Below are 48,816 nucleotides of genomic sequence, written 5' to 3'. Positions count from 1 at the left end.
ACGCCATCCCGGCGGGCATGGACATGGGCATCGTCAATGCCGGCCAGCTCGACGTCTACGACCAGATCGATCCCGAGCTGAGGACCGCGTGCGAGGACGTGATCCTCAACCGCGATCCCGACGCGGGCGACCGGCTGGTGACGCTGGCCGAGAAGTTTCGCGGCACCGACGCGGTCGCGGAAAAGGCGGCGGAGGAATGGCGCGGGTGGGAGGTGCGCAAGCGGCTGGAACATGCGCTGGTCAAGGGCATCGATGCCCATGTGGTCGCGGATACGGAGGAGCTGCGCCTGGCGCTGCCCCGCCCGATCGAAGTGATCGAAGGCCCGCTGATGGACGGCATGAACGTCGTCGGCGACCTGTTCGGATCGGGCAAGATGTTCCTGCCTCAGGTGGTGAAATCCGCCCGCGTGATGAAAAAGGCGGTGGCGCACCTGCTGCCCTTCATCGAGGCGGAGAAGGCGGAGGGCGCCAAGGCCAAGGGCCGGATCGTCATGGCGACGGTGAAGGGCGACGTCCACGACATCGGCAAGAACATCGTCGGGGTGGTGCTGGCCTGCAACGGCTATGAGATCATCGACCTGGGCGTGATGGTGCCGTGGACCAGGATCCTGGAGGCGGCCAACGAGAATGACGCCGACATGATCGGCCTGTCGGGCCTGATCACCCCGTCGCTGGACGAGATGGTGACGGTGGCGAGCGAGATGCAGCGCGCCGAGATGACCATGCCGTTGCTGATCGGTGGAGCCACCACGTCAAAGGTCCACACCGCGCTGCGCATCGACCCGGCGTACAAGGGGCCGGTGGTGCATGTGCTGGACGCCAGCCGCGCGGTGGGCGTCGCCTCGACCCTGATGTCGGACACGCAGCGGGACGGCTTCGTCGACAGGACCGCCGCCGATTATGAAGCGGTGCGGGTGGCGCGCGAGGGCAAGGGGCAGAATGACCTGGCGCCGATCGCGGACGCGCGCGCCAACGCCTTTGCCTATGATCCGGCGCAGAAGCCGGCCGCGCCGGCCCAGCCCGGCCTGCATGTGTTCGACGACTGGTCGCTGGAGGATCTGCGCGCCACGATCGACTGGACGCCCTTCTTCCGTGCGTGGGAACTGGCCGGCACCTATCCCGCCATCCTCGACGACAAGGTGGTGGGCGAGAGCGCGCGCAGCCTGTTCACCGACGCGCAGGCGATGCTGGACACGATCATCGCGGAAAAGTGGCTGACGGCGCGCGGCGTGGTCGGGCTGTGGCCGGCGCGGCGTGAAGGGGACGACATCATCGTCCACGCGACCGGCGTGCCGGAACGCGACGCGGCGGCAGGCCCCTCGGCGGCGTTGCGCGCGGTGCATGTCCTGCCCGAGCATGAGGTGCGGCTGCCCATGCTCCGCCAGCAGATCAAGAAGCGGGAAGGGCGCGCCAATATGTGCCTGGCCGACTTCATCGATCCGGCCGGCGACTGGCTGGGCGGGTTCGCGGTCGGCATCCACGGCATCGATCCGCACATCGCCCGCTTCAAGGCGGACCATGACGATTATCGCGACATCCTGCTCAAGGCGCTGGCGGATCGTTTCGCCGAGGCCTTTGCCGAGCGGCTGCACCAGCATGTCCGCACCACCTTGTGGGGCTATGCGGCCGGCGAGCAGCTGACCAACGAGGCGCTGATCAAGGAGCAATATCGCGGCATCCGTCCCGCGCCCGGCTATCCCGCCTGCCCCGATCACAGCCTGAAGCCGATGCTGTTCGACCTGCTCGGCGCGGAGACGGCGACCGGCCTGACCCTGACCGAAAGCTTCGCCATGCTGCCGACGGCGGCGGTGTCGGGTTTCTATTTCGGCCATCCCGACAGCCAGTATTTCGGTGTCGCCCGCATCGGCCGCGACCAGCTGGAGGATTATGCCGGCCGACGCGGAGTCGACCTCGACACGGCCGAACGCTGGCTGCGGCCGAACCTGGACTGACCGGAGCGGCCTGCCGGCGCGAGCGGTGATGAGAGGGCGGGTCAGCGAACCTGTCTACCTGTCCGGCTCAATCCAAGGCAGTGCTCCCGCGAAGGCAGGAGCCCAGGGTGGGGCGCAAGTCGCGTGTGGCCTTGGGCTCTTGCCTGCGCGGGCGTAGGGAAGGCTCACCAATGTCAGCCGCGCCCGTCCCTCCGGGCATCGGCGGGTGAGGTCATCGCGGCATAACGGTCATAGCTGGCGAGCAGCGTGGGGGAGGTGGTTTCCCCGCCATGATACCAGGGCTTGGCCGCGATCCCGCTTTCCTCCACCGGCACGCGATCGATCAGGGGCAGGACGCCGCGATAGCCGTCCTTGTGCCGGACGCCCCCGATCAGCGCCTCGAAATGGTAGCGATCGTCGGATTCCTCCACCGGCAGATCGGCCATGTGCCCGGCCTTGATCCAGAAGATATTGTACCAGCACCATCCGTAACGTGACGGGAACAGGCCCGCCCGGGTCCTGCCCGGATCGCTGTTCAGGCGGTGAAGGTCGGCGGTCAGTCCCACGGCGGTGTGAAGCCGGAACAGGCCCATCTTGTTGTCCGAAAGCTCCACGATCCCCTTGCTGTGACAATAGAATAGCAGATCGTCCGGGGGCGACTGTTGCGCCAGCCGCTTGAGGGTGAGGAAGCCCGGATATTCGAAGCGGTTGCGTCGTTCGGCCGCGATCGAGGCGGGATCGACCCGGAAATCATGCGCGCCCACCGCGTCCTGCACCGCGCCGTCCCAGGCGCGCGGGGCGACATAGGGCACCACCACCGCAATCCGCTGTTGCGACAGGGCGATCAGGTCGGACAGCCATTGCAATTGCCGCGCCATGAAGGACAGGCGCCGCCGGACCACGTCATCGTCCGTGCCCTCATCCCCCAGATAGGCGAAGTAGACGACCGTTCTGGCAATGCTCATGTCCGAAATGTCTGTCGTCGCCCCCGCGCGGTCGCAAGCGGTAATTGGTCGCGGCGGTCGCCGTCCGCCGAAATCCCGATTGACGCGAATCTGCCGCCCGTGCAGGGTCGCCGAAGTCGCCGGCGGGCAATCGCCGGAGGACGCACGCGGGAGAAGGGTGGGCAACCATCCGCCGAAGGAGCAACCGCCCCGGAATCTCTCAGGTCACAGGGACCGCGTGCGTTAACGACGCTCTGGAAAGCGGGTGGTGGCTGAACAGGCCGACACCCCACCGAAGGGGTAAGCGCGCGATTCGTCGCACGCGAAAGCTCTCAGGTCCCGTGACAGAGGGGGCGATGGAGACAAAGGGCGTCCGCCCGGCGTTGTCCGTCGTGCTCTGATGCAAAGGGATTGGGATGGGCGACGTTCACGAACTCGACGTACAGAAGCTGCCGCTGGATGCGTGGCACCGCGCGCATGGCGGCCGCATGGTGTCGTTCGCGGGCTATTCCATGCCGATCCAGTATGAAGGCATCCTGGCGGAGCATGTCTGGACGCGCGACCATGCCGGCCTGTTCGATGTCAGCCACATGGGGCAATTGGTCCTGTCCGGCGACGATGTGGCGGGCGCGCTGGAAGCCCTGCTGCCGGGCGACATACAGGGCCTCGGGCTCGACCGGATGCGCTATTCGCTGCTGCTGAACGGCGAGGGCGGGATTATCGACGACCTGATGGTCACGCGCCGCGCCGACGATATCTACATGGTCGTGAACGGCGCCACCAAGCATGGCGACATCGCCTATATGCGCGAACGGCTGCCGGCCGGCATCGCGCTGGTGACGCTGGACAGCCACGGCCTGCTCGCCTTGCAGGGGCCGGGGGCGGTGACGGCCCTGTCGCGGCTGGTGCCGGGCGTCGAAAAGCTGACCTTCATGACCGCCGGCCTGTTCGGCCATGGCGAGCATCCGTTGTGGATCAGCCGTTCCGGTTACACCGGCGAGGACGGGTTCGAAATCTCGCTGCCGGCCCATTCGATCGAGATGTTCGCCACGTTGCTGGCCGAACAGCCGGAGGTGAAGCCGATCGGCCTCGGCGCGCGCGACAGCCTGCGGCTGGAGGCCGGGCTGCCGCTCTACGGCCATGACCTGGACACCCACATCAATCCGGCCGCCGCCGATCTGGGCTTTGCCGTGTCGAAGCGTCGCCGGGCGGAAGGCGGCTTCCCCGCCGCCGACACGATCCTGCGCGAACTGGCCGAGGGCGCGGCGACGAAGCGGGTCGGCTTCGCCATCGAGGGCCGCCTGCCCGCGCGCGAGGGGGCGGAGATCTTTGCCGGCGACGCCAAGGTCGGCACCGTCACCTCCGGCGGCTTCGCGCCGACCGTGGGCGCGCCGATCGCCATGGGGTTCGTCGAGGCTGCGCATGCCGCGCCCGGCACGACCCTCCACATCGAAGTGCGGGGCAAGCGCCTCGCCGCAACGGTCACGCCGATGCCGTTCGTGCCGCATCGCTATGTTCGCAAGGGAGCCCCGCAATGACGATCTATTTCACCAAGGATCATGAATGGATCTCGGTCGAGGGTGACGCCGCCACCGTCGGGATCACCGACTATGCGCAGGCGCAGCTGGGCGACGTCGTGTTCGTGGAGGTGCCGCCGGCCGGCACCGAAGTGAGCAAGGGCAAGGAAGCGGCGGTGGTGGAATCGGTCAAGGCCGCGTCCGATGTCTATGCGCCCGTGTCCGGCACGGTGACGGAGGCCAACGATGCGCTGGAGGCCGACCCCGCTTTGGTCAACACCGCGCCGGAGGGCGAGGGCTGGTTCTTCAAGCTGACCCTGGCCGATGCCGGCGAGTTGGAAGGCCTGATGGACGAAACCGGCTACAAGGCGTTCGTCGCCGTCCTGTGATGCGTTTGACCCTGCCCGGACACGGGCGGGGGTGGAGACCGAAATGCGCTACCTTCCTCTCACCGATGCCGATCGGCGGGCGATGCTCGACACGGTCGGCGCGGGATCGATCGAAGACCTGTTCGCCGACGTGCCGGCTCAGGCGCTGCTGACCGCGCCGGTCGAAGGGCTGCCCGACCATGCCAGCGAAATGGCGGTGGAGCGGCAGCTCGGCGCGCTGGCGAAGCAGAATCTGGCGGCGGGCGATGCGCCGTTCTTCCTGGGCGCGGGCGCCTATCGTCACCATGTGCCGGCCAGCGTCGACCACCTGATCCAGCGTGGCGAGTTCCTGACCGCATACACGCCCTATCAGCCGGAAATCGCGCAGGGTACGTTGCAGGTGCTGTTCGAGTTCCAGACGCAGGTCGCGCGCCTGTTCGGTTGCGATGTCGCCAATGCCTCCATGTATGACGGCTCGACCGCCTGCTGGGAGGCGATCGGCATGGCGCGGCGGATCACGCGGCGGACCCGGGCGATCCTGTCGGCCGGCCTCCACCCGCATTATGTCTCGGTCGCCAAGACCATGGCGCGCTTCACCGGCGACACGCTGGACATCGCGCTGCCGCAGCTGGCGCAGGGCAAGCCCGGTGACGACATGGCGCGTCTGCTCGGCGCGATCGACGACCAGACCAGCTGCGTCGTCGTCCAGAACCCGAACATCTTGGGCCATGTGGCGGACCTGTCCGAACTGGCCGAGGCATGCCATGCCAAGGGCGCGCTGCTGATCGTGGTGGTGACGGAGCCGGTGGCGCTGGGCGCGATCAGGTCGCCGGGCGAGATGGGCGCTGATATCGTGGTGGGCGAAGGCCAGTCGATCGGCGTCGGCCTCCAGTTCGGCGGGCCGTATCTCGGCCTGTTCGCGACGCGTGACAAATATGTGCGGCAGATGCCGGGCCGGCTGTGCGGCCAGACGGTGGACGCCGACGGCAAGCGCGGCTTCGTGCTGACGTTGTCGACGCGAGAGCAGCATATCCGGCGCGAGAAGGCGACGTCCAATATCTGCACGAATTCAGGGCTTTGCGCGCTCGCTTTCTCGATCCACATGACCCTGCTGGGCGAGAAGGGGCTGCGTGCGCTGGCGGCGATCAACCATGCGAAGGCCTCGGCCGCGGCGGACGTGCTGGCCAAGGTGCCGGGTGTCGAGCTGCTGAACGACGCCTTCTTCAATGAATTCACGCTGAAACTGTCCAAGCCGGCGCGGCCGGTGGTACGGGCGCTGGCGGACAAGGGCATCCTTGCCGGCGTGGCGCTCAGCCGCCTGTTCGAGGAAGGCGAGGGGCGTGAGAACGGCCTGATCGTCGCGGTGACGGAAACCGCCACGGAGGAGCAGGTGCAGACCCTGGCCTCCGCGTTGAAGGAGGCGCTGGCATGACCATCAACCAGTCCGGCTGGAAGCCCGAGATGAGCCGGTCGCAGGGCGACGGCACCCCGGTCACCCACACCGGCAATCGCGCGCTGATGCTGGAAGAGCCCCTGCTGTTCGAGATCGGCGCGACCGACCGCACCGGCGTGGACTTTGACGAGGCGCCCGCCGCGCCGTCGCGTCTCGGCAGGATGGAGCGTACCGCCAGGATCGACCTGCCCGGTCTGTCCGAGCCGGAGACGGTGCGGCATTATACCCGCCTCAGCCGCCAGAATTATGCGATCGACCTGGGCGTGTTTCCACTCGGTTCGTGCACGATGAAGCATAATCCGCGCCTGAACGAGCGGATCGCGCGGCTGCCGGGCTTTGCCGACATCCACCCGCTGCAACCGATCTCGACCGTGCAGGGCGCGCTGGCTTTGATCCATCTGGTCGGCGAATGGCTGTGCAAGCTGACCGGGATGCCGGCGGTCGCGATGAGCCCCAAGGCGGGCGCGCATGGCGAATTGTGCGGCCTGCTCGCCATTCGCGCGGCGCTGGAAGCACGGGGCGACGCGCGCAGCGTGATCCTGGTCCCCGAAAGCGCGCACGGCACCAACCCGGCGACGGCGGCCTTCTGCGGCTACAAGGTCGAGAATATCCCCGCGACGCCGGACGGGCGCGTCGATCTGGAAGCGTTGAAGGCGCGGCTGGCGCCCGACGTGGCGGCGGTGATGATCACCAACCCCAATACGTGCGGCCTGTTCGAACGCGACATGATCGCGATTTCGGACGCGGTGCACGCGGCGGGCGGGCTGGTCTATTGCGACGGCGCCAACTTCAACGCCATCGTCGGCCGGGTCCGCCCCGGCGACCTGGGCGTCGATGCGATGCACATCAACCTGCACAAGACCTTCTCCACCCCGCATGGCGGCGGTGGGCCGGGTTCGGGGCCGGTGGTGTTTTCAGACGCGCTGGCGCCGTTCGCGCCCTTGCCGTTCGTGGAGCAGACCGCCGACGGCTTCCGCCTGGTGGAGGAGGAGACCGCCGAGGAGCATCACGGCCAGAGCTTCGGCCGGATGGTCGCGTTCCACGGTCAGATGGGCATGTTCACCCGCGCGGCGTCCTACATGCTGAGCCATGGCGCGGACGGGCTGCGGCAGGTGTCGGGTGACGCGGTGCTCAACGCCAATTACATCCTGCGCCAGCTGGAGGACGTGCTGGACGCGCCGTTCGCCAAGGCCGGGCCATGTATGCACGAAGCGTTGTTCTCCGACGAGGGGATGCCGCAGGGCTTCACCACGCTGGATATCGCCAAGGGGCTGATCGACGAGGGCTTCCACCCGATGACGGTCTATTTCCCGCTGGTGGTCCACGGCGCGATGCTGGTCGAGCCGACCGAGACGGAGAGCAAGGCGGCGCTGGATCAGTTCATCGGCGCGCTGCGGTCGGTGGCGGAACGGGCGAGGGCCGGGGACCAGAGCCTGAAAAGCGCGCCGCATTTCGCGCCTCGGCGGCGGCTCGACGAAACGGCCGCGGCCCGCTCGCCGATCCTGGCGCAACGCCGCCTGGCCGACGAGGACAACTAAGCGCATCGGGTCGGGCCGAAAGCGGGTTCCTGTCTCCATCGCCCTGGCGGCCACGCCCGGGGACGGAGACAGGCGCGCGCGTCCCCCGGGGCTTGACAATCTGGAACAGAACGAGTACAAACCGAACGATCTCGTGCTGTTTCTCATAGCCGATTGAAACCACACGTCCGCCAAGCCGGGGCGGACGTGCTGCCTGCCTTTTTCCTGCGTGGCTGGAGCCCGTCGGGCTGCGCCGGATCCACTCCTTTCGCCCGCGTCGACCCACGCGGGGTTGGAAGCGTCAACCGCGTTCCCGCTGCCCGACCACCAGCCCCATCGTCACGGCCGCGATCCGCGCCGCGACAAGGCCGGACAATTGGTGGCGGTCGTCGCGCGAGGGCACATATTCCACCAGCGCCAGGCCCGCGATGCGCGCCTTGTCGGCGACGCCGCCGAGGATGCGGATCATGTCTTCGTAGGTCAGCCCGCCCGGCGTGGGCATGTTGACCGCCGGCAGCACCGCCGGATCGATGCCGTCGCAATCGATCGAGATGAACACGTCGGCCCCCGGCTCGATCCGGTCGAGCACCGTTGCCAGCCCCTGTTCGTGGAAGGCATAGCTGCTCACCAGGGTCGATCCCCAGGCGCGGGCATCGTCATGCTGCCAGCTCTCGCCAGAGCCGAGCCCGCGTATGCCGACCTGCACCATGCGCACCACCCACGGATACTCCGCCGCGCGCCGCATGGTGGAGCCGTAGCCATAGGGGTTGTCCTGGATCACGTCGGCCCAGTCGACATGCGCATCGACCTGCAAAATGGTGAGCGGGCCATGCCCCTCATAAGCGGCAAGCACCGGGATCGGCACGCTGTCGTCCCCGCCCAGCACGATCGGCACCGCGCCCGCATCCAGCACCGCGCGCGTGGCGGCGGCGATGCGATCGCGATTGCCGGCGGCATCCCAGGGATGGGTCGGCACGTCGCCCGCATCCACGCAGCCGCGCTTGTCGCCCTTGTCCGGGAACAGGGTGGCGCCGAGATCGAAGTCGAACTGGCCGAGGCTGCCGCCGAATTGCGCCGACGCCTTGCGCAGCGCGCGTGGCGCATCCGCCGAGTGGCTCGCCTCGCCCGCGACATAGGGCGAGGCTTCGGAGGCGCCGAACACCACGACGGCGGCGTCGGACAGGCCGTCGAAATCGGACGGGGGCAGGCTCGCAAAGGTCTGGCGCTTGGGCATGAGGCGGAGACGTTCCGCCCCGCCGGACGGTTCCGACGCGCGGTGTAGCGAACGCCTCAATCGTCCTCGTCGTCATAATGGGCGAGCGCCAGCGCGCGGGCCTTGATCTGGCGCGTCATGCACCAGTGGACCAGGGCTTCCTCGCGGCCATGGGTGACCCACACCTCCGATGGCGCGAGTTCCTGCAGGGTGGTGGTCAGCTCGTCCCAATCGGCATGGTCGGAGATGATCAGCGGCAGCTCCACGTTGCGCTGGCGGGCGCGCTGGCGGACGCCCATCCAGCCGGACGCCATCGCGGTGATCGGATCGGGCAGGCGGCGCGACCAGCGATCGTTGAGCGCGCCGGGCGGGCTCAGCACGATCGCGCCCTTGAGGTCGGCGGCCTTCAGCCCGGTGGCGGGCCGCAACTCGCCCAGCGCCACGCCGAAGTCGCGATAAAGGTCGCACAAACGCTGGAGTGCGCCGTGAAGGTAGATCGGCTCGTGATGGTTGCGGCCGCGCAATTCCATGATGACGCGCTGCGCCTTGCCGAGCGCATAGGCCCCGACCAGCACGCAGCGGTCGCGATTGGCGTGGAGCGCCGCCAGCAGCCGGTCGATCTCCGAACCCGTATCGGGATGGCGGAAGACGGGCAGGCCGAACGTCGCCTCCGTCACGAATACGTCGCAGGGCACCGGCTCGAACGGGGCGCAGGTGGGATCGGAGCGGCGCTTGTAGTCGCCCGACACCACGATCCGCTGCCCGCCATGTTCCAGCACGATCTGCGCCGAGCCGAGGACGTGGCCGGCCGGCACGAAGCGGACGTCGGTGTCGCCCATGCGGATGCTTTCGCCATAGGCGATCGGCTGGCCGTTCTGCGGGCCGTAGCGGCAGTCCATGATCGCCAGCGTTTCCGGCGTGGCGAGCACCGCGCCATGGCCGCCGCGCGCATGATCGGCATGGCCGTGCGTCACGAGTGCGCGCGCCTGGGGCGTGGAGGGATCGATCCAGGCGTCCGCGCCGGGGAGGTAGATGCCTTCGGGATGGGGTTCCAGCCAGGTGCCGAGCCGTTGCATGACAGGCATATCGTCAGGCGCGGGCCGATGTTCCATGCGGATATTGCGCGAGCGTGGATCGTTCAGCCTCCGTACCGAAGGAGCGGCCCATGCTTGACACCGGAACCGTCGCGGCGATCGGAGGCTTCCTGCTGGCCGCCGCCATCCTCTATGCGGTGATAACGAACCGCCGCCGCAGCCGCGCCGACGTGCGGCATACCGAGCAGGCGACCAAGGATTTGTATGACCGCATCGACCGGCACGACAAGGCCAGCGACCCCAACCGCACAGGCCGCTGACCCGCGCGCGACCGGGGCGGAGCAGGGGGCGGCAGGGCTGCCGTCGCAACTGAGCCACTGGTTTGCGACGCGCGGCTGGTCCCCGCGGCGTTATCAGATGGAAATGCTGGCGGTGGCGCGGGCCGGGCGCCATGCCCTGCTGGTGGCGCCGACCGGGGCGGGCAAGACGCTGGCCGGGTTCCTGCCCAGCCTGGTCGATCTGATCGAGCGGCCGGTTGCCGGCCTGCACACGCTGTACGTCTCGCCGCTCAAGGCGCTGGCGATCGACGTGCAGCGCAACCTGATGGACCCGATCGCGGAAATGGGCCTGTCCATCACGGTCGAGAGCCGCACCGGCGATACGCCATCGGATCGCAAGGCGCGGCAACGGACCAAGCCGCCGCATATCCTGCTGACCACGCCGGAATCGCTCAACCTGCTGCTGAGCCATCCCGACAGCGCGACTTTGTTCGCGGACCTGTCCACGATCATCGTCGATGAGGTGCACGCCTTCGCCACCGGCAAGCGTGGCGACCTGCTGAGCCTGTGCATGGCGCGGTTGCAGCTGCTGGCGCCGCAACTGCGCCGGGTGGCGCTGTCCGCCACGGTGGCCGATCCGGATGCCTATCGCGCCTGGCTCGCCCCCGCCGGTGACATCGATGCGGTCGCCAAGGTGGATGGCGATCCCGGCGCCGAGCCCAACCTCCACATCCTGCTGCCGGAGGATCGCATCCCCTGGTCCGGCCATTCGGGGCGCTATGCCGCGCAGCAGGTGATGGCGGAGGTCGAGCGGCATCGCACCACCATCATCTTCTGCAACACGCGCAGCCTGGCGGAGCTGATCTTCCAGGACCTGTGGACGGTGAACGACCAGTCGCTGCCGATCGGCATCCATCACGGATCGCTGTCGATCGAGGCGCGGCGCAAGGTGGAGGCGGCGATGGCGGCCGGGCGGCTGCGCGCGCTGGTGGCGACCGCCAGCCTCGATTTGGGCGTGGATTGGGGCAATGTGGACCTGGTCATCCAGATGGGCGCGCCCAAGGGGTCGAGCCGCCTGACCCAGCGGATCGGCCGCGCCAACCACCGGCTGGACGAGCCGTCTGAGGCGGTGATCGTGCCCGGCAACCGCTTCGAATATCTGGAAGCGCGCGCCGCGCTGGACGCGATCGAGGCGGGGGAACTCGACGGCGACCTGTTTCGCCCCGGCAGCCTCGACGTGCTGGCGCAGCATGTCATGGCCTGCGCCTGCGCCGCGCCGTTCGAGGAGGCGGCGTTGCTGGCGGAGGTGCAGGGGGCGCTGCCCTATAGCGCGTTGACGGCCGAGCGATTCGCGCAGGTGCTGGATTACATCGCCACCGGCGGATACGCGCTCAAGGCCTATGACCGGTTCCGGCGGCTGACCCGGGACAGGGACGGGTTGTGGCGGGTCAGCCATCCCCGCTTCGTCGCGCAGCACCGGCTGAATGCGGGCATCATCGTCGAGGCGACGATGCTGACCGTCCGTTTCAAGAACGGCCGCAGCCTGGGCAAGGTGGAGGAGGGGTTCGCCGCCACCCTGCGGCCGGGCGATACCTTCTTCTTCGCCGGGCTGTCGGTGGAGGTGATGCGGCAGGACGGCGAGGACCTGTTCGTCCAGGCGACCCGCAAGCCGGCGCGCATCCCCACCTATGGCGGCGCGCGAATGCCGATTTCCACCAACCTGGCCGACCGGGTGCGCGGCTATTTCGCCGATCCCGGCAGCTGGCCGCGTTTCCCGCAGGACGTGCAGGACTGGCTGGAGATGCAGGCGCGCCGCTCCGTCCTGCCGCGCCCCGACCAGTTGCTGATCGAGACGTTCCCGCGCGAAGGGCGGCATTACATGGTGGTCTACAGCTTCGACGGGTGGAACGCGCACCAGTCGCTGGGGATGCTGATTACCCGGCGGATGGAGACCGCCGGGCTGAAGCCGGTCGGCTTCGTCGCGAGCGACTATGCCATCGCCACCTACAGCCTGGAGCCGGTGACCGACCCCGCCGCCTTGTTCAACAAGGATATATTGGAGGACGAGTTCATCGAGTGGGTGGAATCGTCCAGCCTGCTGAAGCGTGCGTTCCGGGAGGTGGCGGTGATCGGCGGGCTGGTCGACCGGCAGCATCCGGGCAAGCGCAAGACGGGGCGTCAGGTCACCTTTTCCACCGATCTGATCTATGACGTGCTGCGCCGGTACGAGCCGGACCACCTGCTGCTGCGCGCCGCATGGGACGATGCGCGGGCGCGGATGACGGACGTGGGGCGGCTGGCGGACCTGCTCGACCGGGCAGAAGGCACGATGCTGCACCGCGCGCTGGACCGGGTATCGCCGCTGGCGGTGCCGGTGCTGGTGCTGATCGGGCGCGAGCGGGTGACGCAGGGCACCACCGACGATGCCCTGCTGATCGAGGCGGAGGCCTTGGCCAACGAGGCGATGGGGGACGGTTAGAACCTTCCATCACCGCGGGGATTGCGCTCCCGCGAAGGCGGGAGCGGAGGAGGCGGGAGGTGTCGCTTCACCTTCCAGGCTCCGGCCTGTGCCGGAGCACGGGGGCCTGGATGTGGCATAGCCGAGGCGACCCTGCGCTTACTTCCTGGTCTGGGCGGCCAGTTGCTTGCCGATTCCCTGGATCAGGGCCTGCTTGCCCTGCACGTTCTTGGCGCAGGCGGTCATGGTCTCGCCGGCATTCTTGGTGGTCAGCGTCTTGCCCTGCGCCAGGATCTGCGCCTTCAGCTGGGCCGGGGTCACCCGCCCGTCGAGGCGACCCATGTAGAAAAAGGACGACACCAGCGCGACCTGCTTGCGGGTCGGATCCTTTTCCGCCTGCGAGAACAGGTTGCTGGCCATCAGGCAGCGGACGTCCTGATCGGCGCCCTGCGCCGGCAGGGACGTGGCCGTGACGGCGGCGACCGCAGCGGCGGCGAGGGTGAGGAGACGCGGCATGGATCGGCCTTTCCGTTGAACTCTGTTGCCGCTGTGATGGGCGACCATGGCACGGTCGGCAAGGCCCTAAGTCGGAGGGGGTCGAGACGCGACTTGCCGAGGCGGGGAAGGTGGGCGATATGCAGCATCCTGCCATGCCTCCTCATTTACAGCCGTTTCCGTGGGTCGATCTGGCCGTCATCATCGGCCTGATGCTCCTCAATGCCGTATTCGCCATGTCCGAGCTTGCGATCGTGTCCGCGCGCAAGCCCCGGCTGGAGGCAATGGCCCGCAGGGGCAGCGGCGGCGCGCGCGCGGCGATGGTGCTGACCGAGGATCCCGGCAAGTTCCTGTCCACCGTGCAGATCGGCATCACGCTGATCGGTATCCTCGCCGGCGCCTATTCGGGTGCGAGCCTGGGTGGGCCGGTGGGCGAGCGGCTGGCGCTGATCGGCCTGCCCGCCAGCTGGGGCTTCGGCGTGGTGATCGTCGCCACCACCTATCTCAGCCTGGTGGTGGGCGAGCTGGTGCCCAAGCAGATCGCGTTGCGCTCACCGGAGGCGATTGCCGCGGCGGTTGCCCGCCCGATGCGCTGGGTGTCGCGACTGACCGCGCCGTTCGTGTGGCTGCTCGACACGTCCACCAGCCTGATCTTCCGGCTGCTGCGGCTGGACCGCGACGCAAAGGCGCATGTCACGGCGGAGGAGCTTCACCTGGTCGTGGCGGAGGCGTCCACCGCCGGCGTGATCGAGGAAAGCGAACGCGCGATCATCTCCGGCGTGGTCCGGCTGGCCGACCGCCCGGTGCGTGAAGTGATGACCCCGCGCACGCAGGTGGAATGGATCGACCTGGACGCGGGCGAGGCATTGCCCAACCCGCTGCCGCACAGCCGCATGCCGGTCGGCCATGGGTCGGTCGACGAACTGGCCGGGGTGGTGCAGGCGCGCGACCTGCTGGACGCAAGCCTGAACGGCAAGATGCTCGATCTGGCGGCACTGATGCGGCCGGTGCCGGTCGTGTCGGACCAGATGGACGCGATGGACGCGCTGGCCGTGCTGCGCGAGGCGGACGTGCCGGTGGCGTTCGTGCATGACGAATATGGCCATTTCGACGGCCTGGTGACGCCGACCGACCTGCTGGCGGCGATTGCCGGTGCCTTCGCCTCGGACCAGGACGAAACCACCGATCCGCCGCTGGTGGAGCGCGAGGATGGCAGCTGGCTGGTGTCGGGTTCGCTCGCTGCCGACCAATTGACCGAACGGCTGGGCATCCCGCTGCCCGACGACCGCGATTATGCGACGGCGGCGGGCTTTGCCCTGTCGGTGCTGAAGCACCTGCCGAGCGTGGGCGAAATCTTTACCCACGATGGCTGGTCGTTCGAGGTGGTGGACATGGATGGCCGCAAGATCGACAAATTGCTGGCCATGCCGCGCAAGAGCTGATGCCGCGTGACGCTCCGTAAAGCCTGACGCAACGACCGGCGGCTGCGCGCACCCGCCGGGTCGGGTTTTATGGAAGCTGGAGGGTTTTTCGATCGATCTGAGCCGTGCTCCCGCGAACGCAGGAGCCCAAAGCCACGAGGCCAATCGCTCGGCCCTTGGGCTCCTGCTTTCGCAGGAGCACGGGGAGATGATGCGATGATCCCGGCCCGGCCGGATCGCGAACCGCTTCAGCTGCCGAGCTTGCCGAACTCCGCCTCGAACGCGCTCGTGTCTCCGGTGGAGAGGAGTTTGGCCTGATCCACCCAGCGATCACGGGTGATGCGGCCCTTGAACGCGCCCATCTGCGCATCGATCGAGGCCACGTCATCCTCGTTCCAGGCGGCCATCTGGTCGAAGCGGGTGACGCCGAGTTCGGCCAGCCGGCTCGCGGCCTTGGGGCCCAGGCCCTTGAGTTGGGTCAGCGTGTCGCCCGCCGGCACGGCCGCCGCCTGACCCGACGGGTGCGCGTCCAGCCCGATGAACTGGTCCACCACGTCTTCGATCGCGGCGGTGATCTCCGATGCGACGCCGTGGCCTTCGTCCGGTTGCGCCACCGGCTCCGCTGCGGGCGTGGCGGCGCGGGGCGGAGCGGCGGTGGTGGCGGTGAAATCGACATGCTGGCGGCGACCGCGCAGCAGGAACAGCAACAAGAGTGCCACCACCACGACGACGGCGATGATGATCAAGGTGGTGGGGTCGTTCATTCCTGCTCCCTTTGGTGTGTCGAAGATGCCCTAACGCCGCTGTCGGCGATCAGGCAACGCCCTCCCGCGCAACTTCGCGCCAGCCGATGTCGCGGCGGCAGAAGCCGGTGGGAAAGTCGATCCGCTCAACGGCGCTGTAGGCGGCTTGTTGCGCCTGTGCCACTGTGTCGCCGGTCGCGGTGACCGCCAGCACCCGGCCGCCGGCCGCCACCAGTTGCCCGTTCACCAAGGTGGTGCCCGCCTGGAAGACGCGCGCGCCGCCCGCCTCCGCCTCGGCAATGCCGCCGATGGCGCCGCCGCGCGTCGGCGTGCCCGGATAGCCCTCCGCCGCCATCACCACCGTCAGCGCGACACGGTCCGCCAGCGTCACCGCCCCGGCTTCCTCCAAGCGTCCTTCCGCCACCTTGGCGAGCAGGTCGACCAGGTCACCGTCGAAGCGCATCATCAATGCCTGCGCCTCGGGATCGCCGAAGCGGCAATTATATTCGATCAGCTGCGGGCCTTGATCGGTCAGCATCAATCCGGCGTATAGCACGCCCGAATACGGCGTGCCCTCGGCCGCCAGCGTGTCCACGGTGGGACGGACGATGCGGTCCATCACCTGCCGTTCCACATCCGGCGTGACGATACCGGCCGGGCTGTAGGCGCCCATGCCGCCGGTGTTGGGGCCGGTGTCGCCGTCGCCCACGCGCTTGTGATCCTGGGCGGTGCCGAAGGGCAATACGGTGCGGCCGTCGGTCAGTGCGAAGAAGCTGGCCTCTTCACCGGTCAGGAATTGTTCGATCACGACCTCCGCCCCGGCCGCGCCGAAACCGCCCGCGAACATGCCGTCGATCGCCGCCCCGGCCTCCTCCGCCGTGGTCGGGATCACCACGCCCTTGCCGGCGGCGAGGCCATCGGCCTTGATGACCACGGGCAGTCCGTAATCCGGCAGGGCCGCCTTGGCCGCCGCAGCGTCGCGGAAGCGTTGGTAGCGCGCGGTGGGGATGTTGGCCCGCGCGCACAGATCCTTGGTGAAGCCCTTGGACCCTTCCAGCTGGGCCGCCGCCGCATCGGGGCCGAACACCAGCACGCCTTCCGCGCGCAACCGGTCGGCCAGCCCATCGACCAGCGGCTGTTCCGGGCCGATCACGACCAGGCCAACATTCTCCTCGCGCGCGAAGCCGACTATGGCATCCGGCGCGATTTCAATGCATTCGGCCACTTCGGCGATACCCGGATTGCCTGGCGTGGCGTAGAGCCTGGACAGTCGGGGCGATTGCGCCAGCTTCCACGCCAGCGCATGTTCGCGCCCGCCCGAACCGATGAGCAGGACCTTCATGACGTCACATCTCCCCGAAAACGGCCGGCTGTTAGCCGAGGAGGTGGCCGGCGACAACGCGCCCGCTCTCTCCGTCTCCGAACTGTCGGGCGCGCTCAAGCGATCGGTAGAGGATGCCTTCGCCCATGTGCGGGTGCGCGGCGAGATTTCCGGGTTCAAGCGGGTCGGGTCCGGCCATAGCTACCTGACGTTGAAGGATGACCGCGCCTGCCTTGACGCGGTGATCTGGAAGGGGACTCCCGTCGCCTTCCGGCCGGAGGATGGGGCCGAGGTGATCGCGACCGGGCGACTCACCACCTATCCCGGCCGGTCGCGCTACCAGATCGTGATCGAGCGGATGGAGCTGGCCGGGCAGGGCGCGTTGATGGCGCTGCTCGACCAGCGCCGGCGGACGCTGGCGGCGGAGGGGCTGTTCGCGCAGGAGCGCAAGCAGCCGCTGCCGTTCCTGCCGCGCCGGATCGGGGTAGTGACCTCGCCCACGGGCGCGGTGATCCGCGACATCCTGCATCGGCTGGCGGATCGCTGCCCCAGCCACGTGCTGGTGTGGCCGGTGGCGGTGCAGGGGGAGGGCGCGGCGCAGCAGGTCGCGGCCGGCATTCGCGGCCTGGCCGAGCTGCCGCAGCCGCCCGACCTGATCATCGTCGCGCGCGGCGGCGGATCGATCGAGGATCTGTGGGCCTTCAACGAGGAGATGGTGGTGCGGGCGATCGCCGCCTCCACCATCCCGATCATATCGGCCGTGGGCCACGAAACCGACGTCACCCTATGCGACTTCGCCGCCGACGTGCGCGCGCCGACGCCGACCGCCGCCGCCGAGATTGCGGTGCCGGTGCGCGCCGACCTGCTCGCCACCGTGCGCGAACTGGGCTTGCGGAGCGGACGTTGCGCGCGCCGCTATCGCGAGCATGCGGCGGAGAAACTGGCGGCGGTTTCGCGCCACCTGCCGACGCCGGACCGTTTGCTCGGGCCGCAGCGGCAGCGGCTGGACGACCTCAGCGAGCGGCTGCCCCGTGCGCTGGCGCGGCGGGCGGCGGATGCCAGGAGCGAGCTGGCCCAGGCCGCCGGCGCGCTGCGGCCGGCCGTGCTGAACCAGCGGATCGCGCGGGAACGCGCCCGGCTGACGGCGGCGCGGCTGCGGCCCGAACTGGTGACGCGGCGGGTGGAGGAGGGGCGGCAACGCCTCGCCAATTTGTGGCGGGTGGCGGAGCAGCTGCACCCCGATCGCCCGCTGGCGCGCGGCTATGCCCGGGTGGAGGGCCGCGACGGGGCGGTGGTCAGCAATGTCGCGGCGGCCAAGGCGGCGGGCGGCGTGACGCTCGTTTTCGCGGACGGAAAGGTCGCCGCGCGGGTTGAGGGCGCGCGCGCGCCTTCTTATGGTCGCCCCAAACCCGAGCAGCCTAACCTGCTGTGACGATCGTGAAAGGCCCGTATCGATGTTGATGGCGCAGGGGCGTGCCGCCAAGCTCCACTATCTCGCCAACCATTTCCGGGTGCTGGTGCCGGGCGACCATGTCGCCTGCGCCCGCACCGGCGAGCCGATCGCGCTGGAGGACCTGCGCTATTGGAGCGTGACGCGGCAGGAGCCTTATTCCACGGCGCAGTTCGCCAGCGAGGCGGAGGCCGCCGCTTGAGGATCGCATTTTCGGTCGGTCTGCTTCTCGCCTGCACCGCCTGCATTCCCCGCCCGGAAGCCAAGCCGGCGCCGGTCGCCATGGCCCCTGTCAGCCAGCCTGTCGCGCCACCGCCGCCGCAGGTGGTGGCCCCGTCCATCTTCGGGCTGGATCGCCAGCCGGAACAGGGGGCCTTGCTGAAGGGCATGGTGCCGCTCGGCACGTCCCTGCTGCTGCTGGACGGCAAGCCGGTGCGCTTCGCGCCCGACGGCACCTTCATCATCGGGTTCGAGCGCGACGCCCAGCCCAATGCCGTGCTGGAGGCGCGGATGCAGAACGGGCGGCTGCTGCGCCTGCCGCTCACCGTCTCACCCCATGCCTGGGACATTTCCGAGCTCAAGACCCTGTCGCGCGGCACCTCGCCCAGCGCGGCCTATCAGCGCATCCGCTCGGCCGAGCTGGCGCAGATCGAGACGGCGCGTGCCGCCAACGTCGACAGCGACGGCTGGCGTCAGTGCTTCCAGTGGCCGGCGGTGGGGCGGATCAGCACCTTGTTCGGCTCCCAGCGCATCTATGCCGGCGGCGTGCGGGGCGCCTATCATGGCGGGCTGGACATCGCCCGCGCTGTCGGCGGGCAGGACATTACCGGCACGCCTGCGCTGGCGCCGGCCGATGGCGTGGTGGTGCTGGCGACCGATAACCCGTTCAGCCTGGAAGGCAATCTGGTGATGATCGACCATGGCTTCGGCCTGGTCAGCGCGATGATGCACCTCCAGCGGATCCAGGTCCGCACCGGGCAGCGCATCTCCCGCGGCCAGCCGATCGGCACGATCGGCATGACCGGGCGCGCCACCGGCCCGCACCTCCACTGGGGCATGACCTGGAACGGCCTGCGGATCGATCCGCTGTTCCTGGTCGGCCCGATGCCGGGCACCTGACCGTCAGCGCGGAAAATCTGGCGGCAGCGGGGGGCGGAAATCCCGTTGCCGCCAGATGGCGTTCGGCGGCTCCTCGGGATCCGGCCGGGCGAAGTTGAGGAAGCCGAAAAAGGTCGCGATCAGCCGCTCGCTGGCGTCCACGATCGGGGTGCGGCCGTGCATGAAGCGGGTATTGTCCAGCATCAGCACGTCGCCATTCCGCCAGGCGATCGGCACGGACAGCCGGTCGCCCGTCGCCTTGATCGCCTGCAACCATGCCTCCGGCACCAGCTGGCCATCGTCCAGCAGCGGGTGGTTGGGGCGGCCGTTGTTGAACCGCGCGAACAGCAGGAAATTGCCGAAGGCGGGGGCGTCCGTGAACATCGGCCGGTGCAGCGCCGGGCGCGTGAAGATGCGCAGCACATGCCCGTGGATGCGGCGAAAGAAATAGGGGCAGGATGCAGGCGCCGCCGCCAGCTGCGCATCGGTCGGATCGGCCACGCCGAGCCAGTAATCCAGCAATTCCGGCCAGGTCGGCATGATGTACAGCAAACGGCGATGTTCCAGCCCCCCGCGCACATCTGCGGGCAGGGCACGGACCAGCTCCACCCCGTCGCAGATCGTGGTCGCGCCACCGACCGAAGGCGCCGACATGCAGCCGAAGAAGGCCGCATCCGGCTTCCACGGTTCGCGTGACAGTTCGGGATGGAGGTTGAACGCTCCGGTCCCGCCATCCACCGTGTGGATATTATGTTCCGCCTCCAGCGCCCGCCGCCCGGGGCTTTCGTTCAGGACCGAGGTGGAGCAGAACTGGCGCGCGAAGCGGCGGAAACAAGGCACGTCGGCCCCGAATCCACGAAACAGCAATGCGCCATGGGCCTTGTAATTATCCACCACCAGCGCCGGGTCGAGCGCGAGGATGTCGGGTTCCGCTTCGCGTTCGATGATGACGTGCGGCTGACCCGGGCGGGGCAGGTGGACCTTGGGCATGACGCGCGGGATAGCGCCGGATAAGGCGGCTAGCTATAGCCTGATGCGATGGCCCTGACACTTGCCGACCTTTACGCCTCGCCGGACCATTATCTTCAGGCGTTCGACGGCGATGCCGCGATCTTCGTGCCGATGGATCGGGCCGCCTATCACCGGTCGATCTTCCTGGACGGCAGGATTTCTCCGGCGGGGGCGGGCCAGATGCGGGTGGCGCTCGACCTGTTCGTGAACATGCCGCCGCCGCAACCCACCGGCTGGATCTTTCACATCGCCCATTGCGGCTCGACCCTGCTGGCACGCGCGCTGGATGGGCTTTCCGGCAATCTGGTGCTGCGCGAACCGCTGGCGTTGCGCCAGAGTGCCGTGGCGGGCGATGCCGGGCGGTTGGCGTTGGCCGCTGCCATGGCGTCCAAGCGATACCGCACCGATGTCGCGACGGTGGTGAAGGCCAATGTGCCCGTCAACTTCGTGCTGCCCGAACTGATTGCCCTGCAGGATCGGCCGCGTGCCATCCTCCTCTATCTGCCCTTGCGCGATTACCTGCTGGCGATCCTGCGCAGCGACAATCACCGCGACTGGCTGCGCCGGGTCTCGACCCAGCTCGGGCCGAAGGTGGGGGACGTGGCGGGGCTGGCGGATGGCGCGCGCGCCGCGGCCCTGTGGCTGGCGCAGATGCGCGCCTTTGCGGGCGCCCTGGCCGCGCTGCCCCGTGCGAGAACCTGCAATGCGGAGGATTTCTTCGCCAACCCGGCTCCGGTGCTGAAGGCGGCGGTGGCGCAATTGCAGGTCGACATGACCGACGCCGCCGTGGCGCAATGTGTCGCCGGCGACCTGTTCAACACGTATTCAAAGAACCCGAACGAGCCGTTCGACAATGATGCGCGGCTGACGCGCCGGGCCGCGCTGGAGGCGTCGCTGGCCCATGACATCGCACTTGGCGAGGCGTGGTTGGCGCATGCGGCGGACGAGCGGCGCATGATCGAGGCGCAGGTTCAAGCCGCCGACCTGCTCGGCTGACCGCAATTGCTGCAATGCGGCGCAAGGCCGGAGGTGCGGCATCCTTGCCCCAGCGCCGTGCGGCAGGGCGCGGGGCCCGCTTCGTCGATCCCGCAAGGCGACGCTCCCACCCTCCACGGCGAGGACATGCCTGAACGGACGTTCAGGTGTGGCGCTGCTGCTACATGACAGCAGAATGTTGCGATGTGATGACCATCGCATTGGCAGCGCAACATAAGATCGGTTAGCCAGCTAGCAGCCAGCCGATCATGTCGGCTGCCAATGACATGCCGACAGGCATCGGTCCGGACAGCGGACCACAAAGGGGACAGTAGCTATGCCGAATCACTATCGCTTGCGCCTGCTGACATCGACCTTGCTGGTCGGTGCGGCGCTGGCGTCGCCCGCCTTTGCGCAGACTTCCGACCCGGCCAGCCAGCCGAAGACCGGCGTGCAGAGCACCGATCCGGCCGCACCCGCCGCCGGCTTCAGCAGCCAGGAATCGGCTCCGCCGGCCGCTGAAAACAGCGCGGGCGAGATCGTGGTGACCGGCACCCTGGTCCGCAACCCGAACCTGGTCGCGTCCAGCCCGGTTTCCGTGGTCGGCCAGGAAGAAATCCAGCTGCGTCAGCGCAACACCGCCGAAGAGCTGCTGCGCGACCTGCCCGGCGTGGTGCCGTCGATCGGCTCCGCGGTGAACAACGGCAATGGCGGTTCGTCGTTCGCCGACCTTCGCGGCCTCGGCAACTTCCGCAACGTGGTCCTGCTGGACGGCACGCGCATCACGCCGTCGAGCACCGTCGGCCGCGTCGACCTCAACAACATCCCGCTCTCGCTGGTGGAGCGTGTCGACACGCTGACCGGCGGCGCCGCGACGACCTATGGCGCGGACGCGGTGTCGGGCGTCATCAACTTCATCACCCGCTCCGACTTCTCGGGCATCGAGGTCAACGCGTCGGAGGGTATCTCCGGTCGCGGCGACGGCGAGTCGACCCGCCTCGACGTGACGGTCGGCGCCAACTTCGACGATGGCCGCGGCAATGCGGTGTTCTCGATCGGCTACCAGAACTCGGATCCGATCTATCAGGATGCGCGTCGGGTTTCGCAGAACAACTACACGTCGACTTCGGGCGGCCAGGGCGGTTCGGGCACGACGGTTCCGGGTCGCTTCACGCTGCCGACGTCCTACAATTCGATCGTGCCGGACACGGGCACGCTGCGGCCGTATGTCGGTTCGCGCGACGGCTTCAACTTCAACCCGTACAACGTCTTCCAGACGCCGTTCGAGCGGTTCAACATCTACGGTGCCGGCCATTACGAGATCTCGGACAATATCGAGGTCTATACGCGCGGTCTTTTCTCCAAGAACCGCGTCAACACCATCATCGCGCCGTCGGGCATCTTCGGTCAGCTGGCGGTGATCCCGGTCAGCAATCCGTATCTGCCGGCCGCCGCGCGCAACCAGTTCTGCGCGAACAACGACTTCGACTTCAGCACGCCGGGCATCCAGACGCTGACCCCGGCGCAGTGCGCCGCCGCGGCCACTGCCACCAACCCGAACGATCCTAACTTCCGGTCCTTCACCACGACCATCGGTCGCCGGACCGCCGAAGTCGGCCCGCGTCAGTCCGAATATGTCACCAACATCTTCGACTATCGCGTCGGCCTGAAGCTCGGCATCACCGACTCCATCAGCCTGGATCTGTCGGGTGGTTACGGCGAGTCTGAGAACCGCCAGACGCAGTCGGGTTATGTGCTGATCTCGCGTCTGCGCACCTCGCTCTACGCCACCAACCCGAACACCTGCCTTTCGGCTTCGCCGACGGTCGGCAATCCGAACCCGCTGCTTCCGCCGCTGGCGGCTGGCGGTGCCGGCACCAATGCGGGCCCGGGCTGCGTTCCTGTCAACATCTTCGGTGGGAACGGCTCCATCACGCCGAACCAGATCCCGTATTTGACGGCAGCGGCCACCACGCAGGACAGCTCCTCGCTGGCGCAGGCCCGCGCGCTGCTTTCGGGTGACTTCGGCGTGACCTCGCCTTTCGCATCCGATCCGATCGGGTTCGCGGCGGGCGCCGAGTATCGCAAGTATCGTGCGTCGCAGTTCGCCGACGAACTGTCCCGCACCCCGGGTGAGCTCGGTGGCGCCGGCGGCGCCGTGCTGCCCTTCTCGGGTGGGTATGAAGTCTATGAAGGCTACGGCGAAGTCATCGCGCCGCTGGTTTCGGACAAGCCCTTCTTTGAGAGCCTGACGGTCGAAGCCGGCCTGCGTTACTCGTCGTACAAGGTCTTCGCGGACGGCTCGCCCAAGTATGACACTTGGACGTACAAGGCGGGCGGCAGCTGGGAACCGGTCGGCGGCGTCAAGGTGCGCGGCAACTACCAGCGTGCGGTGCGTGCGCCGAACATCGCCGAGCTGTTCTCGCCCATCAACACCGTCCTGACCAACCTGGCGACCGATCCGTGCCGTACCACGGCCACGTATCGCGGTCCGGCCGACAATGCGGCGCTGCGTGCCGTCTGTCTCGCGCAGGGTGCGCCGGCATCGGCAATCGGTGCGATCCAGAACCCGACCGCGGGCCAAGCCAACACGACCGTCTCCGGCGGCACGTACCTGCGGCCGGAGAAGTCGGACAGCTACACGATCGGCGTGGTGCTGCAGCCCGACTTCGTGCCGGGTCTCTCGATCACGGTCGATTATTACAACATCACGATCAAGGATGCGATTTCGCAGCCGGTCCCGGGCGACCTGATCGCCGGCTGCTTCGGTAACTCGAATGCGTCCGCCATCACCGCGGCCAGCACCAGCAATCCAATCTGCTCGCTCTTCCGGCGTAACCCGGTCACGGGCGGCCTGGATGGCGATCCGGCGTCGACGCAGGGGCTGCTGTTCCCGGCGAGCAACTCCGGCTACATCATGACGGACGGTATCGACCTCGGCGTCAACTATCGTCGTGACCTGGGCTTCGCGAAGCTGAACCTCAGCTTCCAGGGCAACTGGACCAACCGGTCCAAGTTCCAGGCGCTGACCCCCGGCTCGCAGGTTCCGGCCGGTGCGACGATCGGCGGCGGTCTGGCCTTGCCGACGACCGATACGCGCGGCTGCGTCGGCTTCTACAGCCAGAATTGCGGTTCGCCGGGTTCGGCCGGTCCGAGCTCTTCGGCCGGTTCGCTCCAGCCGGAGTTCACCTGGAACCAGCGTACGACGCTCACCTTCGGGGCGCTCGACGTGTCGCTGCTGTGGCGCCACATCGACGGCATGAAGGCCGAGCCGGGCACGACCACGTTCCAGGGCACGATCGCCACTGGCGCGCTTGCGGGTCAGGAAGTCAATTTCGGCCGGATCAAGGCCTACAATTACTTCGACCTGGCGACGCGTGTCGGCGTGAACGACAATGTCGATCTGACGCTGACGGTCAGCAACCTGTTCGACAAGGCTCCGCCGATCGTCGGCGGCACGATCGGGTCGACCTCCTTCAACAGCGGCAACACCTATCCGTCGACCTACGACGCGATCGGCCGCCGCTTCGTGGTGGGCGCCCGCTTCAAGTTCTGATCGAACATCGATTGAACATGCAGAGAGGGGGGTGGACTCAGGTCCACCCCCTTTTTTGTCGTTCCTCCGGGGCCCGCACGGGGAGCGGGGTGGGGCCTCCGACATGTGGTTGCATCGGACTTGCGTGCCGGGACGCGTGACGCGATGATCCGCCCTCGGTAAAAGGGGCCGTGTAACCGGTTTGCCCTGCGCGCTACATCCGCCTCCGAGAGCCGTGAGCCTCAGTTCATGGAGTCTGTAAGCTCGTTGGAGTGGAGCCGTTCCTTGGCCGAAGGTCGCTGCCGCGTGGCATGGGAACGGCGGTTCTATCGCGAGCGCGCGGGTGCGGGATGTCGGTGACGTAGCAGTTGCGGCAGGGTGAGGGCGTCGCGCCAGGGCTCCCCGGTTGCGTGACGTGCCGGTATCGTCTGGCTCTACGATGGGCCTAGATGCGCGCGCCAGGCCGCTTGCGGCTCAGCCAGCGAGCCGCCGAGCTGAACGGAGTGGGGCAGGGCGTTGTCCGGCTGGAATTACGCCTGGTAGCCGAACCGTTCGATCCATGGCTGCAGGATCGGCAAGGCGGGGGCGAGTTCGGCCTCGTAGCGCCGCCATTGCCCGCGTCCGTCATAGAGGCCGCGCCGGACCTGCGTGGCGCTCGCGGTCCGCACCCCGCGCGTCTGGGCGGTGCGATCGAACCGCCGGAACGCCTCGTTCCAGGCGATGCCGATGAAGTCGGCCATGGCGCGCACGGTATCCTCGAAATCCACCACCAGACGGTCGTAGCGGACCTCGTGACAGGCGAGAGGGAGGTGTTCGCGACACGCCTCGGTCAGGGTCATCAGCGCGGCATAATGGCGCGCCGTCTCCTCCAGGTCGCTGAACGACCAGGCGGCGGTGCTGGGGGTGAAGTTGATGCGGAAGCAGCTGAGCACCACGTCGCGCGGATCCCGCCGCATGATCAGGATGCGGGCGTCGGGGAACAGTTGCGCGATGATCGGCAGCTTGATCCCGTTGAACGGGTTCATGTCGACAAAGGTCTTGCCCTCCACCGCGCCCGCCATGGCCTGCACCCGCCGCCAATAGCCTGCGCGCAGGTCGGCCAGCAGCGAGGGGGTGATCGCATCCAGATCCGGCATGGTCCCATCGTTGCGAACCAGCACCTCGTCCGTGTCGGCCAGCGTGTCGCGCTCCTCCAGCGCGACCACGTCGGGGGCGCTGGCCAGCACGTTTTCGACCAGCGTGGTGCCGGAACGGGGATAGCCCAGCAGAAAGACGTGGCGTGCCGCCGCGCCGGGCACGGGCTCGGCGGACGGCGCCGGTGTGGCCGGGGACGCGCGGACCTGTTCTCTGATCCGCTCGACGAAGCGGCGATGAGACGGCCGCTCCGCCGTGGGCGCCAGGGTCGGCGCGTAGAGGAGCCGGAAATTGTGCTGGGCCTCGCGATAGACGGCGAACGCCTCGGCCGTGCGATCCTGCCGGTCCAGCGCGTCGCCCAGCAGGGTCATGGAGCGGGTGCGGTCGTCCCCGCTGACTCCCGCGTCCAGCAGCGTGCGCAGGCGCGCCTCGGCGGCGGCACCGTCGCGCGCCTCCAGGTCGATCGTCGCCAGCGCACAGACGGCGGCGGGCTCGCCCGGGTTGATGACCAGGGCACGCGCGGCCAAGGCCCGGCCCCGGTCGGCGTCGCCCGCCTTCGCGGCGGCATCGGCCAGTTTGCCCCATGCCGGTGCAAGCTGGGTGTCGATCGCAACCGCGCGTTCGTAACTGGTCTGTGCCTGCTTGTCCGAACGTAGCGCCGACAGCGCATAGCCGCGCTCAAGCCAGGCAGCGGCATGGCGGGGTTCTGCCGCGACCACCTGGTCCAGCACCTCCAGCGCCTCCTCCACCCGGCCTTCCTTGCGCAGGACCGTTCCGATCGCGCCCAGCACCAGCACGTCACCGGGGGCGAGCGACAGCGCCTGCCGCAGCAGGAGGTGCGCGCCGGCATAATCACCCGCTTCCTCCCGGCGCCACGCCGCGAGGTTGAGCAGCATCGGATGAACCTGCCCCTTGTCCAGCAACGTCTCCGCAAGCGCGGCCGCCCCGGTGATGTCGTTGCCCGCCAGCGCGCGTTCGACCCGCGCCAGCATGGTCGGATCTATCGTGCGGGCGGCGACGGGCTTGTTCGGCATGTGCTGTATCCGGTCTTGTCTGGCTCTGTCCTTGCGACGAGGTTTGTCGTATCCTGCAACCGCATTTCAAGGGGGTTGATTGATGCTGCGCCTGATCTTTCCTGTCGCCTGCATGCTGGCCATGACGTCGGCGGTGGCGGCTCCGCCCAAGCGTGATGCCAGCGAACGCGCGACCGACAATCAGGACAAGGTGATCTGCAAGCGTTTCACCGAAACCGGGTCGCTGGTGAAGAGCTATCGCACCTGCAAGACCAAGCGGGAGTGGGAAGCGGAAAGGCTGAACGTTCAGGCCCGCAACGGCACGAGTTCCTGTCCGTTCCAGCCCAATGGCGGCGCTTGCTGAGCAAGGCTCCGCGGACACGCCTGCCGCGCGATCAGGCCCCGGCCTGATCGACGGCGGGTGAGGAATACAGCCCGATCGATCGGAACAGCGCGCTGATGCCGGCCTGCTCGCGTGCGGTGAGGTCAGGGCGCCAGATTTCGAACAGCAGCACCACGCGCGTGGCATTGCCGTCGTTCCACGCTTCATGTTCGATCGAATCGTCGAAGATCATCACCCGGTCCTGCTCGACCGGTCGCGTCCGGTTGCCGACCCGCAGGCGGCATCCCGGCGGCACGATCAGGGGCAGGTGACAGATCAGGCGCGTGTTGAGCATGCCGTGATGGGGCGGAATGTGGGTGCCGGGACGCAGCACCGAAAACAGCGCCATGGGCGAATGGCCGTCGATCCGGGCGAGCGGCAGGCGTTCGAGCGTAGTCAGGGTGACGGGGCAAAGGTCGGCATTGGCCGTCACCGGGCGTCCCTGGACGATCAGGTGGAACGCGCTCCACCTGATGTCACCGATCAGGGGGTGCTTCTTGCTCGGCCGGTCGGGCTCGGCCGCGACATAGGGCGTCAGCGCATCCTCGCGGGCGAGCACGTCCTGCAATTCGGCGCGGATCGACGGCGCGGCCTCCTCAAGCGCGCTGACCCACTCAAACTCCTCCCGCTCGAAAAAGGGCCGTTGCGCCAACCCCGGATAGTAGAAGTTGGTCGGTTGCTGCAGCTGCACCTCCGCCCGGCCAGAGAGGATGTCGAGCGCCTCGGTGAAACGCGGCCCCACATCGTCGGGCGCTATTCCCAGATCCTTTAACTGCTGGTCGAGATGCCCTTGAAAGGCGGTTCCGATCTGTCCCACGGCCCGCTGGACACGATCCAGGGCGACGATCAGGTCCTGCGGCAGCGGACCGGCGCGGGGCGCCTGCGTTAGGGCGGCCTGATACCAGCTGACGGCGGCGCGCGGATCGCCGGCGCGCGCGATCAGGTCGCCGCGCATGATCAAGGCGTAAAGGTTGGCCGGCTCCTCCGCCAGCACGCGGTCCAGCGCCCGATGCGCATGGTCGCGATCGTCCAGCAGGAAACAGGCCTGGGCAAGCAGCAAGCGGAGCTGGTGCGACCCGCGCCCGGCCTTGTCGAGGCGGTCGAACGCGTCACGGGCGGTGCGCGCATCGCCGCGCCGCAACGCCGCCACGCCATTGTCGGCAATCGCCTGAAGGTCGAGCGTCATGGATGGGTCCCTTCGAACAGCGGCGCGGCGGATGACAGCGAGACGCCTGCATTGCGGGCCACGATTTCGGCCCAGTGCGCGACTTTGTTGATCTCGTCCATGTGCGTTTCGACGGCCGTGCGATGTTCCTGCTGGCGGTCGGCCACGGCGAAGCCGGCGTCGATCTTGGAATGGCGGGTGAAGGCCGGCCCGTCGACGATCTCGCTGAGATCGGCTTCGGTCACAGGCAGCCGGAACAATGCCGCCAGCGATCGCATCGCCGCCAGGGGATTGCGGGTCAGCGTTTCGCTGTCCAGGGTTCGGACGCGCCCGCCGCCGAATTGCGCGACGAGCCGGTGGAACAACGCCTGTTGTGCCAGCCACCCGACCGCCGCCGCCTGAAGATCGCTGAGGCCGAGATAGTCGCGCGTCGAGAAGCCCAGATCGACCAGATTGTCGTCCAGCAGACCCAACAGCAAGGTGCGGACCCACAATCGTCCGTCCAGATCCTTCTTGGCCACCGACGCCAGGAACACGCGCAACGGGGCGTGGAGCAGCAGTGCCGACGATTGGGGCCGCAGCGTCAACATGGCGGCAGCCAGGCCGTTGACGATGTTGGACGGTTTGACCACCACCGCCTCGCCTGGGCCGAACGGGCGGGCGAGCAGGCCGAGCACATCGTTCAGCACGGTGGCCATGTCCGGGCCGGGATCGCCGCGCCGTCGCCAGCCGACCATGTCGTTCAGGATCACCGGCTCCTTGAGGCCCATCGCCCAGCCCGGCCGGTCGAAGGCGCGCGCCAGCAGGGTGGAGCAGCAGAAGGCCGAGTGGAAGATGAAGTGGATCGGCGCGGGCGGGGCGGCCGCCGCCATCGCATCCGTCCTGCGCACCACCAGCGGCGTCCGGTCGGTGCCGAGATATTCGTCGGTGAGGAAGGTTGCCGTGCGGTGCACGGCGCGGGGCACCGGCAGGAAATGGACCGCATCCTCGCCCGGATCATAACGGTGCGCCAGCCATGCCGCATTGCCGGCCGCGTCCGCGATCGATCCGGGTGCGGGCAAGTTTTCGATGTCACGCCTGCTGTGCATCGGTCATGTTTGACGGGGACGGGGGCGATTCGTCCACTTATCTTGCGCGGAGTATGTCGGGGGGCATGGATCAGGTTGCGGTGGAACAGCGGCTGTTTGCGGCGCGGCAGGCCCAACAGAGCGGGCGGCGGGACGAAGCAAACCGCCTGTTCCGGGAAGTGGTGGACCAAGGCGGGGATCATCCGCTGGCCCTGAACGGGCTGGGGGTGCAGGCGCTCGGCTCGGGGGATGCGGCCGCCGCCGCCGCCCTGTTCCAGCGCGCGATCACGGCCGACGGGCATGCGCCCGAACTATGGCTGAACCTGGCGCGCGCCCATCGCGCGCTGGCGGACGATGCCGCCGAGCGGGCTGCGCTGGAAGGGGCGCTCGCGATCGACCAGCGCCACTTCCTGGCGTTGGTCAGGCTCGCGGAATTGCATCAGCGTCGGGGCGAGGCGGCTGATGCGGCCGAGCGCTGGAGCGGCGTGCTGGCGATCGCGCCGATGGTGGAGCCGCGCACGTCCGCGATCGAGGACATGCTGGCGCAGGCGCGCGCATTCGTGGTGGCCCACAAGGCGGCGTTCGCGTCGGCCATCGACCAGGGCCTGGACGCGACGCGGGCGGGCCTTGCCCCCGGCGAGCGCCGGCGGGTGGATGCCAGCATCGACCATATGCTGGGGCGCAGGCAGATCTACGCCAATCAGTGCCATGGCCTGCACGTCCCGTTCCTCCCCGCCGAGGAATATTTCGAGCGGCATCATTTCCCCTGGCTGGCGGCCATCGAGGGGCGCACCGACGCGATCCGTCGCGAGTTCGAGTCGTTGATGGCGACGGATCAGCCGGGCATCCTGCCTTATGTCTCCATGGCTGCCGGCACGCCGCCCAACAAATGGTCCGCGCTGGACAACAAGCTGGACTGGGGCGCCTTTCACCTGTGGCGGAACGGCAACCGAGACGATGCCGCCTGCGCCCGCTGTCCCGAAACGGCAGCGGCAGCGGAGGCACTGCCGCTGATCGACATACCGGGGCGTGCGCCGACCATCTTCTTCTCCTTGCTCCAGCCCGGCGCGCACCTGCCGGCGCATACCGGCGTCACCAATGCGCGGACCATCATCCACCTGCCGCTGATCGTGCCGGACGGATGCCGGTTCCGCGTCGGCGGCGAAACGCGCCATTGGCGGGAAGGGAAGGCATGGGCGTTCGACGACACGATCGACCATGAAGCGTGGAACGACAGCGACCGTCTGCGCGTGGTGCTGATCTTCGACACCTGGAACCCGTATCTGAGCGAGGCGGAGCGGGCGATGATCCGCGCTTTCTATCGCACCGCCGACGAACAGGGCCTTGATGTGGGCGCGGTGAACGGCTGAGGTGGCCGGCCTCAGCCCTCGAACAGTCCGTTCTGGGTGCCGCTCGGCTGCGGCAGGCCGAGATGGGTCCAGCCGCGTCCGTTGAGACAGCGGCCGCGCGCGGTGCGGGCGACCAGGCCGAGCTGAATCAAATAGGGTTCGATCACCTCCTCGATCGTGTCGCGCGGTTCGCTGAGCCCGGCGGCGAGGGTTTCCACGCCGACGGGACCGCCCTGGTAGATGTCCGCGATCATGTGGAGGTAGCGCCGGTCCATCGCGTCCAGGCCCAGCGCGTCCACCTCCAGCCGGTTGAGCGCGCCATCCGCTGCCTTGGCGTCGACCTGCTCATGGCCGGCGGCATGGGCGAAGTCGCGTACCCGGCGGAGCAGGCGGCCGGCGATGCGCGGGGTTCCGCGGGAGCGGCGGGCGACCTCGGTCGCGCCATCCCGCGTGATCGGCAGGCCGAGCAGGCGGGCGGCGCGCGACACGACGCGCTCCAGTTCCTCCACCGTGTAGAATTGCAGCCGCACGGGGATGCCGAAGCGATCGCGCAGCGGCGTGGTCAGCAATCCCTGGCGGGTAGTGGCGCCGACCAGGGTGAAGCGCGGCAGGTCGATGCGGACGCTGCGGGCGGACGGGCCTTCGCCGATCATGATGTCGAGCGCGCGGTCCTCCATCGCCGGGTAGAGGATTTCCTCCACCGCGGGCGCCAGGCGATGGATTTCGTCCACGAACAGGACGTCGCCTTCCTCAAGGTTGGTGAGCAAGGCTGCCAAATCGCCCGACTTGGCGATCACCGGGCCCGATGTGGCGCGGAAGCCCACGCCCATCTCGCGCGCGACGATCTGCGCCAAAGTCGTCTTGCCGAGGCCGGGCGGGCCGAAGAACAGCACATGGTCGAGCGATTCGCCCCGCGCCTTCGCCGCATGGATGAAGACGCGCAGATTGTCGCGCGCGGCCTGTTGGCCGACGAATTCGTCGAGCGATTTGGGGCGCAGCGCCGCATCGGTATCTTCGGGCGAGCGGGCGGGGGAGAGCAGGCGGTCGGCGTCGGACATGGGCGCTCCGTCTAGTCGCATGGGCCGTCGCGGGCAATTCGGGGCGGCACGCCGTCAATGGAGCGACGTCCCGATCGATCCGGCCCGCGCTCCTGCGAGGGCAGGGCCCCAACCGCTGTGGGATTTACCTGGTGGTTCTGGCTCCTGCGTGCGCAGGAGTACGGTGGTAAAGCACCCTGATGGCACACCACGCTAGATTGAGCGGAGCCCTTGGATCAGGCGCGGGAGGCCTTGCGTAGCGCCAGCCGGACGAGCGCGTCCAGCGTAGCGGCGGGGCCGAGTTCGTCGGCGGCGGCGGCCACGGCGGCCGATGCCTCGGCCGGTCGGAAGCCGAGATTGGCAAGGGCCGAGACCGCATCCGCATCCGCCGATCCCGCCGGGGCGGGCGCGCCGGCCGGACCCAGCGCCACGCCGCCGATCTTGTCCTTCAGCTCCATCGCGATGCGCTGCGCCAGCTTGGGACCGACACCCTGCGCGCGGGCGATCATGGCCTTGTCGCCCTGCGACACCGCCCGCGCCAGTTCCCCCGGTTCGAGCACGGACAGGATCGCCAGCGCCACGCGCCCGCCCACGCCCTGAACCCCCGTCAGCAGCCGGAACCACTCACGCTCCGGCCCCGATCCGAAGCCGAACAGGGTGATCGAATCCTCTCGCACCTGCATCTCGGTGAGCAGCAGTACCTGTCCGCCGACCGCCCCGACCGCGGTCGCGGTGCGGGACGAAACCTGCACCAGATAGCCGACGCCCTGCACATCGAGCACGAGATGGTCCGCGCCCGCTTCCGCCAGCACGCCGTTGAGCCGGGCGATCATGCCAGTCGCGCGATCATGCTTGCGCCACCCGGCGGGACAGTGCGCGTGCGCTGGCAAGATGGTGGGCGTGGGTGATCGCCACCGCCAGCGCGTCGGCCGCATCCGGGCCGGCCAGCTTCACGCCGGGCAACAGCCGCGCGACCATCGCCTGGATCTGCTTCTTGTCAGCCCCACCGGTGCCGACCACCGCCTTCTTGACGATACTGGGATGATATTCGCCGATGCCGACGCCGGACGTGGCGGCGGCGAGCAGCACCACGCCGCGCGCCTGGCCCAGCTTCAGCGTCGACTGCGCGTTGCTGTTGCCCAGCACTTCCTCCACCGCCGCCCCGTCCGGCCGTTCGCGCCGCAACACGTCGGTGAGCGAATCGAACAATAAGGTCAGGCGGCGGGGCAATTGCATGGCGGCATCGGTCCGGATCTGGCCGTTGCCGATGTGCGACAGACGGTTTCCGTCCGCCGCGATCACGCCCCAGCCGGTGGTGCCGAGACCGGGATCAAGGCCGATCAGGATCAGGCGAGCTTCTCCATGACCGCGTCGGGGATTTCGTAATTGCCCCACACGGTCTGCACGTCGTCATCGTCGTCCAGCGTGTCGATCAGCTTCAGGAGGAGTGTGGCCTGCGCCTCGTCCACCTCGACCTGCGTCTGCGGCCGCCAGGCGAGCTTCACGCCCTCCGCCTCGCCCAGCACCGGCTCCAGCGCCTTGGCGACTTCGTGGAGATTCTCGATCTCGGTCCAGATGGAGTGGCCGTCCTCGGTCGATTCCACGTCCTCGGCGCCTGCTTCCAGCGCCGCCTCGAACACCTTTTCCGCATCGCCCGCGCCTGCGGGGTAGGAGATCATGCCGAGCCGGTCGAAGCCATGGCTGACCGATCCGGGCGCGCCCAGGTTGCCGCCATTCTTGGACACGATCGTGCGCACGTTGGTGGCGGTGCGGTTGCGATTGTCGGTCAGCGTCTCGATGATGAGCGCAACGCCCGCCGGGCCGAAGCCTTCGTAGCGGACCTCTTCGTAATTGTCCCCGTCGCCACCGGCCGCCTTGTTGATCGAGCGGTCGATATTGTCCTTGGGCATCCCTTCCTTGCGGGCGGTGATCACCGCCGCGCGCAGGCGCGCGTTCATGTTAGGATCGGGCAGCCCCGAACGCGCCGCGACCGTGATTTCGCGGCTGAGCTTGGAGAAGAGCGCCGAACGCTTCTTATCCTGCGCACCCTTGCGGTGCATGATGTTCTTGAATTTGGAATGGCCCGCCATGGCCTGTGATCTTCCTCTGGTGATGTGGCGGGCGGTCTAGCCGCGCCGCCCGTCCGCTTCAACCGGCCTGGGAAGCGGAGTTGCGGGCGAAGCGCCACCCCACGACCCCCAGAGCGAGCGACAGCAGCAATTGCCACGCCTGGACCAGCCCGTCGAAAATACCCAACAGGATGTGGGCCGGCGCGGACAGCGGCGTGCGCAGCCCGACCAGGGTCAGCGCCAGATGCAGCGCCGCAATCGGCAGCACCAGCACCATGAACGCGAGCGCCAGCGGCGTGGTGATCGCCCGCTGTCCGCGCCACAGCGGGCCGAGCGCGGCGAACGGCTCGCCCACCGCCAAGGCGGTGTGCCACGCCGCCAGCCGGATGGTCAGCAGGCCGACGAGCGCGATCGCCAGCAGCCCGCCGAGCCATTCCGCCGCGAGCGTCGGATGCGGGCCGGTCATGATCGCGCCCAGCCGCGTGGCGAGCCCGACCCCGATCAGCAGGATCATCTGCAGCAGCGCCAGCCGCCAGAAAGCGATCGTCACCGAAAGCGGCCCCGGCGTGTCCGTCAGCCGTCGCAGCAGGGCATAGACAAGCCAGAACACCAGCGCGATGCGCAGCAGCACGGCCAGCAGGAAGGCTGCCCCCGGCGGCGTCCCCGCGGCGGGCACGGCGGCGAAGTCGATCAGGTTGGTGCCAACCGTCACCGCCAGCAGGATCAGCCAGCCGCTTTTGTCCAGCGAGACGGCGGTCGCAAGCGTCGCCCGTCTGATCCCGATGCTGGTGGGTGCCGTCGCCACGCCTGCCATCCCCTCCGCCGCTTATGCTTATGACAGGCCGAGCGCCGCCTTGTAGGTATCGAGCAGCGCCTCCGCCTCGTCGCGGGCGTGCTTTTCCATCCTGCGCAGGCGGACGATCGACTTCATCGTCTTGGTGTCATAGCCCTGGCTCTTGGCCTCGTTGTAGACGTCACGAATGTCGTCGGCCATGCCCTTCTTCTCTTCCTCCAGGCGCTCGACGCGTTCGATGAAGAGGCGCAACTGCTCGGCTGCGATCGTATCCGACATATGGGTTCCCCGGTGATTCTATGAAGCGGGCGGACTAGCGGCAAGCATCGGCGGTCCGCAATGGGGTGACGCGGAGGCTTTCGGGGATTAGGTAAACCGTAACACGACAAGAAAGGCGCAGGGTGGCCGAAGGCAGCAACGTCCAGTTTTCCGAACGCGAGGCGCTCGATTTCCATGCATCCGGCCGGCCGGGCAAGATCGAGATCATCGCGTCGAAGCCCATGGCGACCCAGCGCGACCTGAGTCTCGCTTATTCGCCGGGGGTGGCGGTGCCGGTGCGCGCCATCGCGGCGGATCCCGCCGCTGCGTTCGATTATACCGCCAAGGGCAATCTGGTCGCCGTCATCTCGAACGGCACCGCGATCCTGGGCCTCGGCAATCTGGGCGCGCTCGCCTCCAAGCCGGTGATGGAAGGCAAGGCGGTGCTGTTCAAGCGGTTCGCCGACGTCGATTCGATCGACCTGGAACTGGCGACGGAGGATGTGGACGCCTTCTGCAACGCGGTGGCTTTGCTGGAGCCGAGCTTCGGCGGCATCAACCTTGAGGATATCAAGGCGCCGGAATGCTTCGTGATCGAGCAGACGCTGCGCGAACGCATGAACATCCCGGTGATGCATGACGACCAGCACGGCACCGCGATCATCACCGCCGCCGGCCTGATCAACGCCTGCTACCTGACGGGCCGCCAGCTGAAGGACATCAATGTCGTGGTGAACGGCGCGGGCGCGGCCGCGATCGCCTGCACCGAACTGATCAAGGCGATGGGCGTGTCGCCCGACAAGGTCATCATGTGCGACCTGGGCGGCGTCATCTACAAGGGCCGCGCCGAGAAGATGGACCAATGGAAGTCGGCCCATGCCGCCGACACCGACAAGCGCACGCTGATGGACGCGATCGAGGGGGCGGACGTGTTCCTCGGCCTGTCCGCGGCCGGCGCGCTGAAGTCGGAAATGGTTGCGCGGATGGCCCCGCGCCCGATCATCTTCGCCATGGCCAATCCCGATCCGGAGATCACGCCGCCCGAGGCGAAGGCGGCGCGTCCTGACGCCATCGTCGCCACCGGTCGTTCGGATTACCCGAACCAGGTCAACAACGTCCTGGGTTTCCCCTTCATCTTCCGTGGCGCGCTGGATGTGCGCGCGACCACGATCAACGACGAGATGAAGATCGCCGCGGCGCAGGCGCTCGCCAAGCTGGCGCGGCAGCAGGTGCCGGAGGAAGTGGCGGCGGCCTATGGCGGCACGCCCCATTTCGGCGAGGATTACATCATCCCGGCGCCGTTCGATCCGCGCCTGATGGAGGAGGTGCCGGCGGCGGTCGCGGCGGCGGCGATGCGCAGCGGCGTGGCGCGCCGGCCGATCGAGGACATGGTCGCCTATCGCGACAGCCTCAAGGGCCGCCTCAATCCCACCACCTCCGTGCTCGCCATGGCGCACAGCAATGCGCGCGCCAATCCGAAGCGGGTGGTTTTCGCCGAAGCGGAAGAGGAAGTGGTGCTGCGCGCCGCCATCGCCTTCAAGGAAGGCGGTTACGGCACGCCGGTGCTGGTCGGCCGCGACGAGGTGCCGGACAAGCTGCGCGAACTGGGCGTGGACGACCCGTCCGAGTACGAACTGCACAACAGCCGCCATTCGCCGCTGGTCCCGGAGATGGTCGACTTCCTCTACAATCGCCTGCAGCGGCGCGGCTACCTCCGCCGCGAGATCGAGGCGATGGTCAATCAGGATCGCAACATCTTCGGCGCGATGCTGCTCCAGCTCGGCCAGGCCGACGCGATGCTCAGCGGCATCACCCGCACCTATGGCAAGACGCTGCGCCAGATCCGCCGCGTGATCGACCCGATCGAGGGGCGCCGGCCGTGTGGCATCCACATCATCGTCGGCCAGCGCCATACGGTGTTCATGGCCGATACGATGGTTACCGAACGGCCGAGCCCCAAGGAACTGGTCGCCATCGCCGAGCATACGGCGGCCGTGGCGCGGCGGATGGGGCATGAGCCGCGCGTCGCGTTCCTGTCCTACTCGACCTTCGGCAATCCTCCGGGCGAGTGGATCGACAATGTCCGCGATGCCGTGACCCTGCTCGACGAGCGCGATCCGGGCTTCGAATATGAGGGCGAAATGGCGCCGGACGTGGCGCTCAATCCGCAGCTGAAGAAGAATTATCCCTTCAGTCGCCTGTCCGGCCCGGCCAACGTGCTGATCATGCCAGGGCTTCAATCGGCCAACATCTCGGCCAAGCTGCTGCGCGAGGTCGGCGGGGATTCGGTGATCGGCCCGATGCTGGTCGGCATGGAAAAGCCGGTCCAGATCGCCACCATGACCGCCACCGCGTCCGAACTTCTGACGCTGGCGATCCTGGCCGGCGCGGACATCGCCCGATGAAGTGAACGGGTCTCCGTGCGAGCGGGAACCCGATCTTGTCGTGCCGTGTGTCGGCAGGCACCGCGCGGCCGGTTACGCATGCGCAGCAAGCGATCTCGCGGCACAATCCCTAATGTTGAGGGGCCGGCGGTGGACTCTACGTGGTTCGGAGTCCGCTATGACCCCTCCCGCTCAAGCCGAAACATCGTCGTGCTCCCGTCCTCGCGGGAGCACAAGGGGGGCTGGACGTCGCCTGCATCTACCCTGTTGAACGTGCGTGCAGGCAGCAGCACATCGTTCGGCGGGGATCGGAGCGGACGGCCGTCATGGCCCTCCGCCGCGGCGTGCTTACCGGTTGGGATTGTCCGCCGTCGGACCCTGCTGGCTGGCGCCCGATGCGGTGATGTTGCCGAACAGCTCGGCCAGGAAACCGCGATCGCTGCCGCGCACCGGCGTGCGCTTGCCGTAGAGGTTGACGTCCCGCACCGTTTCAAGCCCGGTCTTCTGCACCGAGGCGACCTCGCCATTGGGGGCGAAGCGCACCGTCAGCAGGACCTGCGCAACGGGCTGCGGCGTGCTGAACGCCAACTGCCGCGTATCCCGCGACACATAATACCAGGCAGCACCGCCATCCCATTCGCTGGCGAAGCTGGGCCGGCCCAGCGTCTTGGACACCGAGTCGCGATTGTCGACGCCGGCGGCGACGCTGTTCACCAGCGTCGTATCCACCACATAGCCCTTGTGATCGCGCACGCGGTTGCAGCCGGACAGAGCGACAGCGACGGTCAGCAACGCCACAGACGCGATCCGTGCGCGCTTCGATGATGCTGCCATGTTCCGTATCGCTCCGACGCTGTGCCAAACCCGTATCGCGTCGGGATTGCAACCGGACGCCGGCCCCTCAATATGCGCGTGCGCCCGGCCCGGCAAGCGGGCGGGTGGCGGAGATGCGGTGAATGGCGATGGGGTGGGGGCGTCTGTTCGGCGGAAAGCGGCGTGAGGCGCTGGTGCCGCTCTACCGCGCCGTTGCCGCCGCGGCGCGCAGCCCGACATGGTATGGCGAAGGCGGCGTGCCGGACACGCTGGACGGCCGCTTCGACATGGTGGTCGCGATGCTCAGCCTAGTCCTGCTGCGACTGGAGGCCGAGGGGGATGCGGGACGCGCGCCGTCCGCCTACCTGACCGAATTGTTCGTCCACGACATGGACGGGCAACTGCGCCAGTCCGGCATTGGCGACATCGTGGTCGGCAAGCATGTCGGGCGGATGGTGGCGGCGCTGGGCGGTCGGCTGGGTGCCCTGCGGCAGGCATTTGCCGACGGCGACCTGGACGAGGCGATCGCGCGCAACATCTATCGCGGCGCGGCCGTTTTGCCGGAGCAACAGGCGGTGGTGCGGCAGGGATTGATCGCAACGAAGGAGGGGCTGGATGCGCAGTCCCTTGAACGGCTTATGAGTGGAACATTGACATGACGACGACACCGGAATTCGCGCGCCCCTATCGGCTGGACACGATCGGCGATGCGCCGCGCACCGTCGAGATTGCGGCCGAGCCCGATGAAGCGGGGCGTCTGGCCGAGCGGTTCGGCCTGATCGCCCTCGACCGGCTTGCCGCCTCGGCCGAACTGGCGCGCGAGGGCGATGTGGTGACCGCCAGCGGCCGGATTCAGGCGGACGCGGTGCAGCCCTGCGTCGCCAGCGGGGAGCCTGTGCCGGCGCATATCGACCAGCCCTTCACGTTGCGGTTCGTGCCGAGCGGCAATGCCTCGCCGGATCAGGAGGTGGAGCTGGCCGAGGGCGATCTCGACACGCTGACCTATGAAAGCGGGGCGGTCGATCTGGGCGAAGCGGTGGCGCAGACGCTCGCGCTGGCGCTGGACCCTTTCCCCCGCGCACCCGACGCCGACGAGGCGCTGCGCGAGGCGGGTGTGGTCAGCGAGCAGGACATGAGCCCGTTCGCGGCGCTGAAGGCGCTCAAGACCAAGCTTTGAGCGGCCGAGCGATGCGGCGGGTCCAGCCGCACCATCGCCGCCGTCGATGTCCTATTCCGGGCGCTGCGGAATGTGGAGCCCGCGCGCGACGGCGGGGCGGGCCAGGGCCCGCTCCAGCCAGGCCGGCACGGCGCGCAGGCTGGCATAATCGACCAGCCCGCCTGCCTCGTAGAAGCCGTCAATGGTACGGACCCAGCCGATCAGGGCGATGTCGGCGATGGTGAAATCGTCGCCCATGATCCAGTCACGGTCCGCCAGTCGCCCCTCCAGAACGCCCAACAGGCGCTTTGCTTCAGCCACGTAGCGGTCGCGCGGCCGTTTATCCTCATAGTCGCGGCCGGCGAATTTGTGAAAGAAGCCGAGCTGGCCGAACATCGGCCCGATCGCGCCCATCTGGAAGAAGACCCACTGGATCGTCTCGATCCGCTTTGCCGGGTCCGCGGGCAGTAACATGCCGGTCTTTTCCGCAAGATAGAGCAGGATCGCACCCGACTCGAACAGCGCCAAAGGATGGCCGCCCGGACCATCCGGATCGATGATCGCCGGGATCTTGCCATTGGGGTTCAACGACAGAAAGTCCGGCGTCCACGTCTCGTTGGCGCCGATGTCGATGAAGTGCGGCTCGTAGGGCAGGCCGATCTCCTCCAGCGCGATCGACACCTTCACCCCGTTGGGCGTGGGCGTCGAATAAAGCTGGAGGCACTCCGGATGCTGTGCCGGCCAGCGGCGCGTGATCGGGAAAGCGGACAGATCGGCCATGACATGCGGCTCCTACGCGGATGGCGGGTCAGTGATTGCGCGACGGCAGGCTGCGCTTTCAGAACGGCACGTCGTCGTCCAGATCGCTGTCGAACGGCTGCGGCTTGCTGCCGCCGCCGCGATTGCCGCCGCCGAAGCCGCCACCACCGCCCCCGAACTTGTCGCCGCCGGACCCGCCGCCGCCATAGGAACCACCGAAGCCGCCGCCACCGCCGCCACCGCGCTCTTCATCGCCCCAGCCGCCGCCGCTGCCGCCGCCTTCGCCCTCGCGCCGGTCGAGCAGCACCAGCACGGCGTTGAAGCCCTGCAGCACGATCTCCGTCGAATAGCGGTCCTGGCCCGACTGGTCCTGCCATTTGCGGGTCTGCAACTGGCCCTCGATATAGACCTTGCTGCCCTTGCGCAGGTACCGTTCGGCCGTGTTGGCAAGGCCTTCGCCGAACACCTTCACCGTATGCCATTCGGTCTTGTCGCGGCGCTCGCCGGAGGTGCGATCCTTCCACGATTCGGAGGTGGCGATGCGCATCTCCACCACCTTGCCGCCATTCTGGAAGCTGCGCGACTCGGGGTCGCGCCCCAGATTGCCGACGAGGATCACCTTGTTGACGCTGCCGGCCATGTTCTTTTCCCGTTTCTTAAAGTCGGAGCGCGGTGGCTACCCAAAATGTGGCCCCGGCCGCAAGCCATGCCAGCGCGAATAGATAGGTCAGGGTGAAGGCGGGCCAGAGCCAGCCGTTGGTTTCGCGGCGGATCACGGCGATGGTCGACAGGCATTGTGGCGCGAACACGAACCACATCAGGAAGGCGAGCGCGGTCGGCAGCGACCATGCGCCCTGTAGCCGCTGGGCCAGGCGATGCTCGCCCGCTTGCTCATCGTCGCCGGCATCGATCGAGTAGACCGTCTGGAGTGCGGACACCGCCACCTCGCGCGCGGCCATGGCCGGGATGATGGCCAGCGCCATGTCGTGACCGAAGCCGATCGGCTGCACAATCGGGTGGAGCCCGCTCGCGATCCGGCCGGCGATCGAATATTCGCTCTGCTTCAGCCCGCTGCCCTCCGGCACCTGCGGATAGCTGGTGAGCAGCCACAAGGCGGCGGTGACGCCCAGGATGATCGTGCCGGCGCGGCGCAGGAAGACGTAGGCGCGCTGCCACAGCCCGATCGCCACGTCGCGCCACACGGGCAGCTGATATTTGGGCAGCTCCATCATGAAGCTGCTGCCCCCACCACGCGCCACCGTCCGCCGCAGCACCGCCGCCGCCAGCATCGCACCCAAGATTCCGGTGATATAGAGGCCGAACAGCACCAGCCCTTGCAGGCCGATGCCCGGGCCAACCGTGCGCGCCGGGATGAAGGCGCCGATGATGACGGCATAGACCGGCAGCCGCGCCGAGCAGGTCATCAGCGGCGCGATCAGGATCGTCGTCAGCCGGTCCTTGGGATCGTCGATCGAGCGGGTCGCCATGATGCCGGGAATGGCGCAGGCGAAGGAGGAGAGGAGGGGGATGAAGGCGCGGCCCGACAGGCCCACCCCCGCCATCAGCCGGTCCATCAGGAAGGCGGCCCGGACCATGTAGCCGGACGCCTCCAGCAGCAGGATGAAGAAGAACAGGATCAGGATCAGCGGCAGGAACGCCACCACCTGGCCCACGCCGTTGATCACCCCTTCGACCAGCAGCGACCGGAGGAAGCCGTCCGGCAAGGTCTTCACGGCGAGATCGGCCAGCCATGTCTGGAGCGAGGCGAGCCACTCGATCGGCGCCTCGCTCCACGAAAACACCGCCTGGAACATGATGAACATCAGTCCGGCGAGCAGCACCGGCCCGACCACGGGATGGAGCGCGACCCGGTCGAACCGTTGCGTCCAGGTGCGCACGCCGTGGCGTTCGGTGGTGACGGCGGCGGCGATCGCACGCGCGCGCCGTTGCAGGTAAAGCGTGTCGCCCGACGATGGCGGCTGGATCGCCTTGCCCCCGCCGTCGACCGCGCGGCCAAGCGCCGCGCGCAAGTCGTCCAGCCCGCGGCGGCGCACCGCGACCGTGGAGATGACCGGCACGCCCAGCTCCGCCGACAGCCGCGCCGTATCGATCTCCAGCCCGTCGCGCTCGGCCATGTCGACCATGTTGAGCGCGACGATGGTGGGCAGGCCCAGCGCCACCAGCTGCAGGGCGAAGCGCAGGTGATTGTCGAGGTTGGTGGCGTCCATCACCACCACCAGCGCCGACGGCGTCCGTTCGCCGGCCTGCCGCCCGAACAGGACGTCGCGCGTAACCTGTTCGTCGGGACTGGACGGATCGAGGCTGTAGGTGCCGGGCAGGTCGACCAGCTCCACCGGCCGGCCGTCGTCCAGCGCCAGGCGGCCGGACTTTCGCTCCACCGTCACGCCGGGATAATTGCCGACCTTCTGGCGCGCGCCGGTCAGCGCATTGAACAGCGCCGACTTGCCGGCATTGGGATTGCCGACCAGCGCCACCATGGGCGCAGGGTTCATGCCGGCTCTACGGTGACGGCCGTGGCCAGCGCGCTGCGGATGGCGACGGTCATCCGCCCTACCTTGCAGGCGAGCGGCCCGCGCATCGCCCCCCGGTGCAACGGTTGGATCGCTACCCCGTCATCGAAGCCCAGCTCGCGCAAGCGCCGCGCAGCCTGCGGCGACAGCGCATCCCAATCGATCGCCGCGATGCGCGAAGCGGTGCCGAGGGGAAGCTGATCTAGGCGCACGGGGCGAATGTCCTGGGCTTTAGTTGAGATACGTTATCAATAAGCCTCGGCCGCGCTTTGCACAAGGCGCTTCATCATATGTGCCGCTTTTGGAACCGCGCGACTCCCGGCCCGTTGATAGGCTGTTCATCGGTAGCGTAGTGCTCGCATTCGCCCCCTCATTCCGACCGTTGGTTACCTAAAAGGAGTGCCCACGGTTGGGGGAGGGGGCGGATAAGCGCCGCGCTGGCGCCCTCAGCGGGAGGAACCGCGCCCGGCCGTGACGGCGGCGTCACTCGCGAGCCGGTCTGCGCGTTCGTTTTCCGGGTGGCCGGCATGGCCCTTGACCCAGGTCCAGTCGATCCGGTGCGGGGCGGCGGCGGCGATCAGTTCCTGCCACAAATCGGCATTCTTGACCGGTTGCTTGGCGGCGGTCAGCCAGCCGTTGCGCTGCCAGCCCTTCAGCCACTTGGTCAGCCCGTCCATCACATAGCGGCTGTCGGTGGAGAGCCGCACGCGACACGGGCGCTTCAGCGCGCGCAGGCCCTGAATCGCGGCGCTCAATTCCATGCGATTATTGGTGGTATGCGCGTCGCCGCCGGACAATTCCTTCTCCGTCGTGCCAGAGCGGATCACCACGCCCCAGCCGCCCGGACCGGGATTGCCCTTGCACGCGCCGTCCGTCGCCATCTCTACGTCAGGTAAGTCGTTCATCCGAACAGCTGAGGGCCCATTTCCCGGTAGAAGGCAAGCCGCCGCGTGTAGGCGAGCGGGTCCTTGCGCGTGACCAGGGCATCCGCGGGCGTGTTCAGCCAGTCCCATGCGCGCGTCAGGGCGAAGCGGATGCAGGCGCCCATGGCGAGCACGGGCAGCTGCGCCCGATCCTGCGGCGTCAGCCCGAAGGCGTCGGCATAGCCGTCCAGCAAAGCGCGGCCGACCGCCGGGTCGTGGGTCGTCCCGGTCGGGTCGAACGACCAGGCGCTGTGCATGATGGCAAGGTCGTAAAGGCGCAGGTCGGTGCAGGCGAAATAGAAGTCGATCAGTCCCGACACGTCGTCGCCCAGCATCAGCACATTGTCGGGAAACAGGTCGGCATGGATGATCGTGCGGGGTCCGCCATTGTCCCAACGCGCCAGCACATGGTCCAACGCCGATGAAAGCTCGCCATGGAGCGCGGGGTCGATCGCGTCGAGATCGCGGCCGCAGCGGTCGAGCAGGGGGCACCAGCTTGCGACGCCGAGCGCATTGGGCCGGTCGAGGTTCGTGCCGGCCAGCGCCGCGTGCATCCGCCCCATCGCCGCCCCGGCCGAGCGGGCCTGGGCGACCGTGGGCGTGGTGACGGACACGCCGGGCAGGAATTCGATCAGACAGGCCGGGCGACCCGCCACCTCCTGTATCTGCCGCCCCGAGCGATCGCGGATCGCGCGCGGGACGGGCAGGCCGGCGTCCGCCAGCTGATCGAGCAAGTGCAGGAAGAAGGGCAAATCGGCCGCATCCACCCGTTTCTCATACAAGGTCAGGATGAAGCGGGCACAGTCGGTATCGACCAGGTAATTGCTGTTCTCGACCCCCTCGGCAATGCCCTTGGCCGACACCAGTCGGCCGGCATCGTAGCGGCCGAGCAGGTCGGCCAGCGCCTCCGCGGAGACGTGGGTATAGACGGCCATGCTGCGTCCGCCCGGATCGTCAGGCGACTTCCAGCGCGCGCGGCAGCTTGAAGGTCATCAGCTCGATCGCACCCGCGATCTCGCGTTCCGACACGTCGAACCGCTCCTGGAGCTTCTCGACCAGGCCGCGCACCAGCCGCTCCGGCGCCGACGCGCCCGCAGTCAGTCCGAGCGTCCGAACACCGGCGAGCCACGCGAAATCCAGTTCGCTCGCATCCTGGATCAGCTTGGCGCGCGTGCCCGCCCGCTCCGCCACCTCGGCCAGACGGACCGAGTTGGAGCTGTTGGGCGCGCCGATCACGATCAGGGCATCGCATTGCGGGGCAATGTCCTTCACCGCAGCCTGACGGTTGGAGGTGGCGTAGCAGATGTCCTCGCCATGCGGTGCCCGGATCGACGGGAAACGGCGCTGCAGGGCAGCGACGATCGCGGCGGTGTCGTCCACCGACAGCGTCGTCTGGGTCAGGAAGGCGAGATTGCCGGGATCGGCCGGCATGATGCGCTCGGCATCCTCGATCGTCTCGACCAGCGTCATCGCGCCTTCGGGCACCTGGCCCAAAGTGCCGATCACCTCGGGATGGCCGCGATGGCCGATGAACAGGATATGGCGCCCATTGTCCACCAGCCGTTCGGCCTGGCGATGCACCTTGCTGACCAGCGGGCAGGTGGCGTCCAGAAACTCCAGCCCGCGTTCGCTGGCCTGCGCCGGCACGACCTTGGGCACGCCATGCGCCGAAAACACGACCGGCACGCCGTCGGGCACCTCGTCCAGTTCCTCCACAAAGACTGCGCCCTTGGAGCGCAGATCCTCGATCACGTGGCGGTTGTGGACGATTTCGTGGCGGACATAGACCGGCGCGCCGAATCGCTCGATCGCCAGTTCGACGATGCGGATAGCGCGGTCGACGCCGGCGCAGAATCCCCGTGGCGCTGCGATCAGCAGGTCCAAGGGAGGCTTGGGGGTGGGGGCGGTGGCTCCGTCCATCGCATGGCGCTTACGCGATTGCTTGCCGCAGCGAAAGGCGCTTCCTATGATCGTGCGACATGACGCCGCTCGTCGGCGCTCTCCTACGTCTGTCGAGGTCCGTTCGTGAACCGTTCGCTGCTGCTCTCCGCAACTGCCCTTTCGCTCCTGCTGGTGGGCTGCGGCGACAAGAACAAGTTGGACAATACGCTGGGCCTGCCGGTGGTGCGCTCCACCTGTCCGGCGGTTGCCGTCGCCGCTTATACGGGCGACATCAGTGTCTTCAGCCCGCCGCAAAGCCAGGATGCGCGCGCGCTGGACGTGATGGCCAGCATAACCAACCTGCGCACGACCTGCGACGAGACAGGCAACGTTGTCCACGCCACCGCGACCTTCGACGTGGAGGCGCGCCGCGCCAGCCACTTCGGCACGCGAGAGGTGGTGCTGCCCTATTTTGCGACCGTGCTGCGCGGCGGATCGCGCATCATGTCCAAGCAGCAGGGCCGCGTGCTGGTCCGCTTCGCGGAGGGGCAGACCCGCGCGACCGCGACCGCGACCGCCGCGGCGGATGTGCAGAAGTCTCTCGCCGCCTTGCCGTCGATCGTTCAAGAACGACTGCGCCGCAAGCGCAAGGCCACCGATGCCGATGCGTCGATCGATCCGCTGGCCGACCCCAAGGTCAAGGCCGCGATCAACGAGGCCAATTTCGAGCTGGTGGTCGGCTTCCAGCTTACCGAAGGCCAACTCGCCTACAACGCCACGCGCTAAGGCCTGTCGCCGGCGGGACGCTCTTCGCCGCGCGCGCCGGCGGGGGCTCCACCGGTGATAGGTCCACCGGTGACACAGTTAAATGCACGCGAACACGGGCTCCTGTGCTCCTGCGCAAGCGTGAGCACGGGAGAGCAAGCAGCGCCCGTCCGGTTCTTGTTCCCGTCATCGAGCGGGGTTCCGGCACGACCGGATGATGTGCCCGGAAAAACGTCCGGCCGGATCAATCCGCCGCCGGACGAACCACCTCAGCGGTAGAAAACGTGCGCGCCGACCGAGGCGATGCGCTTGCGCCCGCGGAAAAAGCCGTTGGAGCGCGCATAATTGGCGCGAAAGAACATGGCGCCGGGAGCGATGGCGTCGGCCTCGCCGCCCAACACGTACTCGGCTACGTTCATCGCATCCGCCCAGCGATCGCTGTCGCGGCTTGGATTGTAGCCGGAGAGATTGAAAAACTGGCCCGGCTGGTTGGCGACGTCGCAGATGCTGTCGCCGAAGCGGCCATCCCTGAGGCGGTTCACCAGCGTCTGCGCCACCGCGATCTTGCCGTCGCGGGACTGGTTGCCGGCTTCGTGCAACACAACCTTGGCCATGCAGATGCGTGCCGTCTGGTCCGACGCCGCCGGTGCGGTGATTGCTGCCTGGCGGGGTTCGGCCGCGGCGGGTTCATCGGGCTGGCCGAGGTCCACCGTCTGCACCGCCGGCGTCAATGTCGCCTGCATGCTCTGGCCGCCACTTTGCGGCGCGGTGCTGTCGAGATCATAGGTAAGGGTAGGGGCCGCGACGATTTCCGCAGCGGACCCGGCCGATGCGTGGAACGTCAAGACCGCGAGGAGGGCGACGCCGGTCCCCGAGGAAAGCGTGGCAAGACGCTTGGACAGCATAATGGCTCATACACATGCGCAAAGCCGCCGATCGTCGCGGAACACAAAGCGACGGTGGCAAGTTTCACGTCTTGTCGGCAGGACTTGATACGCATGTCCTAAGCGACCGTGTTGGTGCGTCGTGGATCCTCCCTATCGGGCCAGAGGTCAAACAACCCACGACGAACCGTTTGTCTCACGCGGCGACCCGAGCGGCTCCTTGTTGCAGTGCAGCAATGCCAGAGAGTGGTAAATATGCTCTAAACGGCTGACTTTACACAAAAGCGTAATGATTTGTCCGCGTGAGCGGGGACAGGCTACGGCATCACGTAAGTGGGCGCGTATCGGCCGAATCGATTCGCTGGAGGGCAGAGTTGGAAGAGCGGCCAGGCACGTCCCTTTGGCAGACGTTTTTCGCCGCGCGCGGGGCCGAGGCGCTGCGGCGCGACCGCCTGCTGGCGGCCATCGCCTTGTTCACCGGCCTGGGGCTGCTGATGGCGCTGCCGTTTGCGCTGCAACTGGGCGCGGCCTTCTTTCTTCCCGTCACCGCCGCGCTGGTTATCGCCATCGCGCTGGTGCCCATGCTGGAATGGTTCGAGCGGCGGCGGGTGCCGTCCCCGCTGGCGGCGTTTCTGTGCATCACCCTGTTTCTCGGCTGCGCCAATATCGCGATCGCGGCGATCATCGTGCCGGCGGCGGGCTGGTTCGCGCTGCTGCCCGAACGGATCAGCCGCATCCGCCACAATCTGCGGCCCCTGCTGGATGTCTATCAAAGCCTGGATCGCTTCATCAGCAACACGTCCGCCACCTTCATGCGCGGCGGCGGCCACGGCCGGGTGGTGCGGGTGGAGACGCCCAATTCGCTGCTGGACGTGGTGGCGAGTTCCGCGCCCATCGCCATCCTGGAAATGTTCTTCGCGCTGCTGGTGGTGTATTTCTTCCTGTCCGGCTGGACGCGGATGCGCCGCAATACCATCACCAGCCGGGGCAGCTTTTCGAGCGCGATGACGACCGCCCGCGTGATCCAGGAGATGGTGGATTCGACCTCCGCCTATCTCGCCACCATCACGCTGATCAACATCGCCCTGGGCCTGCTGGTGGCGCTGGCCTTGTGGTTCATCGGTCTGCCGGACCCGTTGATGTGGGGCGGGATCGTCGCCCTGTTCAACTACATGCCCTATCTCGGCCCGATCATGGCCGGGATGCTGCTGGCGCTGGGCGGGCTGATGGTGTTCCGCGATGCCTGGTACGCAATCTTTCCCGTGCTGGTGTTCACCGGGTGCCACCTGATCGAATCGAACATCATCACGCCGGCGCTGGTCGGGCGGCGGCTGACGATCAATCCCTTGCTGATCCTGGTGTCGCTCAGCTTCTGGGGCTGGGTGTGGGGACCGGTGGGCGCGCTGCTGGCGGTGCCGATCCTGATCATCATCCGCACCGTGCTGGACGCCGCGGGCACGCCGGACATTGCCGGCTTCCTGTTCGAGGAGGGCACGCTGACCGGCCGCCTGCCCGAAAATGCGCAAGGCAGTGTAAAAGATGTGAAAGAAAGCGGTGAGAGCGGTTGACAGCACCGGCCGGCCCCTATAGTCGGCCGCTCACCGCAGGGAACAATCCAAGCGGGTGTAGCTCAGTTGGTTAGAGCGCCGGCCTGTCACGCCGGAGGTCGCGGGTTCGAGCCCCGTCACTCG

Annotated in this window: 45 protein-coding genes and 1 riboswitch; of the genes, 20 read left to right on the top strand and 25 right to left on the bottom strand. The window is 68.0% G+C overall.

What is annotated here, in order from left to right:
- Positions 1–1,952, top strand: a 1,952-nt coding sequence (locus Q0D93_RS12350; protein ID WP_294394795.1) for a vitamin B12 dependent-methionine synthase activation domain-containing protein, incomplete at its 5' end; no start/stop codon positions are given.
- 173 nt (positions 1,953–2,125) lie between these two features.
- Here the strand turns inward: Q0D93_RS12350 and Q0D93_RS12345 are convergent.
- A complete protein-coding gene (locus Q0D93_RS12345) occupies positions 2,126–2,896 on the bottom strand; it encodes a hypothetical protein (RefSeq protein WP_294394793.1) in 771 nt (256 codons plus the stop codon).
- 137 nt (positions 2,897–3,033) lie between these two features.
- A riboswitch (glycine riboswitch) is annotated at positions 3,034–3,122 on the top strand.
- 169 nt (positions 3,123–3,291) lie between these two features.
- Here Q0D93_RS12345 and gcvT point away from each other — a divergent pair.
- The 4 genes from gcvT to gcvPB are packed head-to-tail and all read left to right on the top strand — an operon-like array spanning position 3,292 to position 7,751.
- A complete protein-coding gene (gcvT, locus tag Q0D93_RS12340) occupies positions 3,292–4,413 on the top strand; it encodes a glycine cleavage system aminomethyltransferase GcvT (protein WP_294394791.1) in 1,122 nt (373 codons plus the stop codon).
- Positions 4,410–4,781 carry a glycine cleavage system protein GcvH gene (gene gcvH, locus Q0D93_RS12335; RefSeq protein ID WP_294394787.1) on the top strand — a complete coding sequence of 124 codons (372 nt, stop codon included), beginning with the start codon at positions 4,410–4,412 and terminating at the stop codon, positions 4,779–4,781. The genes gcvT and gcvH overlap by 4 nt, the downstream gene beginning before the upstream one ends.
- 43 nt (positions 4,782–4,824) lie before the next feature.
- Complete coding sequence (gene gcvPA / locus Q0D93_RS12330; RefSeq protein WP_294394784.1) at positions 4,825–6,192, top strand: aminomethyl-transferring glycine dehydrogenase subunit GcvPA; 1,368 nt, start codon at positions 4,825–4,827, stop codon at positions 6,190–6,192.
- On the top strand, positions 6,189–7,751 hold the full coding sequence (gene gcvPB / locus Q0D93_RS12325; RefSeq protein WP_294394783.1) for an aminomethyl-transferring glycine dehydrogenase subunit GcvPB: 1,563 nt from the start codon (positions 6,189–6,191) through the stop codon (positions 7,749–7,751). Before gcvPA ends, gcvPB begins: the two co-directional genes overlap by 4 nt.
- A gap of 280 nt (positions 7,752–8,031) precedes the next feature.
- On the opposite strand, the gene Q0D93_RS12320 is transcribed toward gcvPB, so the two are convergent.
- Positions 8,032–9,024: an arginase family protein gene (locus tag Q0D93_RS12320; RefSeq protein WP_294394780.1), complete on the bottom strand. Its 993-nt coding sequence runs from the start codon at positions 9,022–9,024 to the stop codon at positions 8,032–8,034.
- Positions 9,021–10,019, bottom strand: coding sequence for a ligase-associated DNA damage response exonuclease (locus Q0D93_RS12315; RefSeq protein WP_294394776.1), 999 nt, complete (start codon positions 10,017–10,019; stop codon positions 9,021–9,023). The genes Q0D93_RS12320 and Q0D93_RS12315 overlap by 4 nt, the downstream gene beginning before the upstream one ends.
- Positions 10,020–10,108: 89 nt before the next feature.
- Between Q0D93_RS12315 and Q0D93_RS12310 the strand changes: the two genes are divergently transcribed.
- Both Q0D93_RS12310 and Q0D93_RS12305 read left to right on the top strand, forming a co-directional pair.
- Positions 10,109–10,297 (top strand): hypothetical protein, encoded by a 189-nt coding sequence (locus Q0D93_RS12310; protein ID WP_294394773.1) that lies wholly within the window; start codon positions 10,109–10,111, stop codon positions 10,295–10,297.
- Entirely contained in the window at positions 10,242–12,734 is a 2,493-nt protein-coding gene (locus tag Q0D93_RS12305; RefSeq protein ID WP_294394770.1) for a ligase-associated DNA damage response DEXH box helicase, read from the top strand. The genes Q0D93_RS12310 and Q0D93_RS12305 overlap by 56 nt, the downstream gene beginning before the upstream one ends.
- Positions 12,735–12,872: 138 nt before the next feature.
- On the opposite strand, the gene Q0D93_RS12300 is transcribed toward Q0D93_RS12305, so the two are convergent.
- Positions 12,873–13,229 (bottom strand): hypothetical protein, encoded by a 357-nt coding sequence (locus Q0D93_RS12300; protein WP_294394768.1) that lies wholly within the window; start codon positions 13,227–13,229, stop codon positions 12,873–12,875.
- 134 nt (positions 13,230–13,363) lie between these two features.
- Between Q0D93_RS12300 and Q0D93_RS12295 the strand changes: the two genes are divergently transcribed.
- Positions 13,364–14,650: a hemolysin family protein gene (locus Q0D93_RS12295; protein ID WP_294394765.1), complete on the top strand. Its 1,287-nt coding sequence runs from the start codon at positions 13,364–13,366 to the stop codon at positions 14,648–14,650.
- Between the two features lie 227 nt (positions 14,651–14,877).
- On the opposite strand, the gene Q0D93_RS12290 is transcribed toward Q0D93_RS12295, so the two are convergent.
- The gene (locus Q0D93_RS12290) at positions 14,878–15,393 is read right to left on the bottom strand and encodes a hypothetical protein (RefSeq protein ID WP_294394763.1); all 516 of its coding nucleotides are present in this window, start codon (positions 15,391–15,393) and stop codon (positions 14,878–14,880) included.
- Positions 15,394–15,442: 49 nt separating this feature from the next.
- Positions 15,443–16,714, bottom strand: coding sequence for a phosphoribosylamine--glycine ligase (gene purD / locus Q0D93_RS12285; protein ID WP_294394760.1), 1,272 nt, complete (start codon positions 16,712–16,714; stop codon positions 15,443–15,445).
- On the opposite strand from purD, the gene xseA reads away from it, so the two are divergent.
- The 3 genes from xseA to Q0D93_RS12270 are packed head-to-tail and all read left to right on the top strand — an operon-like array spanning position 16,713 to position 19,262.
- Positions 16,713–18,125 carry an exodeoxyribonuclease VII large subunit gene (xseA, locus tag Q0D93_RS12280; RefSeq protein WP_294394757.1) on the top strand — a complete coding sequence of 471 codons (1,413 nt, stop codon included), beginning with the start codon at positions 16,713–16,715 and terminating at the stop codon, positions 18,123–18,125. The two genes, purD and xseA, sit on opposite strands and share 2 nt — an antisense overlap.
- A gap of 22 nt (positions 18,126–18,147) precedes the next feature.
- Positions 18,148–18,345, top strand: a complete 198-nt coding sequence (locus Q0D93_RS12275) for a DUF2093 domain-containing protein (protein WP_294394754.1) — start codon at positions 18,148–18,150, stop codon at positions 18,343–18,345.
- Positions 18,342–19,262 carry a M23 family metallopeptidase gene (locus tag Q0D93_RS12270; RefSeq protein ID WP_294394748.1) on the top strand — a complete coding sequence of 307 codons (921 nt, stop codon included), beginning with the start codon at positions 18,342–18,344 and terminating at the stop codon, positions 19,260–19,262. The genes Q0D93_RS12275 and Q0D93_RS12270 overlap by 4 nt, the downstream gene beginning before the upstream one ends.
- Positions 19,263–19,265: 3 nt before the next feature.
- On the opposite strand, the gene Q0D93_RS12265 is transcribed toward Q0D93_RS12270, so the two are convergent.
- Positions 19,266–20,231, bottom strand: coding sequence for a TauD/TfdA family dioxygenase (locus Q0D93_RS12265; RefSeq protein WP_294394745.1), 966 nt, complete (start codon positions 20,229–20,231; stop codon positions 19,266–19,268).
- Between the two features lie 48 nt (positions 20,232–20,279).
- Here Q0D93_RS12265 and Q0D93_RS12260 point away from each other — a divergent pair, with 48 nt between their 5' ends.
- Positions 20,280–21,248: a hypothetical protein gene (locus Q0D93_RS12260; protein WP_294394741.1), complete on the top strand. Its 969-nt coding sequence runs from the start codon at positions 20,280–20,282 to the stop codon at positions 21,246–21,248.
- A 316-nt stretch (positions 21,249–21,564) separates the two neighbouring features.
- The gene (locus Q0D93_RS12255) at positions 21,565–24,783 is read left to right on the top strand and encodes a TonB-dependent receptor (RefSeq protein WP_294394739.1); all 3,219 of its coding nucleotides are present in this window, start codon (positions 21,565–21,567) and stop codon (positions 24,781–24,783) included.
- Between the two features lie 509 nt (positions 24,784–25,292).
- On the opposite strand, the gene Q0D93_RS12250 is transcribed toward Q0D93_RS12255, so the two are convergent.
- Positions 25,293–26,930 (bottom strand): tetratricopeptide repeat-containing sulfotransferase family protein, encoded by a 1,638-nt coding sequence (locus Q0D93_RS12250; protein WP_294394736.1) that lies wholly within the window; start codon positions 26,928–26,930, stop codon positions 25,293–25,295.
- An 82-nt stretch (positions 26,931–27,012) separates the two neighbouring features.
- Between Q0D93_RS12250 and Q0D93_RS12245 the strand changes: the two genes are divergently transcribed.
- Positions 27,013–27,273, top strand: a complete 261-nt coding sequence (locus Q0D93_RS12245) for a hypothetical protein (protein ID WP_294394733.1) — start codon at positions 27,013–27,015, stop codon at positions 27,271–27,273.
- Positions 27,274–27,304: 31 nt separating this feature from the next.
- On the opposite strand, the gene Q0D93_RS12240 is transcribed toward Q0D93_RS12245, so the two are convergent.
- Complete coding sequence (locus Q0D93_RS12240; RefSeq protein WP_294394732.1) at positions 27,305–28,477, bottom strand: aspartyl/asparaginyl beta-hydroxylase domain-containing protein; 1,173 nt, start codon at positions 28,475–28,477, stop codon at positions 27,305–27,307.
- On the bottom strand, positions 28,474–29,544 hold the full coding sequence (locus Q0D93_RS12235; RefSeq protein WP_294394729.1) for a hypothetical protein: 1,071 nt from the start codon (positions 29,542–29,544) through the stop codon (positions 28,474–28,476). The genes Q0D93_RS12240 and Q0D93_RS12235 overlap by 4 nt, the downstream gene beginning before the upstream one ends.
- 65 nt (positions 29,545–29,609) lie before the next feature.
- Here Q0D93_RS12235 and Q0D93_RS12230 point away from each other — a divergent pair, with 65 nt between their 5' ends.
- The gene (locus Q0D93_RS12230; RefSeq protein ID WP_294394726.1) at positions 29,610–30,893 is read left to right on the top strand and encodes an aspartyl/asparaginyl beta-hydroxylase domain-containing protein; all 1,284 of its coding nucleotides are present in this window, start codon (positions 29,610–29,612) and stop codon (positions 30,891–30,893) included.
- Positions 30,894–30,904: 11 nt separating this feature from the next.
- Here the strand turns inward: Q0D93_RS12230 and ruvB are convergent, their stop codons facing one another.
- From ruvB to Q0D93_RS12200, 6 genes are all read right to left on the bottom strand, one after another.
- Positions 30,905–31,930 carry a Holliday junction branch migration DNA helicase RuvB gene (gene ruvB, locus Q0D93_RS12225; protein ID WP_294394723.1) on the bottom strand — a complete coding sequence of 342 codons (1,026 nt, stop codon included), beginning with the start codon at positions 31,928–31,930 and terminating at the stop codon, positions 30,905–30,907.
- Positions 31,931–32,145: 215 nt separating this feature from the next.
- On the bottom strand, positions 32,146–32,742 hold the full coding sequence (gene ruvA, locus Q0D93_RS12220) for a Holliday junction branch migration protein RuvA (RefSeq protein WP_294394720.1): 597 nt from the start codon (positions 32,740–32,742) through the stop codon (positions 32,146–32,148).
- A 13-nt stretch (positions 32,743–32,755) separates the two neighbouring features.
- On the bottom strand, positions 32,756–33,259 hold the full coding sequence (gene ruvC / locus Q0D93_RS12215; protein ID WP_294394800.1) for a crossover junction endodeoxyribonuclease RuvC: 504 nt from the start codon (positions 33,257–33,259) through the stop codon (positions 32,756–32,758).
- On the bottom strand, positions 33,256–33,999 hold the full coding sequence (locus Q0D93_RS12210) for a YebC/PmpR family DNA-binding transcriptional regulator (RefSeq protein ID WP_294394719.1): 744 nt from the start codon (positions 33,997–33,999) through the stop codon (positions 33,256–33,258). The genes ruvC and Q0D93_RS12210 overlap by 4 nt, the downstream gene beginning before the upstream one ends.
- 58 nt (positions 34,000–34,057) lie before the next feature.
- On the bottom strand, positions 34,058–34,783 hold the full coding sequence (locus Q0D93_RS12205) for a hypothetical protein (RefSeq protein WP_294394717.1): 726 nt from the start codon (positions 34,781–34,783) through the stop codon (positions 34,058–34,060).
- A 27-nt stretch (positions 34,784–34,810) separates the two neighbouring features.
- A complete protein-coding gene (locus Q0D93_RS12200) occupies positions 34,811–35,050 on the bottom strand; it encodes a DUF2312 domain-containing protein (protein WP_294394716.1) in 240 nt (79 codons plus the stop codon).
- 122 nt (positions 35,051–35,172) lie between these two features.
- On the opposite strand from Q0D93_RS12200, the gene Q0D93_RS12195 reads away from it, so the two are divergent.
- On the top strand, positions 35,173–37,434 hold the full coding sequence (locus tag Q0D93_RS12195; protein ID WP_294394714.1) for an NADP-dependent malic enzyme: 2,262 nt from the start codon (positions 35,173–35,175) through the stop codon (positions 37,432–37,434).
- A 327-nt stretch (positions 37,435–37,761) separates the two neighbouring features.
- On the opposite strand, the gene bamE is transcribed toward Q0D93_RS12195, so the two are convergent.
- A complete protein-coding gene (bamE, locus tag Q0D93_RS12190) occupies positions 37,762–38,211 on the bottom strand; it encodes an outer membrane protein assembly factor BamE (RefSeq protein WP_294394711.1) in 450 nt (149 codons plus the stop codon).
- A 158-nt stretch (positions 38,212–38,369) separates the two neighbouring features.
- Here bamE and Q0D93_RS12185 point away from each other — a divergent pair, with 158 nt between their 5' ends.
- Both Q0D93_RS12185 and Q0D93_RS12180 read left to right on the top strand, forming a co-directional pair.
- On the top strand, positions 38,370–38,885 hold the full coding sequence (locus Q0D93_RS12185; protein ID WP_294394709.1) for a ubiquinol-cytochrome C chaperone family protein: 516 nt from the start codon (positions 38,370–38,372) through the stop codon (positions 38,883–38,885).
- Positions 38,882–39,403 (top strand): DUF177 domain-containing protein, encoded by a 522-nt coding sequence (locus tag Q0D93_RS12180; protein ID WP_294394707.1) that lies wholly within the window; start codon positions 38,882–38,884, stop codon positions 39,401–39,403. Before Q0D93_RS12185 ends, Q0D93_RS12180 begins: the two co-directional genes overlap by 4 nt.
- A 51-nt stretch (positions 39,404–39,454) precedes the next feature.
- Here Q0D93_RS12180 and Q0D93_RS12175 read toward each other — a convergent pair whose 3' ends face one another.
- From Q0D93_RS12175 to ispH, 7 genes are all read right to left on the bottom strand, one after another.
- Positions 39,455–40,162, bottom strand: a complete 708-nt coding sequence (locus Q0D93_RS12175) for a glutathione binding-like protein (protein WP_294394704.1) — start codon at positions 40,160–40,162, stop codon at positions 39,455–39,457.
- Positions 40,163–40,220: 58 nt separating this feature from the next.
- On the bottom strand, positions 40,221–40,781 hold the full coding sequence (gene ssb / locus Q0D93_RS12170; protein ID WP_294394702.1) for a single-stranded DNA-binding protein: 561 nt from the start codon (positions 40,779–40,781) through the stop codon (positions 40,221–40,223).
- 16 nt (positions 40,782–40,797) lie between these two features.
- Positions 40,798–42,654, bottom strand: a complete 1,857-nt coding sequence (locus Q0D93_RS12165; RefSeq protein WP_294394697.1) for a ferrous iron transporter B — start codon at positions 42,652–42,654, stop codon at positions 40,798–40,800.
- A complete protein-coding gene (locus Q0D93_RS12160; protein WP_294394695.1) occupies positions 42,651–42,884 on the bottom strand; it encodes a FeoA family protein in 234 nt (77 codons plus the stop codon). Before Q0D93_RS12160 ends, Q0D93_RS12165 begins: the two co-directional genes overlap by 4 nt.
- A 234-nt stretch (positions 42,885–43,118) precedes the next feature.
- Positions 43,119–43,577 carry a ribonuclease HI gene (rnhA, locus tag Q0D93_RS12155; RefSeq protein ID WP_294394692.1) on the bottom strand — a complete coding sequence of 153 codons (459 nt, stop codon included), beginning with the start codon at positions 43,575–43,577 and terminating at the stop codon, positions 43,119–43,121.
- Entirely contained in the window at positions 43,574–44,530 is a 957-nt protein-coding gene (gene thrB / locus Q0D93_RS12150; protein WP_294394689.1) for a homoserine kinase, read from the bottom strand. Before thrB ends, rnhA begins: the two co-directional genes overlap by 4 nt.
- A 19-nt stretch (positions 44,531–44,549) precedes the next feature.
- The gene (gene ispH / locus Q0D93_RS12145) at positions 44,550–45,515 is read right to left on the bottom strand and encodes a 4-hydroxy-3-methylbut-2-enyl diphosphate reductase (protein WP_294394686.1); all 966 of its coding nucleotides are present in this window, start codon (positions 45,513–45,515) and stop codon (positions 44,550–44,552) included.
- Positions 45,516–45,620: 105 nt separating this feature from the next.
- Between ispH and Q0D93_RS12140 the strand changes: the two genes are divergently transcribed.
- Entirely contained in the window at positions 45,621–46,262 is a 642-nt protein-coding gene (locus Q0D93_RS12140; RefSeq protein ID WP_294394683.1) for a hypothetical protein, read from the top strand.
- A gap of 248 nt (positions 46,263–46,510) precedes the next feature.
- Here Q0D93_RS12140 and Q0D93_RS12135 read toward each other — a convergent pair whose 3' ends face one another.
- Complete coding sequence (locus Q0D93_RS12135; RefSeq protein ID WP_294394678.1) at positions 46,511–47,146, bottom strand: cell wall hydrolase; 636 nt, start codon at positions 47,144–47,146, stop codon at positions 46,511–46,513.
- A gap of 416 nt (positions 47,147–47,562) precedes the next feature.
- Here Q0D93_RS12135 and Q0D93_RS12130 point away from each other — a divergent pair, with 416 nt between their 5' ends.
- On the top strand, positions 47,563–48,693 hold the full coding sequence (locus tag Q0D93_RS12130) for an AI-2E family transporter (RefSeq protein ID WP_294394797.1): 1,131 nt from the start codon (positions 47,563–47,565) through the stop codon (positions 48,691–48,693).
- The last annotated feature ends 123 nt before the right edge of the window (positions 48,694–48,816 follow it).

The sequence above is a fragment of the uncultured Sphingomonas sp. genome, from assembly GCF_934560975.1.
GTDB lineage: Bacteria > Pseudomonadota > Alphaproteobacteria > Sphingomonadales > Sphingomonadaceae > Sphingomonas_I.
The sequence above is the reverse complement of the archived record's forward strand: the minus strand, read 5'-3'. Positions and strand labels throughout refer to the sequence as shown.

Excerpts from the sequence above, each read along its gene's own strand:
- purD (WP_294394760.1), bottom strand. The coding sequence starts at position 16,714 with ATGAAGGTCCTGCTCATCGGTTCGGGCGGGCGCGAACATGCGCTGGCG.
- Q0D93_RS12185 (WP_294394709.1), top strand. The coding sequence starts at position 38,370 with ATGGCGATGGGGTGGGGGCGTCTGTTCGGCGGAAAGCGGCGTGAGGCG.
- gcvH (WP_294394787.1), top strand. The coding sequence starts at position 4,410 with ATGACGATCTATTTCACCAAGGATCATGAATGGATCTCGGTCGAGGGT.
- Q0D93_RS12135 (WP_294394678.1), bottom strand. The coding sequence starts at position 47,146 with ATGCTGTCCAAGCGTCTTGCCACGCTTTCCTCGGGGACCGGCGTCGCC.
- xseA (WP_294394757.1), top strand. The coding sequence starts at position 16,713 with ATGACGTCACATCTCCCCGAAAACGGCCGGCTGTTAGCCGAGGAGGTG.
- Q0D93_RS12260 (WP_294394741.1), top strand. The coding sequence starts at position 20,280 with ATGGCCCTGACACTTGCCGACCTTTACGCCTCGCCGGACCATTATCTT.
- gcvT (WP_294394791.1), top strand. The coding sequence starts at position 3,292 with ATGGGCGACGTTCACGAACTCGACGTACAGAAGCTGCCGCTGGATGCG.
- Q0D93_RS12265 (WP_294394745.1), bottom strand. The coding sequence starts at position 20,231 with ATGCCCAAGGTCCACCTGCCCCGCCCGGGTCAGCCGCACGTCATCATC.
- Q0D93_RS12235 (WP_294394729.1), bottom strand. The coding sequence starts at position 29,544 with ATGCACAGCAGGCGTGACATCGAAAACTTGCCCGCACCCGGATCGATC.
- Q0D93_RS12210 (WP_294394719.1), bottom strand. The coding sequence starts at position 33,999 with ATGGCGGGCCATTCCAAATTCAAGAACATCATGCACCGCAAGGGTGCG.
- thrB (WP_294394689.1), bottom strand. The coding sequence starts at position 44,530 with ATGGCCGTCTATACCCACGTCTCCGCGGAGGCGCTGGCCGACCTGCTC.
- Q0D93_RS12295 (WP_294394765.1), top strand. The coding sequence starts at position 13,364 with ATGCCTCCTCATTTACAGCCGTTTCCGTGGGTCGATCTGGCCGTCATC.
- Q0D93_RS12275 (WP_294394754.1), top strand. The coding sequence starts at position 18,148 with ATGTTGATGGCGCAGGGGCGTGCCGCCAAGCTCCACTATCTCGCCAAC.
- Q0D93_RS12245 (WP_294394733.1), top strand. The coding sequence starts at position 27,013 with ATGCTGCGCCTGATCTTTCCTGTCGCCTGCATGCTGGCCATGACGTCG.
- Q0D93_RS12345 (WP_294394793.1), bottom strand. The coding sequence starts at position 2,896 with ATGAGCATTGCCAGAACGGTCGTCTACTTCGCCTATCTGGGGGATGAG.
- rnhA (WP_294394692.1), bottom strand. The coding sequence starts at position 43,577 with ATGAACGACTTACCTGACGTAGAGATGGCGACGGACGGCGCGTGCAAG.
- Q0D93_RS12310 (WP_294394773.1), top strand. The coding sequence starts at position 10,109 with ATGCTTGACACCGGAACCGTCGCGGCGATCGGAGGCTTCCTGCTGGCC.
- Q0D93_RS12180 (WP_294394707.1), top strand. The coding sequence starts at position 38,882 with ATGACGACGACACCGGAATTCGCGCGCCCCTATCGGCTGGACACGATC.
- Q0D93_RS12290 (WP_294394763.1), bottom strand. The coding sequence starts at position 15,393 with ATGAACGACCCCACCACCTTGATCATCATCGCCGTCGTCGTGGTGGTG.
- Q0D93_RS12230 (WP_294394726.1), top strand. The coding sequence starts at position 29,610 with ATGGATCAGGTTGCGGTGGAACAGCGGCTGTTTGCGGCGCGGCAGGCC.
- Q0D93_RS12250 (WP_294394736.1), bottom strand. The coding sequence starts at position 26,930 with ATGCCGAACAAGCCCGTCGCCGCCCGCACGATAGATCCGACCATGCTG.
- Q0D93_RS12305 (WP_294394770.1), top strand. The coding sequence starts at position 10,242 with ATGACCGCATCGACCGGCACGACAAGGCCAGCGACCCCAACCGCACAG.
- Q0D93_RS12240 (WP_294394732.1), bottom strand. The coding sequence starts at position 28,477 with ATGACGCTCGACCTTCAGGCGATTGCCGACAATGGCGTGGCGGCGTTG.
- gcvPB (WP_294394783.1), top strand. The coding sequence starts at position 6,189 with ATGACCATCAACCAGTCCGGCTGGAAGCCCGAGATGAGCCGGTCGCAG.
- Q0D93_RS12175 (WP_294394704.1), bottom strand. The coding sequence starts at position 40,162 with ATGGCCGATCTGTCCGCTTTCCCGATCACGCGCCGCTGGCCGGCACAG.
- Q0D93_RS12300 (WP_294394768.1), bottom strand. The coding sequence starts at position 13,229 with ATGCCGCGTCTCCTCACCCTCGCCGCCGCTGCGGTCGCCGCCGTCACG.
- Q0D93_RS12200 (WP_294394716.1), bottom strand. The coding sequence starts at position 35,050 with ATGTCGGATACGATCGCAGCCGAGCAGTTGCGCCTCTTCATCGAACGC.
- Q0D93_RS12315 (WP_294394776.1), bottom strand. The coding sequence starts at position 10,019 with ATGCAACGGCTCGGCACCTGGCTGGAACCCCATCCCGAAGGCATCTAC.
- ispH (WP_294394686.1), bottom strand. The coding sequence starts at position 45,515 with ATGGACGGAGCCACCGCCCCCACCCCCAAGCCTCCCTTGGACCTGCTG.
- gcvPA (WP_294394784.1), top strand. The coding sequence starts at position 4,825 with ATGCGCTACCTTCCTCTCACCGATGCCGATCGGCGGGCGATGCTCGAC.
- Q0D93_RS12255 (WP_294394739.1), top strand. The coding sequence starts at position 21,565 with ATGCCGAATCACTATCGCTTGCGCCTGCTGACATCGACCTTGCTGGTC.
- Q0D93_RS12165 (WP_294394697.1), bottom strand. The coding sequence starts at position 42,654 with ATGAACCCTGCGCCCATGGTGGCGCTGGTCGGCAATCCCAATGCCGGC.
- ssb (WP_294394702.1), bottom strand. The coding sequence starts at position 40,781 with ATGGCCGGCAGCGTCAACAAGGTGATCCTCGTCGGCAATCTGGGGCGC.
- ruvA (WP_294394720.1), bottom strand. The coding sequence starts at position 32,742 with ATGATCGCCCGGCTCAACGGCGTGCTGGCGGAAGCGGGCGCGGACCAT.
- ruvB (WP_294394723.1), bottom strand. The coding sequence starts at position 31,930 with ATGTCCGACGCCGACCGCCTGCTCTCCCCCGCCCGCTCGCCCGAAGAT.